Below are 57,671 nucleotides of genomic sequence, written 5' to 3'. Positions count from 1 at the left end.
GTGGGATCGATGCTGATCCCGATCTCCTCCTCAGCCTCTCGGATCACCGCGTCGATAACCGATTCCCCGGCCTCGAGGTGGCCGGCGGGCAGGTGCCACGCGCCGTCGGCGAAGCCGGTGTTGCGGCGTTGCCCGAACAGCACCTCCCCACCGCGACGCAGGACGAGATGGACGTCGCCGGTCACCTTGTGACGCTCGGGTTTGGCGATAGCTGTTGCGACGGAAACTGTCTCGGTCATGGAGCAAAGATCCCTTCTGTCACGGATGGTTGCCGTGCCCAACGCAGCGCGAAGACTGCTGGCGCGCAAAGCGTATGGCGGCACGCTGCCTGCGAATATGCGCCGGACGTATACGCGCCTCGGCACACCGACATATCGGGCGGCCCGCACCGATCGCACCCTGTCACCACCGCGCAACCGCACGGGACCAGCCAATCGGCGAGGGAGACAAGGCAATGCGAAGACGGGTGCGCCACATCCACATCGAGTCCGGAGCGTTGCGCCTGGACTACCAGGCGACGGCCGAGCAGGCCCAGAACGTCGCGGACGAATTAGGCAGGAACTATGCGGAATTCGATCTCCAGGTCAGGATCGATGACGAGGTCCACGACGGGCTTCCCGCCTTGCCATGCGCTGAGCTGTGGGAGTGAAAGCGGAAGTCGTTCCCTTGCATCACAGCTCGCACCGAGATACATCCCCACCGGTAAGCAGGGCGCGAGAGCCGTTCGAGCTCTTGGTGCGGTGGCACTCGCGACACACCAACCAGTCTCCGCACCCCGGACCAGGCTCTGACCAGCGCAAATCAGAAGGGCTGGAGAAAGTTCCGAGAAAGGGGTTTACAGACCCCGCGACCAGAGGTACGCTGCCAAGACCCGCTATGTCGATCGAAGCCTACGAATCACCCAGTGTACGTTGATGATTCCTACAGTATGCCGCCAGTGAAGGTCCGTCAAGCTGGCACCGCAACCGAACCACCACGTGATCGCCAGCCCGACAGGCACCGAGGAGTCGAAGCAGCACACAGGGAACCGGAGACAACCGCAACCGACGCTCGCGACATCCCCGCGACGAGCGGGTATCGCGAGCGGACTGGAAAGGTATCCATGCGCACACCTGGCACCACTCCCGAAAGCACCGATAACTCCGACGAAAATCCGAACGCCATAGTGATTCCACTACGGCGTAGAACAATCTCGAACGGCCATTCCGATAACAGTGAAAATCTTCAAGAAACCAGCCTTGAGCAGCCGGTTTGGCAGTATGTTCAGCACAGGAAGCGCGTCGGCGATCGACGCTACACTGGCCACATCAAATATGTTCACGGCGCCCGTTCCGAACAATTGCGCGGCGAACTCGCCGACGCAATCCAGCAATTGTTGGAGTGGGCGGTGCAACAACAATCCGATGATCACCACAGGCAGGATGGTGCCGCCGCATGACCACCGACGACCCGCCGATCAACCCGCCCGCCCCCGCACCGACCCTCCGGTCCGCATCTCGGTCGGCGTCTGTGCCGGTCTCGGGGCCGTCGGGGTTGTCCGACTACGCGGTGTCCCCGCTGGGGATGCCGGTCTCGGTGTTGCGGGACGAGGTCCGAGTAGCGTTCCTCGGGCGCACCTCCACCGAGGACCAGCAGGATCCGCGGCAGTCCATCATCCGGCAACTGGGCAACAGCAGAACAGTGATCCCCGAATCGTGGGTCATCGTCGCGCACTACTACGACATCGAGTCCGGCCGCATGGAACTCGACGCCCGGGGCCACGGGACCGACTACGAGCGGTTCGACATCCCGATCGCGCGCGACGGCGGAGTTGCCGACCTGCTGGACGAGGCATCGCAGCCCGGCCGCCGATTCGACGTCGTGATCTGCGAATCGGTCTCACGCGTGGCCCGGCGCGCCTTCGAGGGCCTTACGATCGAACGCGAACTCGAACGGGCCGAAGTACCACTGTTCGCGGCCAACGAACCGATCACCTTGTCCGGCAGCCGTGCCCAGCGAATTCTCCAACGCCGGATCAACCAATCCGTCGCCGAATACGAAGTCCTCAACACCCTCGAACAATCCTGGGGCGGGCTGTGCACGCACGTGCGCGAGGGCTGGAACATCGGCAAGCCGCCCTACGGGTACAAGGCCAAGGCCTACCGGCATCCGAACCCGACCAAGGCAGCCAAGGGCCAGACCAAGAGCCGCCTGGAACCCGACGGGGCGTGCGGGGAAACGGTCACCCAGATCGCGCTGTGGCGCTACCACGAAGGGCTCGGTTACGACACCATCGCCGACCGGCTCAACACCGACCCCATGAAATATCCGCCGCCGATACCACCCGGACGGGAACGGGCCCGGGGTGCCTGGGGCAAGACGAGCGTGTTCGAGATCCTGAAGAACCCCAAATACACCGGGTACCAGGTGTTCAACCGGCGCGCGTCACGGTCGCGGCGGGGGAAGGTGAACGACCAGGTGAAGTGGGTGTGGTCCACCGAACCTGCACACGAACCGTTGATCCCGAAATGGATCTACGACGAACTCGCCGCCCGCCGACAAGCGCGGCGCGGTTCCCGCGACGGCAACAGCCGAAACACCCATCCCGCGACCCGCCGCACTTATGTGTTGCGCGGCATGGTGTTCTGCGGGTGCGGACGGCGCATGTTCGGCACCTACCGCCACGACAGCGGCTACTACATGTGCTATCCGCGCGGCAACAACCGGGGCCGCCCGGACAAATACGCCGACCATCCCAAAGCCCTCTACCTTCGCGAAGACGCCGTCCTCGACGCACTCACGCGTTTCTTCGCCGACAGGGTCTTCGGCCCGCACCGCCGCGATCTCCTCGCCGCCGACCTCGCCGGCATAGACGACCGAGCGGTACGGGAACGTCACGCCGAACAGGAACGACTCCAACGAGTCGTCGCCGACGTCACACGGCGGCAGAACTCGATCCTGCGGCAAGCCCAAGACGGAGACCCCGACGACCCCTTCACCAAGGGACTGCGCGGCACCTACAACAACCTCGACACCGAAAAGACCGCCGCGCTATCGGTCATCGCTCAACTCGACGCCGCCGACGACACCGAACCGCATCGACCCGGCACCGCCGACACCGAACTTCTCGACGCCCTGCCCTACCTGGCGCTCAACCTCCCCGCCGCGCCGGAACCGTTGCTACGCAAACTATTCGAGATCACCCAGCTCACCATCCGGCTGCACGACGACCGCGACCAGGTAACCATCACCATCACACTGCCCGCCGACCACATCCCCGACATCACCCACGCAGCGGAAAGGATCACCACCGTGAACACCACACAACCGACAGCCGCCCACACGGCACAAACAGGTTGTGTAGATCCACTACGTGCCCCCGGTGCGGCACGTACTGGATCTGCACGTAACCGTACCTGCCAGGAACTCCGGGTCTCCGCCACCGTTGACATCCTCCGGCGGTGTCGTGGAACGGCGACGATTACGGCTATTTCGCCGGTCGTGGCGACTGCAGTGCAGGGTGGCTGTTGCTGGAATACGTCCGTCGCTACGGCCCTCGGAGGCGGATCGGCCGATCAGCAGCGCGGACACAGTCACCGGAGGGCCGCTGAAGACGAGGAAGCCTCCTGACCGGGGCCATTTCCCGTCGATGACACGGGCGGCCAGCAGACCGGCGACCAACATCGCCACAGGGCTCACGGTCACAGCCCACCGGCTTCGGGGGACACGCAGCATGGCCGCGGCCAGCGCTCGCACACCCGGGCGGCCGTCCACGACCACTGTGAGCACGAAGGCAGCGATCGCCGGGCATTATGTGACGGCCAACCGCGTCCCGGCCGCACCACGGCTCCCGTCGCGGCCAGAGTCCACCACCAACTCCACGACCACGCGAAAGGTCACCACGAGAAACGAGGCCACCGGTCGCCGGCGAATCCACCGTGCCACGAGTTGCTACGGCGTGGCGTCGGCCCGGCCAGGTGTGTCCGGAAGGGGATGGGCCTCCATGACACCAGCACACCGAACGCATGTACCCGGTCGCCTGAAGACAACGTCACGTGGTCAACGGGCATGTGGATCTCTAGGTAGATCCGCCGCAGTGGCCATCGGCCGGGAGTACGCCGTCGGACCCGGCCGTGGTTCGACCGGAGATGCCAGCGACGATCGGTTCCGTGGCCCGAGGACTCGGTTCCGCGCCGGCGGGTAGCACGGTGTGCTCGGCTCGATCACGAATGCCCCGGAGCATCTTTGCCTCCATGACCAGGCTGCCGGGCTCGAGGAGATAGCAGTACAACAAGCGCGACGGAATCGAGTTGCTGGGCACGGTGATCCGGTTCCGGCTGACCAGCCGCGTGCTGTCACCGATCGGCGACAGCACGAACGACCACACCCAGTTTCCGTCCTCGGACTCGAACACCAGCGCCCGGGCCGGTTCGACTACAGCGACGCGCATCTTCGGACCGCCCGGCGTAATCGACAGCAGGTCGCCGACCGATATGTGCGCAAACTGCGGCAGCAGCGACATCGAGCTGTGCACTGGCACTCCCAGCAACCGATCGATCCAGTCGTAGCTGTAGATTCCGCCGCGGTCGGGCCCGAACTGGACGAGCCAGGGCCAGATCGTCTCGGGTGCCGCAGCTATGGTGACAGCGCGAGTGGTGATCACATCGGGATCGGTGATCAGGTCGTCTCCGGGCATCGCGCGCAGGCATTCGTCGGCGCGGGATCCCCAGGTACGGACTGCGGAGCGGGCGAGAATCGGGTAACCGACGATCAGGCCGGCGATGAAGGTGGCTACACCGATGGCGGCGGCGCGCGGGACTGAGGCTGAACGGTTCATACCGCCACGATCCCGGTTCTGGTCGACGGCAACGAGGGTCCTATGACCCGAGTTCGAGAGGCATAACGCCCGGCGTGAACCGGGTGTCGGGTCATGACACAGGCCCCGGCTGATGCGCACGCTGCCATCGGGTGACGGCTCGGGCGACATTGTCGGCGACCGGGTGGGTGGTGTCGAGGACCGAGGCCGCGGGCCACGGGTCTGCCACGGATGCGAGGGCCGACGCGATGGCCGGCGTCGCCTCGGAATCACCTCCGGACCGGGCTGTGATACGAGCGGAGGTCACCGAAGTAGGTGCGGCGCAGCGGATTTCGATCGGTTCCGTGGCCGTTTCAGCTGCCAGACGCAAGGCCTGTTCCCGGTGGTAGGCACCGCTCCAGGTGGCGTCGAGGACGATCGACCGGCCCTGCCCCAGGTGTTCGCGGGCTCGATCGAGCAGCTCCTGGTAGACCCGGTCGACGGCGGAGCGGGTGTACGCGCCTTCGCCGAAGTTTCCACTGGCCCCGGTGATTACGCCGGTGGCGCGAAGCTCGGCGCGGATGCGGTCGGTGGACAGCACCGTCGCGCCCGTTGCCTCGGCCAGCGCCGCGGCGATCGTCGACTTCCCGGTGCCGGGAAGCCCGCCCACCAGCGCGATTCGGATCGTCGCCGACTGCAGGTGGTCCAGCGCGATCTCCACGTGCCGCACCGCGTGATCCGCGGCTCGAGGGTCTCCCTGTGCGTGGCGTAGGCAGTTCACCTTCGCGCGGACGGCGGCTCGGTAGGCGATGTAGAAGTGCCACAACGACATCGGGGCGGGGTCGGCGGTGTGGGTCCGATAGTCGCGGGCCAGCTCGGTAGCCGCCCAGGAGGCCCCTTCGAATTCGAGATCCATGGCGAGGAAGGCGATGTCGTCGATCCGGTCGACGTGGCGCAACTCGTCGTCGAAGTCGAGACAGTCGATGACCCGGAAGCCGTCGGGAACCACGAAGATGTCCCCGGCCCGCAGGTCGCCGTGCCCGTCCACGATCCGGCCTTCGGCGATGCGCTGCTCGAACAGGGGCCCTCGCCCGTCGAGGAAACGGTCGGCGAGCTCTTCGGCTCGCGCGACGGTGTCCGGTGCGAGCGGTGGCCGGGTCAGACCGTGCAGCACCGACCGCCACCGGGCGCGGACCGCGGCGAGCGTCGCCGCCCCCGAGATCCGATCGCTCCGGGCGGCGGTGTCGTGGAATTCGGCCAACAGCCGGACCAGCCCGTCGAGCGCGGCGTCCGTCGCCATCGGATCGGTCAGCAGTCGGGTCAGCCGGGCCTGGTCGGGCAGCCGCCGCATCACCAGAACCGGCTCGGCGGGTCCGCCGCCCGGAGGCTGGAAGTGGCCGACACCGAGGTAGACATCCGGCGCGAGCCGGCGATTGAGCTCCAGCTCGCGGGCGATCGCGCGTTCGCGGCGTTCGGGGGTACCGAAATCGAGGAAGTCGGTGACTACCGGGCGTTTGGTCTTGTACGCGCGGTCTCCGTAGAGGACGACGACCCCGGAGTGGGTCTCGTGGAGTACCGCGAACGGCTCCGCCTCACCACGGAACATCAACTCGTACAAGAGGTCCTGAGTGTCGATCTCGGAGGTCATGGCTTCAGTGGACTCCTCGACGGCCGGCGCCGGCAGGGCCGAAGTACTCCGATTGCGGGGCATCCGCCTCGCGTTCTCGGGGACCGGCAGGCCGAGGTCGAGTGGTCACACCACTCACACTGAAGCGCGCGGCCCGACGCTCGACCCGATATCCGCCTGAGCGGTCCCGTTGCGGGGGTACGGCCGCCGGCCCCCGGTAGAACCATCGCTTGCACAGCTCGGCGAGAGCGAGATAGGTCGCGATCATCATCGTGAGTGCGACGAAATAGCCTCCCGGCAACGGGCTGAAGCCAAGACTTCGAGCCAGCGGCGTGGCGGGCAGGATCATGCCGACCGCGACCACACCGAGGACCGCCACCGTCAGCGGCACGCTGGGGTGGCTACGGAAGAACGGGGACCGGCGGGTGCGAATGACGAACAGCACCAAGGTCTGCGTCGACAGCGATTCGACGAACCACCCGGTGTGGAACAACACCGCGCCGGAATGGAACACCCACAGCATCACCCCGAAGGTGAGGAAGTCGAAGATGGAGCTGATCGGCCCGAAGATCAGCATGAAGCGCCGAATGAAGCCGATATCCCAGCGGGCCGGGCGCGCCACCTGTTCGCTGTCCACGGTGTCGGTCGGGATCGCCAGCTGGCTGGTGTCGTACAGCAGATTGTTCAACAGGATCTGCGACGGCAACATCGGCAGGAACGGCAGGAACAGCGAGGCGCCCGCGGCACTGAACATATTGCCGAAGTTGCTCGAGGTTCCCATCAGCACGTATTTCATCGTGTTGGCGAAGATCCGGCGGCCCGCCACGACGCCGTCGGCCAGCACCTGGAGATCCTTTTCGAGCAGCACCACATCGGCGGCGTCCTTGGCGACATCGGTTGCCGAATCGACCGAGATACCCACGTCCGCGGAGTGCAGGGCGAGCGCGTCGTTCACGCCGTCGCCGAGGAAGGCGACATCGAGCCCGGCACGGCGTTGTGCGCGCACGATCCGGGCCTTCTGTTCCGGATCGACCCGGGCGAAGACGGTCGTGCCCGGGAGAGCGTCGGCGAGCTGGTCGTCGTCGAGCCGGTCGATGTCGGGTCCGGTCAGCGCCGCTCCCGCGGGAAGGCCCAGTTCTTCGCAGACGTGCTGGGCTACCACCGGATTGTCACCGGTGACGACCTTCACGGTCACGCCGAGGTCGGCCAACTGCTGGAGCGAATGGCGCGCTGATTCCTTCGGCGGGTCGAGGAACACCAGCAGACCACACAGCGTGAGCTGCGTTTCGTCGTCGGCCGTCACCGTCGTGGCACCGGGTGCCGGGCGGGTGGCCACCGCCACCACCCGGTGCCCTGCGGCGAACTCCGCCGCCGGCAGTGCCCGCTCGGATTCATCGGTGCCTGCGCACCGTGCCAGGATCGCTTCGGGCGCACCCTTGGTGACGACCATCCGGCGCCCGTCGGGGGTGTCGACGAGCACCGATACCAAGCGCCGGTCGTGGTCGAACGGCAAGGTGGCGACGCGGGTATATCCGGTCACGAGGTCGCGCGGCGCACCGGGTGCTTCCCACAGCGCCGTGTCGAGTGCGTCACCGCCGGCCATCCGATCGCCCTGCACCACGGCATCCGTGCACACCATGCCGAGCACCCGGACGAGATCGGCGGTCGTCGCGGCGGTGCCGAGCGCCCGCATGAACTCGATCCGGCCGGCGGTGAGGGTGCCGGTCTTGTCGGTGAACAGCACCTCGATGTCACCGAGATCCTCGATGCAGACCAGCCGCTTGACCAGTACCTTCTTTCGGGCCAGCCGGTGGGAGCCGTCCGCGAGACTGGTCGACACCACCGCTGGTAGCAGCTGAGGCGAGATACCGACGGCGATCGCGAGGGAGAACAGCAGCGCGTCCAGAAACGGCCGATGCAAGACCACATTCACCACGAAGATGCCGGCCGTCAGCGCGCCCGCGACATACACCAGCAACATCGAGAATTTCCGCAGCCCGATCTGGAACTCCGTCTCCGGCAACCGATGTCCCAGACCTACCGCGATCCGGCCGAACTCGGTGCCGGCGCCGGTGGCGATGACGACGCCGCGGCCTCTGCCGGCGTTGACCACGGTCCCCATCATCACGCAGCAGTCCAGCTCGGCCAGCGACAGATCGGGCGCGACCGCTTCGGCGTTCTTGTCGGCAGGCTCGGATTCGCCGGTGAGCATGGATTCCTCGCACTGCAGGCCGGTCGCGGTCTGCAGCCGGATATCGGCGGGAACGAGTTCCCCGGCCCGCAGCTCCACGACATCGCCCGGCACCAGCTCGGTGACGTCCACGGTCCGTGCCATCCCGTCGCGAATCACCGTGGCCCGATGCCGGATTCGTTCGTGCAACGCCTGGGCCGCGCGCTCGGCGCGGTACTCGTTGAACACGCCCAATCCGACCGACAGGATCAGGATCACCCCGATGATCAGCGCGTCGGAGCGATCGGAGAGAAAGAACGAGACCGTAGCCGTCACCGCGAGCAGGAGCAGCAGCGGAGATCTCAACTGCCGCAGCACGACCAGGATCAAGCGCGCCTTGTGCGTGCGAACCGCATTGGGGCCCACCGCGGCTCGTCGCCGAGCGACCTCGGTGTCGTTCAGCCCGGAGTCCTGACTACCCAAGGCGGCGAGGACCTGCTCGCTCGTCATCGCGGCCGCCTGACCGGGCAAGAGCTGGCGGACGACCGTTCCGCTCACCGGGGTCGCTCGTCGCAGCAGGGTTTGATGCATAGTCCGAATTCTGCGCCTGGTCCGGCAGCGGGATCGAGGGTCGAACGTCCCTCGATCCCGAAGAAAAGCCCCGAAGCGCGGACTGGGAGGAACGGCGGCGCGGCTGTGCCCGCCACGCAGTCAGGCGGGCCGAGCGGCCTTGTCGTGCAGCTTGGACGCGAGGACCGCCGCTTGTGTCCGGCGTTCCATGCCGAGCTTGGCCAGCAACCGGGACACGTAGTTCTTCACTGTCTTCTCGGCCAGGAACATCCGTTCGGCGATCTGCCGGTTGGTCAGGCCCTCGCCGAGCAGGTCGAGCAGCTTGCGCTCCTGCTCGGTCAGGGTGGCCAGCGGGCCGTCGGGTTCGGTGCTGCGGCGCAACCGGTCCATCAGGGCGGCGGCCGCGCGATTGTCCAGCAGCGACCGGCCGGCGCCCACCTCCTTGATCGCGGAGGCCAGCTCCATGCCCTTGATGTCCTTGACGACATAGCCGCTGGCCCCGGCCAGGATGGCGTCGAGCATGGCCTGCTCGTCGGTGAAGGAGGTCAGGATGAGGCAGCGCAGCCCGTCGTGGTGGGACAGCAGCTCTCGGCACAGCTCGATGCCGTTCCCGTCGGGGAGACGGACATCCAGCACCGCGACATCGGGACGCAGCGCCGGGATGCGGGCCAGCGCCTGGCCCACATCGCCGGCCTCGCCGATGACGGTGAGCTCGGGGTCGCTGTTGAGCAGATCCGTGAGCCCGCGACGAACGATCTCGTGGTCGTCCACCAGAAATACCGTGGTCATGGGCGCGTCCTATCCGCTCGTTGTGACACTGGTCAACATATCCCGGCGTGTGCGACGGGGTATATGGACGAAAGTCCCCAACTTGCGGGTGCACGCTCGGCTCAGCCCAGGTCGCGCCTCCGAAACGCGACCAGACCGGCACCGGTGAGGACCGCGGCCAGGCCGAGCTCCCACGCCACCGCGGTCGCGGTGAAATGCCCGCCGGGCAGCTTCGGCAGTCGGCCGAACGGCTCGAGATCGCGCGCCCAGCGCGGGAACCAGGTCGTCGCGCCCAGGATGTACACCAGCAGGAAGCCGGTATAGACCGCCCAGGCGGCCGATGCGATCCGGGGCGCCGCGCCGACCAACGCGACGGTCACCGCGGCGGTGAACCACACCGCGGGCAGCTGCACTGCCGCACCGGCGAGGCATGCCGGCACAGTGCGATGGAAATCGTGCACCGCGGCACCGTAGGTGAGTCCAGCGGTCAGCCCGGCCGCCAGCATCGCGACCGCCGGGCCACCGAAGGCGAACAGCAGATGGGTTGCGGCCCAGCGGATCCGACCGATACTCCCGGCGAGCACGGCTTCGGCCCGCTGTTCGGTCTCCTCGGTGTGCAGCCGCAGCACCGCCGACACCGCGTAGCCGGAGATCATCATGGCCAGAATGCCCAGCGCGAGGCCGACGACCGTATCGTCGAGAGCCGCGGCGCCGCCCAGGCGTTCGATGTACTTCTGGAACCCCTCATTGCTGCCCATCTGGCCGCTGACACTGGTCACCGAGCTGCCGAACAGCACGCCGTACAGAGCCAGCCCGACGATCCACGCCATCAGCGCGACCCGGTGCAGGTGCCAGGCCAGCCCGAACGGCCCGGACACGGTACGACCGGCGCGCGCGGCACCGGCCCGCTCGGCGATCATGCCGCCACCGAGATCGCGGTGCGCGGCCAGGGCGGCCGCGACCGCCAGCACGGCGACGGTGGCGGCCAGCGGCAGGATCGGCACCCACCACCGCTCACCGGCATAGGGGCGCATCAGGATCGGCCAGCCCAACGGCGAGAACCAGGACAGGGTGCCGCTGCCGAGATCGCCCACCGCGCGCACGGCGAACGCCGCGCCGACCACGCCGAGTGCCAGCCCCCGGGCGGTCCGCGCACTGGCACTGAGCTGAGCGCAGACCGCGGCGACCGCGGCGAAGAGGATCCCGGTCGACGCCAGGCCGAGCCCGAACGCGACGGATCCGGCCGCCGGCAGGTCGTAGCCACGCAGCAGGACGGTGAAACCCAGACCGGACAGTACCGACGCCGCCGACGCGACGAGAACCGCCGAGGTGAGGCCCGCGTACCGCCCGATCGTGCCCGCCCCGAGCAGTTCGGACCGGCCGGCTTCCTCTTCCGTGCGGGTGTGACGGATGACGGTGAGCACCACGGCGACAGCCAGAATCGCGTTGAGGATCTGGGCCTTCCAGATGGTGACCGCGCCCAGGGTGGCCAGATAGACCGGGCCGTAGAGCGCGACTTCGGCATGGTTGGCGTTGGTGGCCAGCGCGAACGAGGCCAGGTCGGCGTCGGTGCGGTAGACGGCGCGGATACTGCCGGCATAGGTGATCGGCAACAGGATCGCGAAGGTCGTCACCCACAGCGGCAGGATGACGCGATCGCGGCGCAGGATCAGCCGCGAAGTGCGTGCGACGCCGGTGAACTCGTCGAACCGCGGACGCGGGAGTGAGAGGGAATGTACCGGCCGGGCCGGTGCCGCGGTGATCATGCCGCCACCCGCCCGGTCCCGTCGCCGGTGGCGCGATAGTGGCGCAGGAACAGGTCTTCCAGGGTGGGCGGTGCGCTGACCAGATTGCGCAGGCCGGCGTCGCCGAGTCGGCGGACGAGTGTGCCCAGGTGCGCGCTGTCGACCTGGCAGCGCAGGGTGCTGCCGTCGAATTCGACATTGTCGACACCCGGCAGGACGCTGAGATCACCTGGGTCACCGATCATCTCGGCGGTGATGGTGGTGCGCGACAGGTGCCGCATCTGCTCGATGCGTCCGCTGTCGACGGTGCGGCCGGCGCGGATGATGGTCACGCTCTCGCACAGTGCCTCGACCTCGGACAGGATGTGGCTGGACAGCAGGACGGCGGTGCCCGCCCGGGACGCCTCCCGCACGCAGGCGCGGAAGTTCTGTTCCATCAACGGATCCAGGCCGGCGGTGGGTTCGTCCAGGAGCAGCAGTTCGGCGCGCGTGGCCAGGCCCGCGATGAGCGCGACCTTCTGCCGGTTCCCCTTCGAGTACGAGCGCACCTTCTTGTGTGGGTCCAGTTCGAAGCGCTCGATCAGCTCGGCCCGGCGGCGCTCGTCGACGCCGCCGCGCATGCGGGCCAGCAGGTCGATGGTCTCGCCGCCGGTGAGCGTGGACCACAGCGCGACATCGCCTGGGACGTAACCGATTCGGCGATGCAGCCGCACCGCGTCGGTCCACGGGTCGGCACCGAACAGCCGCACGGTCCCCGAGCTCGCGCGGACCAGGCCCAGCAGGATGCGCAGGGTCGTCGACTTGCCGGCGCCGTTCGGTCCGAGGAAGCCATGGATCTCGCCCGCGCCGACGGTGAGGTCGAGGCCGTCGAGCGCGTGGACACGACCGAAATTCTTGTGCAGGTCCCGGATGTCGATGAGGGGCGGCATGATCTTCTCCTGGCTCGGTCGACCGCGCGGGGTGGCGCGGGTCGTGGTTAGAGCGTGCTCGTCCGGGCCTCCCGCTCGAGTGGGTCCTCGGTCACCTGTGTGGGGGTCCTGTGGCCCGTTCTCGCACCGGATCCGATCGCCCGCTGGGCCGCATCGGACAAGGCAGCGAAGACGATCCTCTTACAGGCGTGGTCGTAGCCCGACAGGGCCCGCGATCCTCGCGGCGAGCACCACGAGTTCGGCCGGCAGTGGGACCGGCCGACGCTGCGATCAGGACGAAAACGAGCAGAACGACTGGCGGCCACCGCCGAACCGACTGGGGTTCTGCTGCAAGGGGTTTCGATTGCGGGGTTGCGGCGGGTTACGAGGGCGCAGGGGACGGGAAGGGTCGATCGGCGTCCACGCCTGCGGCGGTCCGATATTCGGCCGACACCTCGGCGAGGGCGGCGGCCAGCAGGTGATGCGCGTATTCGGCATATGCCGTGAGATCAGCGTCGACTACATCGGCGATCGAGTCGCCGGGGTCCGCCGCGGCGACCTCCGTGCCGCCCGACGGGCTCTCCCGGAGGACGAGAAGGCACGGTAGGACCGGGGACGGCGCCTTCGGACCGGTGTCGGATGTCCGGTCGGCGAGCCGGGAATGACAGGCGGTCAGCAACGTTCGGCGTTCGCTGCCGGGCGCCCGTAGGCCGTCGAGCTCGGTTCGCGCCAGGATCCGGAAACCCTGGCGGCGCAGCGCCGTTTCGGTCGCCGCCACGACTCGGTCGTGGGGGCCGGGCGCCAGGACCCGCAGTGCGCGCACCCGCTCGACCGGCAGCCGGATCTCGGTGAGCAGCTGGGTGGGATCGACCACCTCGTCGGGGCCGACGAGATACGCCTGGACCGGCGGACCCACCGGGTGGAAACCGGAGTCCCGCAGCCATTCCCACAGCGCCCGGTAGGCGGCACCCAGTCCGTGGTAGCCGCCCCGGTGCACCGTACGCGCGACCAGGGTGCCCGGAACGACGACGACCTCGGCGGCGGTTCGAGGTCCCAGCCGGGGTGCCAGTTCGAGCGGCACATCGAACTGGACCATCTCCGCGCCGGTATGTGGGATGTGTTCACCCGCCGTCGTGGTGGCCGGCCCGCGGGCAGTCAGCCCCGATTCCTGGATCAGCGCCTCCAGTTCGCGCATCCCGCACGCGATGTCGAGGCCGAGCCGGTCGCCGCGCACCGGGCGCGAGATCCGCAGCGCGGCGTGGGGACCGGATTCGCAGACGGTAACCGGGTATTCGGTTCGCACGACGGCTCCTTCGTCTGGATCGCGCACGAGCGCGCGACCGTGTGGTCAGGGTTCGGCGGGGCCGGGCCAGGTCCAGCCGGTGATCTCGGGCAGGTCCTCGCCGGTCCGGCGGGTGTAGGCCAGTGCTGTGTCGAGCCGTTCGGCGAGTGTCGCCAGCAGGGGAGCGGCCCGGCCGGTGAGCCGGGGCACCAGTTCGACGGCCGCCATGGCGAGCTGATAACGGTCGATGCCGTTGAGGGCGCACATGTCGAACGGCGTGGTGGTGGTGCCGTTGTCCCGGAAGCCCCGCACGTGCAGCATGTGGTGGTAGGGGCGCCGGTAGGTGAGCTGGTGGATCAGCCACGGATAGCCGTGGAACGCGAACAGCACCGGGCTCGGGCCGAACATCGCCGCGTAGTCGCTGTCGGGAATTCCATGCGGATGCCGGTCCGGCGAGAACAGGCGAGTCAGGTCGACGACGTTCACCACGCGCACGTGCAGGCCGGGGACCAGCTCGCGTAGCAGGGCCGCCGCGGCCAGGGTCTCCTGGGTGGGTACGTCGCCGGCGCAGGCGAGCACGATGTCGGGGGCCGTGTCACCGGTTCCGGCCCAGCTCCAGACGCCCAGACCGCGGGCGACGTGGTCGCGGGCCCGGTCGTCGTCGAGGTATTGCAGGGCCGGTTGCTTCCCGGCGACGACGACATTGACGCGGCCGCGGCCGCGCAGGCAGTGGTCCATCACGTGCAGCAGGCAGTTGGCGTCCGGGGGCAGGTAGACGCGTGCCACTTCGGGTCGTTTGCTGAGCACGTGGTCGATGAAGCCGGGGTCTTGATGAGAGGCGCCGTTGTGGTCCTGGCGCCACACGTGGGAGGTGATGAGGTAGTTCAGGCTCGGAATCGTTTCCCGCCAAGGGAATTCAGCTGCCGCGACCAGCCATTTCGCGTGCTGGACGACCATCGAGTCCACGATGTGGGTGAACGCTTCGTAACTCGAGAACAGCCCGTGCCGGCCGGTCAGCAGATAGCCCTCCAGCCAGCCCTGGCACAGATGCTCCGACAGCACCTCGAACACCCGACCGGTCGGTGAGAGCCGATCGTCGCCGTCGACCGTGGCCTCCCGCCAGCGCCGGCCGGTCACTTCCAGGACCGCGTCCAGCCGGTTCGAGCGGTGCTCGTCGGGGGAGAAGAACAGCATGTTCGCGGGATTGGCGACCAGGGTGTCGCGCAGGTAGGTACCGAGTACCTGGGTGGCTTCCCCGGTCGAGGACGCAGGCACGTCGACTGGCAGCGCATAATCGGACACGGCCGGCAGCCGCAGGTCGATCTGCTCGCGGCCGTGGGCGATCGGGGCGGCGCTCATCCGCAGGTCACCGACCGGAGCTTGCTCCCGCAAGCGTGCTACCGGCGCACCGTCGGGCCCGAACAGCTCACCCGGGTGATACGACAGCAGCCACTGCTCCAGCAGTGCCAGATGGCCCGGGTCCTCCCGGACCCCGCCGAGCGGCACCTGGTGGGCGCGGAATGTGCCCTCGACCCGGACCCCGTCGACCGACCGGGGACCGGTCCAGCCCTTCGGCGTTGCCAGCACGATCGCCGGCAGCCGCAGCGCGGGGGTCGACACGCCGCGGCGGGCCGCGGTGCGGATCTCGGCGATCCGGTCCATAGCGATATCGAGGACGGTGGCGAACTGCTCGTGCACGGCGGTCGGATCGGAACCCTCGACGTGCAACGGCCACCAGCCGTGCCCGCTGAGTAGCGAGTCCAGGTCGGATCGTGGGATGCGGGACAGCAGTGTGGGATTGGCGATCTTGTAGCCGTTGAGGTGCAGGATCGGCAGGACGATGCCGTCGGTCGCGGGGTCGAGGAACGAGGGCGCGTGCCAGCTGGTGGCCAGCGGTCCGGTTTCGGCCTCCCCGTCACCGATCACGCAGGCCACCAGCAGATCCGGGTTGTCCAGGGCCGCGCCGGTGGCGTGGGCGAGCGAGTAACCCAGTTCGCCGCCCTCGTGGATCGAGCCGGGCAGGTGCGGGGAGGCGTGACTGGGTACGCCGCCGGGAAAGGAGAACTGCCGGAACAACTCTCGCATCCCGGCGACGTCCTGGCCGACCTGCGGGTGGTGCTCGGAGTAGGTGCCCTCCAGCCAGGCCGCGGCGTTGAGCCCGGCGGCGCCGTGGCCCGGTCCGAGGACGAACAGGGTGCGCTGGGCCCGGCTGCGGATCATCCGGTTGAGGTGGGCGTAGGTCAGTGTGATGCCGGGGACGCTGCCCCAGTGCCCGATGAGCCGGGGTTTGATGTGCTCGGGAGCCAGCGGTTCGGTGAGCAGCGGATTGTCGAGCAGGTAGATCTGTCCGGCGGACAGGTAGTTCGCCGCCCGCCACCACGCATCCAGATCGCTCAGGGCGGGCTCGTTGAGCTGCGGCGCGGCCAGGATTTCGGTCATCGGCTGTCTCCTCGGCTGTCGGGGAACCTGTGGGATGCCTCAGGACGACCGTACGCCCGCGGGCGAGTTGCGAGATGCCGCCGATGGTCGCCGGTTTATGGGCCCGAAGTCCCGACCTGCCGGGTGCGGGTGCCGACTATCGGACCGTCCAGGAGGGTCTTTCGGCTCTGGGGGCGGACCCACCGTCAGCGCGACGCTTGGACCGACCGAGAACCACCCTGTGCTCACCGCACGGCGAAGGAGAGTCCGACCATGGCGCACAACATGCCCGATCCCGGAACCGTTCGAGCGATGATCGCCCTGGCGGTGCGAGCGCCGTCGGTACACAACAGCCAGCCCTGGCTGTGGCGCGTCGGCGAACGGACGGTTCAGCTCTACGTGGATCCTCGGTGGCAGCTGCCGAACACTGATCCTGACGGGCGCGACATGATTATCAGTTGCGGTGCGGCACTGCATCATCTGCGCGTCGCCGCGGCCGCGTCCGGCTGGCGCACCGCGATCCACCGGCTGCCCGACCCAGCGAATCCGGACCATCTGGCCGCCGTCGAATTCCGGCCTACGGACCCCGACGAGCAGACGATCCGGCTGGCGCAGGCCATAGGGCAGCGCCGCAGCGATCGGCGCCGCTACACCTCCTGGGAGGTTCCGTCCCGCTTCGTCGCGGCGATGGTCGAGGCCGGTACCGGCTACGGCGCGCTGGTCCGCGCAGTGGAGCCCGGCGAAGAGGAGGTGCGGTTGCTGCGGGCCTTCGACATAGCCGCCCGGCAGCACGGGGACGACGACGCCTACCGCATCGAGCTGGCGCACTGGAGTGGCCGGCATGCGGCCGCGTACGGAGTTCCGGCGCACAGTGCAGTCGTCTCCACCGGCGCGACCGTGCGTCCGTTCTCCGACCCGATGGCCCGGGAGGCGGTGACCACCGACCTCGAGGTGGCGGAACGGATGATGCTGATCAGTACCTCCGCCGACGACCGCCGGTCGCAACTGCAGGCCGGTGAGGCCGCCAGCGCGATCCTGCTCGCGGCCACCTCGCGAGGGCTGGCCACCTGCCCGCTGAGCGAGCCGCTGGAGGTGCCCGCCACCCGGGCGGCGATCCGCTCGGACCTGCTGCACGACAGCGGTTTCCCGCAGCTGATCATCCGCGTCGGATATGCGGCGACCAGTGCCGAGGCGCTGCCCGAGACACCGCGCCGCCCACTCGACGACGTCGTCTCCGAACTCTGACAACCACACTCCGACAGGCGATTCGCGATGATTCGAGACACCCTGCCGACGACCGGATCGTGGTCGGCACCCCAGCGGCTGTGGCGGCTGCACCCGATGCGCCGGAATCCGTTGATGCGCCCCGCGGACCGGGCCCGATCCTCGGTCGACATGCTGGCCGCGGCGCTCATGGCCGCCGTGGTCCCGGTCGCCGGCGCGATCGGGACCGTGGAGTACGGGCACGCGGTCGCGGCGGTGCGTGCCGCGGACGCCGAGAAGTCGCCGGTCGAAGCGACCGTGGTCGGCCTGCCGCAGCTACGGAACACGCTCGATCGGTTCGACCGGCTCGGGCAGCAGTATCGCGCCGAGGTCCAGTGGCCGCAGGACGGCCGGCTCTCCCAAGCGACTGTGGACGTGCCGCCGCGTGTTGTCCCTTCCGACGCCGTGACGGTGTGGCTGGGCCCCGACGGGCGTCCGACCACGCCTCCGGTGCCCACCTCGTCCGCCGGGTACCAGGGTGCGGCCGCGGGCGCCGGAGTGCTGCTCGGCGCCTGGCTGGTGCTGCTCGGCGCCGATTGGTCGATCCGGCGCCTGATCGACCGTCGCGAGGACCAGGTGTGGAGCCAGGAATGGCGTGCGATCAACGGCCCGATCGAACAGGACCGATAACAGATTTCCCCCGTGAACAGGAGAAACATCATGACCGACAACACTTCCGCGCGGATCGCTGACGCCGCACCTCCTGTCGTCGCCGCGGTCGACGGCTCGGCGACGTCCTACCGCGCCGCCGCCTGGGCCGCGGTCGACGCGGCGCTGCACCGTTGGCCGTTGCAACTCGTCATTTCGGTGGGCACACCGTCCAATTGGGGACCGGGTGCGTCCATGGTGCCCGACGACGACCCGTGGGTGTTGCGGGACGCCGAGCGGATCCTCGTGGAGGCCACCCGGATCGCGAAGGAGGCCGTGGGGGTGGAACCGATCACGATCGACACCCATGTCACCATGACCCCGATCATTCCGTACCTGCTGGAGCGATCCCGCCACGCCCGCGCGGTTGTGCTCGGCAGCCGCGGCCTCGGAGCGTTCCGCGCGAGCCTGCTCGGTTCGGTGAGCGCGACCCTGGTCCGGCAGGGGCACTGCCCGATCACCGTGGTGCGCGACGCCACCGCGACTGATCCGGCATCGAACCGGCTCCCGATCCTGGTCGGTGTCGACGGCGGCCCGACCGCGATGCCGGCCCTTGAGTACGCGTTCGAGCAGGCCTCGCATCGCAAGGTCGACCTCATCGCCCTGCATGCTTGGACCGACGTGAGCGGCGGTGACCCGACCGGGGCGCATCTGGATCAGGTCGAGGCCGCGGAGGCCACGGTGTTCGCCGAGAGCATGGCGGGCTGGACCGAGCGTTACCCCGACGTCAGCGTGGAACGCCGGCTGGTGCACGACCGGCCCGCCGAGGCCCTGCTCGACGCGTCCGAAATCGCGCAGCTCGTCGTGATCGGTAGTCACGGTCGCGGCGGGTTCACCGGAATGCTGTTGGGCTCCACCGGGAATGCCCTGGTGCCGGCCATCGACTGTCCGATCACCGTGGTCCGGGCGCCGCACTGAGTGAGCGCGCCGGTCAGGACAGCGGAGCCGACCAGCTGAGCCGGGTTCCGCTGCCCTGCCGGCCGTCACCGGCCGGAGGGCCGGGTGCGACCGAGAAGAGGCCACCGGCCGCTTCGGCGCGCTGCGCCAGATTGGACAGGCCGCTGGAACTGATCAGGTGCGGGATCCCCACACCGTCGTCGGTGACGACGACGGTGATCTCGTCGCCGACGCTGATCTCCACGTCGATCGCGGTGGCGTGCGCGTGCCGCACCGCATTGCTGACCGCCTCGCGCACCACGGCTTCCACGTGCTCGGCCAGGCCCGGGCCGACGATCGACAGTGGCCCGCCGATGCGCAGCGCGATCCGCAGGTCCGCGTCGCCGATTTGCTGATGCACGGCCTGCTCGATGCGGCGCCGCAACTGGGTCGCCGAGACCGCGTCACCGTGCAGGTCGAAGATCGAGGTACGGATCTCCTGGACGACGTCCTGCAGGTCGTTGACCGCGTCGTTGAGTCGCACCCGGATGTCGGGGACAGTCGTGCGTGGCACGGTGCCCTGCAGATCGAGTCCGACCGCGAACAGGCGCTGGATCACGTGGTCGTGCAGATCCCGCGCGATCCGGTCCCGGTCGGCGAGTACGTCGAGTTCCCTGACCCGGCGCTGTGTTTCGGCGAGCTGGATCGCCAGTGCCGCTTGCTCGGTGAAGGCCTCCGCCAGATCGAGGATCTCGTCGTCGTAGGGCGGTTGCCCGGCCTCCCGTACCGCGATCAGCACCCCGACCACCGCGTCCGGGGTGTGCAGCGGCAGTACGATCACCGGTCCGGCGCCGGGGAAGTCGGTGGCGAGTTCGGTGGGACCGACGTCGTCGGCGCGCTGGGGTCGGCGTTCCCGATAGGCGGTGCCGACCAGGCCCGAACCCAGTCGCAGCATGGTGCCGGCCGCGGGGCCCGCGCCCGAGCGATGACTGACCTCGATGGTCGCGTTCGCGCCGGTAGGGTGCTCCGGGTCGGTGTCGACCGCCAGCCAGACCTGCATCGACTCGGTGAGCCGGCGGACCCGGTCGACGAGCAGGGCCAGCACGTCGTCGGAGTCGGTGCCGGCGAGGAATTCGGTGGTGAGATCCCGGATCGCCTCGATCCACGCCTGCCGGGTATGGGACGCCGTGTACAGCCGGGCGTTGTCGATGGCGACACCGGCCGCCGCGGCCAGGGCTTTCACGATGAGTTCGTCGTCCTCGGTGAACTGCTGGCCGTTGGCCTTTTCGGTCAGGTACAGGTTGCCGAAGATCTCGTCCCGGATCCGTACGGGCACTCCGAGGAAGGTGCGCATCGGGGGGTGGTTGGGCGGGAAGCCGACCGAGGACGGGTGGTCGGCGATGTTCTCGAGCCGGATGGCGGTGGGTTCGCGGAACAGCAGGCCCAGCACGCCGTGTCCTTCGGGCAGATCTCCGATCCGGGCGCGGGTCTCGGCGTCGATGCCCTCGTAGATGAACTGGCTCAGCTGCGGGCCGTGGCCGCGTACGCCGAGGGCGCAGTAGCGGGCGTCGACGAGGTTGAGTGCGGTGTGCACGATCGTGGTCAGGGTGTCGGCGAGGTCGAGGCCCGAGGTGACGGTGAGCATGGCGTCGACCAGGCCGTCCATTCGGTCGCGGGCGTCGATGATCTGGTCGACTCGATCCTTGACCTCGTTCAGCAGCTCGCGGAGCCGCAGTTGTGACAGGGTGTCGCGAACCGAGTAGCCGGCCTCCCCCAGGGTGTCGCTCATGCGGATGATCCTGATCTGTCGGGGTGCGGACCCATTTGCCTGATCATAGGTCCGCACCCCGGGAGAGGTCGCACTCGGAGTGGTCTCAGTGGGCGCCACCCTCCGCTGACCGGCTCGACGCCGTCAGCGCGTGTTCGAGCAGCATGCGGCGTTCGGCGGCGGAGACGTTGCGGCGCGTGGTAGCCACCATGTCGGGTGTCACCGATACCGATGTGATGCCCATCCGGACCAGGTGCTCGGCGAAGCCGGGCCGGGTCGACGGTGCCTGTCCGCACAGCGACGAGGTGATCCCCAGCCGCCGGGCGGACGCGACGATTTGTCCGATCGCGTCGAGGACCGCGGGATCGGACTCGTCGAACAGTTCGGCGCACTGCTCGGAGTCGCGGTCGACTCCGAGCAGCAGCTGGGTGAGGTCGTTGCTGCCGATCGAGACGCCGTCGATGCCGAGGCCGACGTATTCGGGCAGCCAGTGCAGCACCGACGGGACCTCGGCCATCACCCAGCGGTGCAGGCTGCGGTCACGGCCCAGCGGGCTCGCGTCGATCAGGTCCAGACATGCCGCGAGTTCCCAGCGCGTGCGGACGAACGGAATCATGATGTGCACGTTGGGGTTCCGTTCTCGTACTCGCGCAAGTGCGGCGAGTTCGAGGCCGAACAGTTCCGGTTCCCGGACATAGCGGTAACAGCCGCGGTACCCGATCATCGGATTGCGTTCGGCCGGTTCGAACTTCTCGCCGCCGGTGAGGGCGCGGAACTCGTTGCTGCGCATATCGATCGCCCGGTAGATCACCGGACGGGAGCCGAAGGCGGCCGCGATCCGATGCAGTGACCCTGCCAGCCGGGTCACGAACTGTTCCTGGTCGCCGCGGGCGATGAGCTCGCGCGGGTGCATCCCGCCCAGTGCCCGGGTCAGCAGGCTCTCGGCTCGCAACAGGCCGACGCCGTCCACATCTGTGGCCGCGACCCGTTCGGCGACCTCCGGCAGCGCGAGATTGACGTAGATCTTCGTGGCCGTGATCTCGGCGGCTGGTGCGGGCGCTTGTGCGCGTGGGGTAGTCGTGGCCGTGGGGATCGTGGTCGCGCGGGTGACCGAACCGGCGGCGCCGTCCACCCGGACGAGCATGCCGTCGGTGAGTGCCGTGGTGCCGCTACCGGTTCCGACCACACACGGCACACCCAGCTCCCGGGCCACGATCGCGGCGTGACAGGTCATGCCGCCCCGGTCGGTGACCACCGCGGCGGCGCGCGAGATGGTGGGCAGCCAGTCCGGGTCGGTCATCGGCGCGACCAGGATCTCGCCGTCGCGGAGCGTGCTGCCCTCGGCGGGGGAGCGCAGCACGCGGACCGCGCCGGTGGCCTGGCCGGGCGCGGCGCCCAGACCCGTCACGAGTACCGCTTCGCCGGGAGTCGCCTCCGGTCGAACCTCGTTGTCCGTCTGGGTGATCGATGCCGACGTGGTGCCCGCCGGGGACGGTTCGGCGGCGAGCGCGGTCATCGGGCGGGCCTGCACGAGCCACAGGTCGCGGTCGTCGAAGGCCCATTCGATGTCCTGCGGGATGCCGTGATGGTGCTCGAGCACGCGCAACGCGAGCCGGCCCACCGCGAGAATCTCGTCGGTGGTCAGGACCTGGTCACGAATATCGTCGGCGGTCAGCGGGATTCGCCGGTCACCGTCGGGTCCGGCGACGACCTCGAACTCCTGCCGGCCGGTGGTGGCGGAGAGCAGGGCGGGGCCGGAGCTGTCGAGCAGGTAGGTGTCAGGAGTGGTCGCCCCCGACACCACTACCTCGCCCTGTCCGCGGGCTGCTTCGATCACCATCCGGTCGCGCCGGCCCGTCGCGGGTTCGGCGGTGAACACGACACCGGACGCCCGGGTGCGCACCATCCGCAGCACCACGACCGCCATCTCCGGCATCGCGGACATCTGGTTGCGGGCCCGGTAGGTGAGTCCACGCGGACTGAACAGGGAAGCCCAGCAGTCGATCACGGCCGCCAGCAGGGCCTCGTCGCCGTGAATGTTGGTGAAGCTCACGTTCATTCCGGCGAAGGAGGTCTTCGCGCCGTCCTCGCCGACGGCCGAGGAGCGGACGGCGACCGGAACATCCTCGCCCAGTGCGTGATACGCGTCGAGGACGCGGTCGCGCAGAGCAGCGTCGAGGGGGGAGTCGTGGACCAGCGCCCGCAGCCGGGCGCACTGCTCTTCGAGGTCGCCGGTCGTGGTACCGGCAGCAGTGCGCAGTGCCGCCTCGTACTGCTGCTCGAGTTCGCGCTGATGCGGGCCGTGTCCCACCGTGGTGCGGTAACTGTCGCGTAGCAGCACGAATCCCGGTGGAACCGGCAGTTTCGCGGCCACCAGCTCACCCAGATTCGCCCCTTTGCCGCCGGCGCGATCGGCGTCGCTGAGGCGCAGGTCGCTGAAGCCGGCGAGGAAGTCGTCTGCCCGGACCTCGACCGCGGTCACGGGTGCACCCACGTGTCGTGGGCGGCCGGAAGCTGGAGCGCGTCGCCGACGGAGGTGCTCCAGCGGCGGATCGCTGTCCAGTCGCGAAGGTCGCCGTAGCGCGGGCCACCCATCAGGCGGAAGGCGGTGCGCGCACCCAGGTCGACTCCGGCCCGTTCGTAGTGTCCGGCGAAGGGCTGATAGGCGCGGGCTCCGATCCAGTCGCGCAGCGCGGCGATCCGCGGCGGCACCCGGCCGCCGAACCAGCGACCGATCGGTCCGACGAGCGCCGGGCCGATCCCGACACTGAACAGCCACACCGGCACCGCGGACAGTTCCGCACGGTGGGCGCGGATATAGGACTCGGCCTCGGGCAGGAACCGGCGGTTGTGTACCGCGCTACCGAGGACGACGGCGTCGAAGCGGGTCAGTTCGGGCGCGTGCTCGACCTCGGCGACCTCTACTTCGGCGCCGCGCTGGGTGAGTTCGTCGGCGATGAACTGTGCGATTTCACGGGTCGATCCCTGTGCGGTCGCGTAGACGACGGCGACTCGGGGCTTGGTGGAAGTCATGACATTCAGCGTTGCCGGGCGGCTGTGCCGGCGGGAGGGTCGTGGGCCCACGGAAGTAGGGCCGTTCGTCATCACGAGGCCGGCCGGGGGCCGGTAGGCCCTTCAGCCCAGTGGTGCGCTCCAGCGCACGCGGGTCCGGGTCGCGCCGGCGTCGGCCACGGATCCCATTTCCGCGGCCCCGCCGCGTTCCGCAGCCCGGCGCTCGAGGTCGGCGAGCAGTGCGCCGGCTCGCTCCGGCGTCGCGCCGGACCCGTCGTCCTGCACAGTGACGACCACATCGTCCGCGATGGCGACGTCGACCACGATGTCGCGGGCCCGCGCGTGTACCGCCTCCGGCACCGCCGCCCGGACGACAGCCTCGACCTGATCGGCCAAGTCGGCGGGCACCACGGACAGCGGGCCGGTGACCCGGACCTCGGTTCGGATACCGGTACCCGAGGTGGGGTGGCGCAACGCGGCCTCGATCCGCTGCCGCAAGCGGATACTCTGTCGCGAGCCGCCGTGCAGGGCGAAGATCGAGGTGCGGATCTCCTGCACGATCTCTTGCAGCTCGTCCACCGCTTGCGCGATCCGGTCGCGGACCTCCGGACGCTTGGTTCGGGGCAGCGTCGCTTGCAGCGCCAGCCCGATCGCGAAGAGCCGCTGGATGACGTGGTCGTGCAGGTCCCGGGCGATCCGGTCCCGGTCGGAGGCGATGACCAGCTCCCGCATCTGCCGCTGGGCCGCGGCCAGCTGCATGGCGAGTGCCACCTGGGAAGCGAATGTCGTTGCCGGGGAGAGGATCTCGGCGCCGAAGGGGGCGGCGCCGCGCGGCCGGAGCAGTACCAGCACACCCAGGGCGGCATCCGGCGCGGACAGCGGCAGAATCAGCGCTGGGCCCACCGGTTGCAGTGCCTCGCACAGTCCTTCCTCGTGAACGGTGTCCAAGCACAACGGTGTTCGAGAGCGGAACACCTCACCGGTCCGCGTCGCCGCCACCTCGAGCCGGTCGCTGTCCGCCAGTGCCGGGCCGACTCGATGCGAAATAACCAGGTGGGTCACGGATTCGGCGGGCCGGTCCGGGTCCGGGTTCATCGCCAGGAACGCGAATTCGGCGCCGGTGAGGTCGCGGGCCAGCGTCACCAGCCGATCGGACACCAGTTCGGGATCCGTGCCGGCGAGGAAGTCGGTGGTGATGTCGCGGGTGGCGGCGATCCACGCCTGCCGGTTGCGGGCCGCCTCGTAGAGCCGGGCATTGGCGATGGCGACACCGGCCGCCGCGGCCAGCGCCTGGATCACCACTTCGTCGTCCTCGGTGAAGGGCTGACCGCCGAGTTTCTCGGTCAGATAGAGGTTTCCGAACACCTCGTCGCGGATGCGGATGGGGGTGCCGAGGAACGAGTTCATCGGCGGATGCTCGGGCGGGAAGCCCACCGACTCGGGATGGTCGGAGATCCGTTCCAGCCGAATCGTTTTGGGCCGGTCGATCAGGACGCCGAGCACGCCCCCACCTTGGGGGAGATCGCCGATGCGGGCACGGAGTTCGTCGTCGATGCCCTCGTAGATGAACTGGACCAGTTCGTGGCCGTGCCCCCGGACACCGAGCGCGCCGTAGCGGGCGCCGACCAGGGTGATGGCGGTGTGCACGATGGACCGCAGGGTCTGGTCCAGATCCAGGCCGGAGGTGACGGTCAGGAGGGCCTCGACCAGGCCGTCGACTCGGTCACGGGCGTCGATGATCTGGTCGACCCGGTCGCGGACCTCGGAGAGTAGTTCACGAAGCCGCAGCTGGGACAGGGTTTCGCGAACCGAATAATCCGCCGGGACGGCGGCTGTCGGATCGGGCGAAGCCGCGCGGCTCGGGTCTGGCAGCACCGATCAAGTGTAGTCATCCGGCGGGCGATCATGGTCCGTCGGCCCCTGGATCGAGGTCTTCGGCCCCTATCCGACCGCGTGGTCGGCTGCTCTGGACTCGCTAGCCGATGACGCACGACGAGCGGCATCCGGAATCGAGGGCTTTCGGCCCCTACCCGACCGAGCGGTCGGCTGGTCTGATGGACGCTGGAACGGTCGGTAGCGACAGAGAGGTGGTGACGGGCGTGAGCTCCACCGCGGCGTTCGACGAGCATCTCCCCACGGGGCCGGGTGCGCCGCTTCGGCATGCGGTCGAACTTGACCGAGATCAGGCTCTCGGGCTGCTGGCGTCGGCGCCGTTCGGGCGCGTGGTGTACACCATGAACGCGCTGCCCGCCGTTCGACCGGTCAATCACGTCGTCGTCGACGGACTGGTCGTCGTCCGGACCCGGCTCACGGCACAGTTGAGCACCGCGGTGCGCGCCGTGCCGGCCGTCGTGGTCGCCTATCAGGCCGACGAGATCGACCCGGTCGAGCACACCGGATGGTCGGTGGTGGTGACCGGCTTCGCACGGACGGTCACCGACCCGGCCCGAATCGAGCGATACACCGAACTGCTGCGGCCATGGGTGAACTCGGCGATGGACACCGTGGTCACGATCGAGCCCACGCTCGTCACGGGTATTCGTCTCGTCGCCGGGGCGGAAGCGGCGGGGCCGGACAGCATGCATGCCGCCTGACCCGGGTGCCGGGCAGGGCGGAATGTGCCCGGGTCACCAGCGAGTGGGTGGCGGAACGACTTCGAAGATCTCCTGCAGCGGCAGCCGTGGTGTCGGCGGCACGGGCTCCGTGTCCGCCGGGCGGACACCGACCCGTACCAGGGCCTGCGGCTGTACCCGGTCACCCAATAGCTTCCGCAATTCGGCTCGGCTGGGCTCGAATTCGGTCATGTGGGTGAGCGTGCAGGTGGCGTAGCCGGCCACGGTGCACTCCAGCAGGACAGCTGAGAGGGCCTCGCCGGCGCGCAGGATCTCCTCGTGCCGGTCGGAATCGGTCGACACGGCGAGGATCCGGGATTCGTCGTGGGTGTCCGGCCGGCGCGCGGTGTCCTCGGCCGCCGGCATCCGGCGGCCCACCGGCACGCGATCGCGTTCCTCAGCCGATATCAGAGCGGTCCGCGGAACCCCGGCCTCGTTCACGACGTGACCGGTCCACCAATGCAATTCGGCGTGATAGTCGGAGTCGTAGCGGCGCAGTCCGGCGGCCAGGCGCGAGATGCGGGCCAGATCCGGCTCGGCGGAGCCCGGCAGGACGTCCAGTACCGCGTCGTCGGGCGGGAAGCAGGTACGCAACAGTGGCTCGAATTCGTCCCACCCGCCGGGCGCCCCGAACGGCAACCGATCGGTGAAACGGCGGGAAATCGCCTGGGCCCGCGCGTGTTCAGCCTCGGTGACGACGGGCGCGGGCTCGAATCCGAGATCGGCGAGGTGGCTGAACCTCGTGGGCGAGGGAAAGCGGCGGACGGTGGTGTGCCAGCCGAGGTCGGCCAGCGCAGATCGCATGTGGTGCAACGCGATTCCGCAACTCAGCAAGAGCTGGCGGCCCCCGGGGTCGGTCACCGTGAGCATCCGGTCCGGAACCGAGTACAAGTGCAGGGCGCGGCCGTCGAACTGCCAATGCCACGGCTGAGTGTTGTGCAGGGAAGGTGCTCGCCCGGCCAGCGACGCGGCCGTTGCGACGACTTCCGCGGTGAGCTGTGTGTCCATAGTTCGACGGTAGGAAGGATCCGCGGTCACAACAGGGGCCGTTGGTCCCGAATCCGACGGACCAGCGGCCCGGGAAATCCGCCCCGGCGGGCTCTACCCCGGCCGGGCTTACGGGCAGACGCTGGGAAGATGCAGAACGACGAGCTACGGGTCACCATCGACACCCGCCGCTACGACGCGGTCATCTTCGACATGGACGGTGTGGTCACCGACAGTGCCGCCGTGCACGCGGCCGCCTGGACCGACCTGTTCGACGCGTTCCTCGCCGCGCGCCCGCAGCTCGCGGGCGAGGACACCACCCCGTTCACTCTCGCCGACTACGCCCGCTGGGTGGACGGCAAACCGAGATACGACGGTGTCCGCGACTTCCTCGCCGCGCGCGGCATCACTGTGCCCGAAGGGCAGCCCACCGACCCGCCCGGCACGACGACGGTCTGCGGTCTGGGCAACCGCAAGGACGAACTGTTCCTGGACCGGATTGCCCGGTCCGGGGTCCCCGCGTTCACCTCGACCGTCGCGCTGGTGCACCAGCTGCGCGAAGCGGGACTCGGTGCGGCCGTGTTCTCCGCCAGCCGCAACTGCGCGCAGGTCCTCGCCGCCGCCGGGATCGGTGACCTGTTCCCGGTCCGCGTCGACGGCCTCGTCGCCGAAGACCTGGCACTGCCCGGGAAACCGGATCCTGCCGTCCTGCACGAGGCCGCCCGGCGGCTCGGCGCGGACCCGGACCGGACCGTGGTCGTGGAGGACTCGGAGGCCGGGGCCACCGCAGGTCTACGGGGCGGCTTCGGGCTGGTTGTCGGGGTGGACCGGATCGGGCATGCCGCGCAGCTGGCTGCGCACGGTGCCGACGTCGTCGTCGCCGATCTCGCTGCCGTCGGGGTGGTCGACGGCTTTCCCCGGATGTCCGAGCTACCGGATGCGCTGGGGCATCACCGCCGGGTCGCGGACGAACTCGGCGCCGGAAAGACCGCGGTACTGTTGGATTTCGATGGCACCCTGTCGGAAATCGTCCCCGACCCGGCCTCCGCCACCCTCGTCGCGGGCGCGGCGGCGACGCTGAAGGAACTGGCCGGGCAGTGCCCGGTCGCCGTGGTGAGCGGTCGGGACCTCGACGACCTGCGCGAGCGGGTCGGGATCGACGGGATCTGGTACGCGGGCTGCCACGGCATGGAGCTGCAGGCCCCCGACGGCAGCCGGCACACCCACGACGCCGGCGCGAACGCCGCGTCGTCGATTGCCCGGGCGGCCGGTGAACTGGGCCCAGCGCTGGCGGGCATCGCGGGAGTCGTGGTGGAGCCCAAGCGTTTCGCGGTCGCCGTTCATCACCGCCGGGTGGCCGCGGACCGGATCGGCGCGGTCGTGGCGACCGCGCACGAGATCGGAGAGCGCTGTGGCCTGCGGGTCACGCACGGCCGCAAGGTGACCGAGTTGCGCCCCGACGTGGACTGGGACAAAGGGCGGGCCGTGGAATGGATCCTCGATCAGCTGACGCTGCCGGTCGTGCCGGTCTATATCGGCGACGATCTCACCGACGAGGACGCGTTCGACGCGGTGGCGGCCGACGGGGTCCCGATCCTCGTGCGGCACACCGAGAACGGTGACCGGTGCACCGCGGCCGAGTACGGGCTCGACGGACCGCAACGCGTCCGTGAATTCCTGGAGTTGTTGTCGCGCTTGCTGTCCGGTGCGCTGCCCGGCATCAGCGCGGAATCCTGGACGTTCGGCTACGACGGCTACGATCCGCCCGCCGAGCGGCTGCGCGAGGCGTTGTGCACCGTCGGAAACGGCTACCTGGCCACGCGGGGTGCGGCCCCCGAATCCGTAGCCGGCCCTGCGCATTACCCGGGTACCTATGTGGCGGGGCTGTACAACCGGCTCACCGACGTGGTGGACGCGCAGCTCGTCGACAACGAAAGTATGGTGAACCTGCCCAACTGGCTGCCGGTGCGCTGGCGGCTCGCCGACGGCGACTGGTTCGACCCCGACCGCGCCGAATTGCTCTCGTATCGACAGGAACTCGATCTCCGGCGGGCGGTGCTGACCCGGCGGCTGCGGTACCGGGACAGCGACGGCCGGATCACCGGGGTCGTCCAGCAGCGGTTCGCGTCGATGCGGTCCCCGCACCTGTGCGCGCTGCGGACGATCCTGACCGCCGAGAACTGGTCCGGGCCGCTGACGATCCGGACCGGGATCGATACCGGGGTGCGCAACGAGGGGGTGCAGCGGTACCGGGAGCTGTCCGGCAACCATTGGGCCGCAACGGAAGTCGTGCGGGCCGAGCCCGCGAGCATCGTCGTCTCGGCGCGGACCAGCCAGTCCCGGATCCCGGTCGCGGTGGCAACCCGGACGACCACGTCGACCGCAGTCGAAAGCCGTGCCGTCGAGGTGGACCATCTCGACGGTCACGACCTCGTCCTGGACCTCGAGTCCGGAGCGAGCGTGACCGTCGACAAGATCGCGGCCATCTTCACTGGCCGCGACCGCGCGGTATCGGACCCGGCCCAGGCCGCGCTGGCCGCGGCCGGCGAAGCCGGCACCTTCGCGGAGCTGCTCGACGCCCACACAGCGGCCTGGGAGCATCTGTGGAGCCGGTTGCGCATGGACATCGACGGTGGTCTCGCCGGGGTCCGGTCGGTGCGTCTGCACCTGTTGCACCTGGTGCAGACGCTGTCGCCGCACAGCGCGGACCTCGATGTCGGCGTCCCTGCCCGGGGACTGCACGGCGAGGCCTACCGCGGGCACATCTTCTGGGACGAGCTGTTCGTGCTGCCGGTACTGAACGTGCGGTTCCCGGCGGTGGGCCGGGCGCTGCTGCGCTACCGGTACCGCCGGCTCGGTGAGGCTCGCAATGCCGCACGCGCCATCGGCTGCACCGGCGCGCTGTTCCCCTGGCAGTCCGGCAGCGACGGCCGGGAGGAGAGCCAGCGCCTGCACCTCAACCCGCGGTCCGGCCACTGGACCCCGGATGCCAGCCACCTCGCCCAACATGCCGGTCTCGCAGTGGCTTTCGACGTCTGGCAGTACCAGCAGGTGACCGACGACCGGGACTTCCTGGTGGAGGTGGGCGCCGAACTGCTGGTCGAGGTCGCGCGCTTCTGGGCGAGCCGGGCGACCTACGACCATATCGACGACCGCTACCACCTGCGCGGGCTGATCGGCCCCGACGAATTCCACACCGGCTACCCGGGAGCACCTGGGACCGGGATCGCCGACAACGCCTACATCAATGTCATGGCCGCATGGGCCCTGGGCCGGGCGCGGGACGCCCTGGACCTGCTGGCTCCGCGCGTGCGCGCGGAGCTCCTCGAGAAGCTGGGCGTGACGGCGGACGAGCAGGCCCACTGGGCGGCGGTCGCCAAGCGCCTGTTCGTACCGTTCCACGACGGTGTGATCAGTCAGTTCGGTGGTTACGAGCAACTGGCGGAACTGGATTGGGACCGCTATCGCCGCGAGTACGGCGACATCGGGCGCCTCGACCGCATCCTGGAAGCCGAGGGCGACGACGTCGACCGATACCGGGTAGCCAAGCAGGCGGACGTGCTGATGCTGTTCTACCTGCTGTCCGCCGACGAACTACGAGATGTGCTGGGGCAGTTGGGATACGACCTGCCGGCGGAGATGATCCCGCGCACCGTCGACTACTACCTGGCCCGCACCACGCACGGATCCACCCTCAGCGCTGTCGTCCACGCCTGGGTGCTGGCCCGCGCCAACCGTGACCGTGCCCTCGAATTCTTCGGCACCGTCCTGGAATCCGATATCACCGATATCCAGGGCGGGACCACTCCGGAAGGTATCCACCTGGCCGCTATGGCCGGCAGTGTCGACCTGCTGCAACGCTGCTTCACCGGTCTCGAGGTCCGTGCCGACCGGCTGATCTTCAACCCGCGATGGCCGCGAGCCTTGGGTACCTTGAGTTTTCCGATCACCTACCGTGCCCACCGGCTGACCGTGCGGATCCGCACCGACAGTCTGGAGATCGCCTCCGAGCCGGGTGACGCGGCGCCGGTGGAGATCGAGTGCCAGGCGACGGTCGCGACCTTGCATCCCGGCTCGCGGATCCGAGTGACACTGCGCGGGGAATGACGTCGATGCGGCACGCTCTGGCGCCGGCGAGGGCGGACCGCCATCGGTTGTGGAGTATCCCCGCGGCTGCCGGAACCCTCACCGCCATGGCGGTATTCGTGATGCTGACCGATCGGGTCCACGACCGCGACACCCGGTCGGTCGACGACGCCGTCACCGCCGAAGCGGTGGAACATCGTGGTCCGGGCTGGACGCACCTGTTCGACACCGTGTCCACCGCAGCGGTGGTTCCGCTCGCCACGGCCATGATCGTGTTCGGGGCGGTGCTGTCGGTGCGCGCCCGGAGCCGGGAACCGCTGGTCCTCGTCGTGGTCACCGGGCTCGGGGCAGCCACACTGAGCTGGGCGGCGAAGCAGGCCGTCGGCCGTCCCCGCCCCGGCGGGTCGATCGGAATCGTCGCCGCCGACGGCTATTCGTATCCGTCGATGCACACCGCGGTGACCGCCGCACTGGTGACGGTCGCGGCGTACCTGCTGACCCGGCAGACACAGCGCGGGCTCGCCGCGACGGCGTGGTGGACGATCGCCGGGACGCTCACGGCGCTGGTCGCGGCCAGCCGGGTCTATCTCGGCGCACACTGGGCGACCGATGTGGCGGCCGGCTGGGTACTCGGTACCGGCTGGGGCTTTGCGGTCGTCACCGGGGACCTGCTACTGCCGGTGGTGGCGGCCAGGTTCCGGGGTCGGCCGGCATCCGGACGTTGATGCTTGCTACCGCCACCAGGCTATGGACGTTCCGATGGATCGACGGACGGCCGAAGCCGCTCGTCGGTACGACGAGCGGCTTCGGCCGGTGGATGCCTGCTCAGCTGCCGACACTGTGCGGCGCGGCCGGGTGGACGACCATGACCGGGCAGTCCGCGTGCTGGACCAGGGAACCCGAGGTGGACCCGAGCAGCAGGCTGCGGAAGCCACCGCGACCGCGACTGCCCACGACCAGGAGCTGGGCGTCGTGCGACCAGCGCCGCAGGACGCCCGCGGGGTCGGACAGGTACACCTCGCGGACGACCTGTACGTCGGGGTACTTCTCCTGCCAGCCGGCCAGGCTCTCGGCGAGGGCCAACGACTCCTCGGCCTCGATCTTCGGTACGTTACCCAGGAGGATGTCACTGAGCTCGAGGTCGATATCGAAGTCGTTGGCGACATGCACCGCGACGAGGTCGGCGCCGCGTTCGGTAGCCTCCTCGAAGGCGGCGGCCAGGGTGGCATGGCTGAGCGGACCGCCGTCGACCCCTACGACTACCGGGCCGCCGGGGTGTGCGGCGTGGGCAGACTTCGGATCGTGGCGGACGACGACGACCGGGCCGGACGCGTGGCTGGTGACCGCGGTCAGGATGGAGCCGACGTGGCTGAGCATGCCGCTGTTGCCTGACCCACCCAGCACCACGAGATAGGCATCGGCACTGTGCCGGACCATCATCTTCGCGGGATGCTCCCCGGAGACCTCGGTGGTGACCCGCATGTCCGGCGCCGCCGCGCGGGCCTGTTCGGCGGCCCGCTCGACGAGAATCGCACCGTGGGTTCGGATCTCGTCCAGGACCGGCGGGTCGCCGAGGTCGTAGCGCCCGACCACCTCCCGCATGCCCTCCAGATTCAGGCCGTGCACGATGCGCAGCTCCCGGCCGCGCTGGACAGCGACCTCCGCCGCCCAGGTGAGGGCGTTCCAGGCCGCGACCGAGCCGTCGACGCCGACGACGACCGGTGCGGAGACCAGATGGCGGGTGTCCTCGGTGATCTGCTTGTTCATCGGAATCCTTTTCTGCGGAGACGGATCGGACGGCGGTATGGATTCAGCCTCGCCGGTTACCCGGATTACAGCCACGGTCTTCGGCCCCGTACCGGTGGGCCATAGGTCACGGCAGAGACCGGACGGTGGAGAGCCGGTACCACGCCAGCCGTTCGGCCAGCTCCGGGAGCAGGTCCGCGGGAGCGTGGGGCAGATCCGCACGGGCACCGGCGATCGCCGCGTAGATCATGACGGCGGGGACACCCGGGTAGTCCTCGCGCAGGCGGTGCAACGCGGCCTGCGCACCGGGATCCGCCGGGCGGGGCAGCGGCGCGCGGTCAGGGGTGGTGTGGTGGTGGCCAAGGGTCACAGTCATCGGAAGTCCTCGACAGGTGCGAACGGTGTGATCGGGAGTGACGCTATGGCGGCTCCGGACGGTGCGGCAGGGTTCCACGTCCTCGATGCGAGGGACCAATGGCCGCTCTGCGGCCTGTTACCGCCACAGGACCCGGTGACCGGTGACTTTCGGCCGTCCCGCCGCGACTTCGCCACGCGCAAGCTGGGTTCGACCGGTCCGCACGGGCCGGCGAGACCCGAGCCGAAGGCGGTATCGATCATGGACGGTTTCAGCGGACGCAGCGCGATCGTCACCGGTGGGGCGCGTGGTATCGGCGCGGCCGTGGCAGCCGAGCTGGTGAAGGTGGGGCTCGGCGTCGTGATCGCCGACATCCGGGTGGAGGAGGGTGCCGCCACCGCCGCGTTGCTCGGCGAGCGCGCGGTCTTCCGGTGTCACGACGTCACCGACGAGGCGTCCTGGCACGCGGTGATCGCGGACGCGGAGAGCTTGTTCGGCCCCCTGGGAGTGCTGATCAACGACGCCGGAATCCTCGACTTCGGTGCGGTGACCACCGAGTCGCCCGACGTGTTCCGGCACGTGATCGACGTGAATCTGTTCGGCCCGTGGCTCGGTATGCACGTGGCCGCACCGCATTTGCGTGACGCCGGCGGCGGCGTCATCGTGAACATCTCGTCGACGGCCGGCCTGATGGGCTATGCCGGTATCGGCGCCTACGTGGCGAGCAAGTGGGGGCTGCGGGGACTGACGAAGAGCGCGGCACTCGAACTCGGTGGTGCCGGGATCCGCGTCTGCTCGGTGCATCCCGGCCCGATCCACACCCCGATGACCGCGGGGCTGGGCGAGGAGACGGCGGCCGGTCAACCGCTGCCCCGCTTCGGTGAGCCCGAGGAGGTGGCGGCGATGGTGCGCTTCGTCGTCACCGAGGCTACCTTCTCCACGGGGTCGGAATTCGTCCTCGACGGGGGTGCCACGGCTGGTCAGGTACTGGCCGTGCCGATCGAATCCTGAAGGCATGCATCGGCATCGACGCACTGCGGCGACCCGAGGGTCCCAGAGTGCCGGGGTGGGGCCGGTCGGCGGTCATGGCGCCGCCCTGGCTGGTGTGCCGGCCCTGCCGGTGGCCGCGCCGCCGGGTGCCGCGAGGTCCCCGGTCCGTGAAACGGGACCGGGGACCTCTCGCCGGTCGGTCTATCCGATGGCCTCGTCCGCACGGCGGCGCAGGCGCTCCACCAGCGGTCCGACGCGGAACTCGCCCTCGGGATCGGCGGTGTCGACCCGGTCGATGCCGTCGACGGTCAGCGCGAGGGAGACCACGGTGTGGCGTTCGGCGGCATCGGCGAAGTGTCCCCGGATCCGGGCGCGGCTGCCGTGCACCTCGATCGTCCACTCACGCCTGCTGCCCGCGTAATCGTCGAGCAGCGCACGGATTTTCGCCTCGAGTTCGGCGCTGTCGTGCAGCAGGACAGCCAGGAGATCGCGGCGGGCCACGATGCCGACCAGCACGCCCTCCTCGACCACGGGCATCGATCGCAGGTGCCGGTCCAGCATGCGCGCGGCCACCTCGGTGACGTCGGAATGCGGTTCGGCGACCTCGACCGGACTGCTCATTACCGCGCCGACCGCCGGCGCGGGTACCGCGGATGCGGCGGCCAGCGCATCGGATTCGGACAGCATGCCGATCACGCGATCGGCATCGTCCACGACGGGCAGTGCCGCGAAGTGGTGCTCGGTGAGCAGTGAGATCGCTTCCGGCAGAGGTGTTTCGGGCCCGACCGTGACCACCGGCCGGCTGAGGATGTCACGAACGTACACGGTGGTACCTCCTGATCGGAACGGATATCTGTCTGTCCACCGCACTCGCGGGCGGCGACGGGCCCCAGGGGCGAAGGTCCCGGAGTCGCGAGTCCGAGGTCGACGAACGGTGGGTCGTCACAGCGTCGTCCCTTCGTGCGGAGCGGAGCCGGGCCGGCCGGGCGCCGGATCGGATTCCGGCGTGTGGCGGCTCGCCCGGCCGGCTCCGGCCGGGTCGTCGACGAGGGTGAAGTAGTTCTCCTCCTCCTGCGCGAAATGCAGGCGCAGTAATTCGTCCAGGCCGTAGAGGCTCGACAGCAGGTCGTCGCGTTGCTCGGGATCGACGCGGCCGGCGCCGCGGGCCAGTTCCACGTGGCTGCCGATGCGCTGCGTGAGGCGCTGGATCTCGGCGTGGGTCCGGCTCATGGTGGCGGTGGCCTCGCGGCTGCCCAGCGGCGTCGCCAGGGCCGGGTAGAGCTGGGTTTCCTCGGCCTGTTCGTGCGGCAGCAGGTCGTCGACCAGGAACCGGTGCGCGGCAGTCACTTTCGTGAGCGCGGCGGCGTCGGCGCCCGCGGCCAGCTGATCGGCGGCACCGCGCAGCAGATCGAGTGTGTCGCGCAGGGTTTCGTGTTCGTCGGCGAACCGGTGCAGCAGCTGCGCTGTCGTGGGCGGCAATTCGGTTCTGGTGGCCGGGTCCGTGCCCAGTGCGCGCAGGGCGTAGAGGATGACCGAGACGTCGATCGCCTCCTGCAGCAGGGCGCCCGGCGCCGGTGGCAGCCAGCCGACCGCGGCCACGGCCATCGCGGCCAGCGACATGGCCATGCCGGCCACCGCGCTGCGCACGGCGATCCGGCGTGACCAGCGGGCGATATCCATGGCGTCGGCCAGCCGGTCCAGCCGGTCGGTGGTCAGGACGATGTCGGCGGCCTCGGACGAAGCGGTCGACCCGCGGGCACCCATCGCCACACCCACCGTGGCGGCGGCCAGTGCCGGGGCGTCGTTGATGCCGTCGCCGACCATCACCGTCACCGCGCCCTCGCCTTCCTGGCGGACAGCGTCGACCTTGCCTGCGGGCGTCAGCCCGGCGTACACCTGGTCGATGCCGAGCACGGTGGCGATCTCGCGGGCCGGTTGCGACCGGTCGCCGGTGAGCATGACCAGCCGGGACAGGCCCGCTTCGCGCAGCCGGCGCAGCGTGCGCGGCGCATGGCGGCGCAACGGATCGCGCAGCACGATCGCCCCCGCGACGACGTCGTCAACGGTGATCCAGGCGATCGCCGCGGCGTCGAGATCCGCCCGGTTGAGCACCGTGCGCGCCCACGGGGCCCGCAACCGTTCCTCGGGCAGGGAACCGACCTGCACCCGGATGCCATCGACCGTTCCCGTGACACCGGTACCCGCCGCCTCGACCACGTCGACGGGCATCGACAGCGTGCACCCCCGATCCAGTGCGGCGGTGACGATGGCCTCCGCCAGAACGTGCGGCGACAGCTGGTCCACCGACGCGGCCAGCCGCAGCAGCTCGGTGTCGTCGGATCCCGGCGCGGCGACCACCGTGGCGACCCGCGGCCGGCCGGTGGTCAGAGTGCCGGTCTTGTCCATCGCCAGTGTCGTTGCGTGCCCGAGGCTTTCGAGCGCGCCACCGCTGCGCACCACGACGCCGAGGCGAGACGCCCGCGACAACCCGGACACGATCGCCACCGGCGCGGCGAGCAGCAGCGGACACGGTGTGGCGACCACCAGGACCGCGACGGCGCGTTCCGCCGACCGGCTGACCGCGTACGCGGCGCCCGCCACCAGCAAGGTCAGCGGCAGGAACCAGGCGGCATACCGGTCGGCGAGCCGGATCACCGGCGCGGTCTCGGCACCGGCCTGGCGGGCCAGCGCGACGATGCCGGCGTAGGTGCTGTCCGCGGCTGTGGCGGTGGCCGAGAGCTCGAACGGCACACCGACATTGACCACTCCGCTGCGCACCGGCTCGCCGGGGCCGCGTTCCACCTGCAGTGGCTCGCCGGTGAGTGCCGACTCGTCGAGCGCCACCGTGATATCGCGGACGCGGCCGTCGACCGGTACCACCTCGCCGCTCGCCACGACCAGGATGTCGCCGGGCTCCGCTTCCTCGAGCGGGATAGTGCGGACCTCGTCGCCGATCCGGCGGCGTGCCGTGTGCGGTGCCCGTTCCAACAGGGCCCGCAGGTCACGTGTCGCGCGCCGCTGCGCCGCCGCGTCGAGCGCGCGCCCGCCGCTGAGCATCACGGCGATCAGCGCGCCGGCCAGGTATTCGCCCACCAGCAGGGTGCCCGCCAACGACAGCACCGCGATCAGATCGACACCCGCGCGGCCGTGCAGCAGCGTGCTGACCGTCCAGTACACCGCCGGGATCAGCGCCACCGCGGTCCCGGCGATCCAGCAGACATCCGCGGCGCCGCGGAATCCGGAAAACCATGCCACACCACCGGCGGCCAGCGCGGTCACGGTCCACGCGACCAGCGCCCGGCCCAGGAGGGCGCCGTACCGGGCCGACCAGCGTGCGACCGGCGAGTCGGAATCGGCCATGTGTGAAGCTCCCATCGGTGTCCCCGGGATCGTGCGATCGGGCCGGTTGCGGTATGCGCCGCCGGCGGCGGTTTCGGGTCAGGTGACGTCGGTGTCGCTCGCGTCGGCGTCGGCCGGGGGATGCGGCACGGCAGGTTTCGGATCACATCGGCGTGCCAGGTCGGTGATCGTCGCCTGATACTCGGCCGCGCTGATCCGGCCCGTCATCCGAGCTGCCAGCACCTTGTTCTCGGCATCGAGCGCGGGCCAGATCTGAACCGGGTCCGCCCATTCGGCGGTGAATCCGTCGTCGGCGGCCTGCGTCGCGCCGGGCGGCTGCGGCGGCGATCCGCCTCGGCCGCGCTTCGGCGGAGCGGACGCGACGACAGCGGTACGCCAGAGCGTCACGGCGATGGCGAGCAAGGCGATGAGCAGGAGGATGTCCAGGCTCATATCGGTTACCTCCGATCATCCGGTGCCTGCGCCCCACGATGCTGTGCGCGGTGCGGCGCTCCGAATGTCACGATTCCCTGTTCTCCCCGCGAGTGGCAGGGCGGCAGGTCACCGGACGGTGATGACCTTCGTCCCATCCGGCGCCCGCTGGGAACCCGAGGCGATGGGAAGGACTTCCGGCCCGGGGTTCGCGGACTCGATGCCCTGTCGGGCGATCGTGTCACCGGCTGGAATCGACAGTGTCCCTATTCGCTCCGATCATGCAGGAGAGATCATGAGTAAGCTCGCGCCCCATCGGCAGCCGCAGCTGCTGCCCGAACTCGCCGATCTGTGGAACACGTTCGCACCCAGTCCGCTGCCCTGGTCGGGCACCCACCTGATCCGCGTGGAGGACGATCTGGAGGAAGGCGCGTACGTGCTGCGGGCCGAGATCCCCGGTATCGACCCCGACAAGGACCTGTCGGTGTCGGTGCAGCACGGCCGCCTGAGTATCAAGGCCGAACGCTCGGAGAAGCACGAGGAGAAAGGCCACTCGGAGTTCTCCTACGGGTCGTTCGTGCGGACCGTCACCCTGCCGGTCGGTGCGCAGGAGGACGGCATCACCGCGAACTACGCCAAGGGAATCCTCACGGTGACCGTACCGATGGCGGCGGAGCCGGAGAAGGCCACCACGATCGCCGTCACCTCCAGCGACTGATCCGAGCACGGGCCCTGCGCCCGGGAAGGCCGGTGGACGATGTCGATCGTCACCCTCACGATGAATCCGGCGATCGACATCGCCACCACGACACCGCGGCTGGTCGCGTCCGACAAGATGCGTTGCGCGGCACCGCGTTTCGATGCCGGCGGCGGGGGCGTCAACGTGGCGCGGACGATCGTGACGCTGGGAGAACCCGCGACCGCGGTATTCCCGGTCGGCGGGCACACCGGGCGCCTGCTCGAACAGCTGGTGCGCGACGCCGGTGTACCGGCCCGGACCGTGGGCACTGCTGGCACCACGCGGGAGAATATGGCGGTCACGGACGCCGCGACCGGTACGCAGTACCGGTTCGTCTTCCCCGGTATGCCGCTCACACCGGCCGAGCAGCAGCGGGTCCTCGACGTCGTCGGCGAATCCGCCCGCGGCGCGACCTATCTGGTGGCGAGCGGCAGCTTGCCGCCCGGGGTACCGGCGGACTTCTACCAGCAGCTGGCCGACCGTTCCGCCGAATGGGGCGTGCGCCTCGTCGTGGACACCTCCGGAAACGCCTTGCGGCAGCTGTCCAGCGGGGTCCACCTGCTCAAGCCCAGCATCCGAGAGCTGCGTGAGTACATCGGGCGCCCGCTGCGGGAGCGCTCGGAGATGCTCGCGGCGGCGCGGCTGCTGATCACCGCGGGCGTCGCCAGGGTCGTGGTGGTCTCGCTCGGGGCCGAGGGCGCGCTCGCCGTGACCGCCGCCGCGGCAAACTGGTTCCCGGCCGTGCCCGAACCCGTGATCAGCGGCATCGGTGCCGGGGACGCGATGGTCGGCGGGCTCACGGTCGGCCTGGCTCGTGGCTGGGATCTAGAGACCGCGGTACGGCTGGGTATCGCCGCCGCGACGGCGGCGCTGGGCACACCGGGCACCGGGCCGGGGAATTCGGACCACATCGACGAGCTGTTCGCGCGCCTTCGGGACGGTTCGGAGGCCGCCGCGACGCGCCGGCCCGCGGTCGCGGACCGCGAGGGCGGGCTGTGACAGCCTCCTGACCGGTGAATCCCCGGCTAGGGGATCAGGACGGCCGCGCCGTCGAAGCGGCCGTCCCGCAGGTCCTGTAGCGCGGTATCGGCGGCGGTGAGCGGGTACGGGTGCGCAGTGACCGCCAGCCGGATATCCCCGGCCACTCGCAGGAATTCCCGTGCGTCCGTGCGGGTGTTGGCGGTGACACTGCGAATCTGCCGCTCCCGGAAAAGGTGTCGCTGGTAGTTCAGCGGCGGAATATCGGTCAGGTGAATGCCGGCCACTGCCAGGGTGCCACCGGAATCGAGGGCGGCGAGGGCCGGGGGCACCAGCTCACCGGCCGGGGCGAACAGGATCGCCGAGTCCAGCGGCTCGGGTGGCGGGTCCGCGGCACCCTGCGCCGACGTCGCGCCCAGTGCAAGAGCCAGCTCTCGCGCCGCCGCGCCCCGGGTCATGACGTGCACCCGCACCCCGCGGGCCAGCGCGACCTGCGCGGTGAGGTGCGCGCTACCACCGAAGCCGTAGATGCCGAGAACCCCGCCGTCGGGTACCTCCGCTCGGCGCAGCGCGTGGTATCCGATCAGGCCGGCGCACAGCAGCGGAGCCAACTCCGTGTCGGTGTATCCGGGCGGCAGCGGCAGCGCGTAATCGGCGGGCACGGTGGTGAATTCGGCGTAGCCGCCGTCGGCGTCCCAGCCGGTGTAGCGCGAGTAAGGACAGAGGTTCTCCTGGCCGCGCACGCAGTATTTGCAGGTTCCGCAGGTATGGCGCAGCCACGGAATCCCCACACGCGTCCCGACCGGTGCCGATACGTCGGCGCCATGGTTGACGACCTCGCCCACTACCTCGTGGCCCGGGATCACGTTCGGCAGATGAACCGGCAGATCCTGATCGACCACGTGCAGGTCGGTCCGGCACACCCCGCAGGCCAGCACTCGCACCAGCAGTTCACCGGCGGCGGGTTCAGGCACCGGCTCGGTCACCGGCCGCACCGATCCCGGGCGGCCCGAGGCGGCCCGCCACGCGCGCATCGTCGTTGTCCGGTTTCCCATCGTGTTCACCTCCGAACCTCCATCGTGCCGGTGTGCAAGACGCGGGAGCAGGGCCTCAGGTCACCTTTCGCCGACGGCCGCGCGGTACCGACGGCACACTGTACTTCGCGCCGTTCATCCACGCCGACCGCGCTCCGCGCAGGCCGCCCTCGACGGGCTGGATGCCGCTATTCGCGCGAATCTAGTTGCTGCGCAGCATATTCCGGTGACGATGCAGCGGGCCATGGCCGAACAGGCCGAGACCGAAGTCGGGCCCGGCCCGTTCAGGCGCGGAACTCGACCACGTCGGTCAGCGGCCGTCGCGGCGTCGGCGGCGGCGGTTCTTCCCCTTCGGGGGCGGTGCCGATCCGGACCAGTACCTGGGGGAGCGCCCCGGCTTCGGGGAGCAGCATCGCGAGCATGCGGCGCTCGGCGTCGAGCTCGGTAACGTGCGTCAACGGACAGGTGCTCAGGCCCGCCACCGTGCAGTCCAGCAGTACCGCTGACAGCGCCTCGCCGGCGAGCAGCCATTGGCGCGGCGAATCGCCGTACGAGCTGATCAGCGCGAGCGTGGCTTGGTCGGCGAGACCAGGACGCCGGTCCGACCCCTGGGCCGGGGGAAAGGCCCGGCCCACATCGGTGCGGCCGTACTCCGACGCCGAGGCCAGCGCCTGCGCGGAAATTCCGTCCGGGCCCTCGGAATGTCCTGTCCACCAGGACAATTCCTGCTGATAGAACGGATCGTCGCGCCGGGTGGCGGTATGCCGGTCGGACAGGGACGCCAGACGCGGGCGCACGGCGGGATCCAGCACCTCGAATTCCTGCTCGAACGGCAGGACCGCGGCGCGCAGCCGGGCCATGACCGGGCGCGGATCGGTGAGCGGCAGCATCGCCAGCCGGTCGCTGTAGCGGCGGTCCATTGCCCGGGTGCGCTCGGTGTCGTCCGGAACCGGGCCCTCCGCCGGCCGCAGGGTCAGCCGCGCGAGATGGTCAGGATCGCCGGGGTCGGGGAACCGCTCGGTCGCGACCGCCCAGCCGTGCGCGACCGACGCGGTGATGACGTGGTGCAGGATCGCCCCGCAGCTGATCATCTGCTGCCGGCCTCGAGGGTCGGTGCCCGGCAACAGCCGGTCCAGATCGGAGAACAGGTCCAGACGGACGCCGTCGGCCACCCAGCGCCACGGCTGGGTGTTGTGGACCGACGGGGCGCGGGTGGCGGCGCGGAACACTGACCACAGTGTCCGGCGGTCGGGTGCGGCGGAACGGGAAGTCTGTTCGACGGTTGCCATGATTCCAGCGTCGGCCGCCGTGCCGGAGGGGGACATGGTCTTCCGTCCTTCCGCCGGGGGCCGGAGGTCAGTACATTCCCGATCGCCGGGTCGGAGCCCGCTGGGGTAGGCCTGCGGGGTCGAGCCGACGATCCACAGGTCGGTGCGGTCCAGCGGTTCGAGCCTCAGCGAACAGGGTTGGGGTGGGACGGTGCCCCGGTCGTTCGGCCGGCCGCCGCGAGCGGTCCGTCGTAGTCGTCACCACGCAGTACCGCGCGCATAGGGGCCGGCAGCACCGTGAACACGTGATCCAGCTGACCGGGGGAGAACAGTTCCGCCAGCGCGCTGGTCACGGCGCCGAGCAGGGCGGTGGCCTCCGCCGGATCCACCTCCGCGCCGCGGGCGTACTCGTCGATCAGGGCCGCGGTGCTGTGGCCCACCGGCACCCGCGCGGGAACCCAGCCCTCGTAGAACACGCCGCGCAGCAGTTCCGGCAGCTGCGCCGCGAGATGCGCGGCGGTGGTCACTTCGACCCGGTCGCGGACGACGTGCAGCCAGGAGCGCAGCGCACGGGCCGCGAATGCCCGGTCGTCGGTCCCCAGCGACTCCGTGACGCGATGCAACCAGATGTTCGCCGTGTTCATCGCGTGCGCGTACGGATCGTTCGAATACGACATGGCCGGCTCCTTCCGCCGTGGATCGGCCCGCGCGGGCGCGCGGGCGGATGGTCGGTGCACGCGGGCGGCCGGCGCGGGCGCGCTGTGCCAGGGCTCGGTGGGCCGTCTCACCTGCCGATATCGGACAGCCTGCGCGGATCCGAGGCCGGTCGGGAGAGCCGAAAGCCCCCATTCGCCCGGGAAGATCGTGAATTGCCGGGGGTTCCGGGGACCGAGGTCCCACGGGCCACGGACCTTTCGCACTCCATGCGGCCCGCCGGCTGGGAGACGATGGAGAAATCGCCGGCACCTCGCCGATCCCGCGGTGCATCGCCTCGCTCTGCATGGCTGCCTTCGCCTCCTCGCGGACGGGGTATTTCCGCGGGCGGCCGGTATGACGGCCACGGTCCGTACAACCTCGAGCGGAAGGAGATTCGCGTTGACCGAGTTCCGAATGCCCTCGCTGTGCGCCGACATGACCGATGGCACGCTGCTGCACTGGTTCGTGTCTCCCGGTGACCAGGTGCAGCACGGCGACCTGGTGGCAAAGGTGTACACCGTCGAGACCGCTATCGAGGTCGAGCGTCTCGCCGAAGGCGTGCCGGGTGAGTTGCTGGTGCTCGAAGGCCCCCCCGCCTCGGTCGGCACTGTCCTCGCCCTGATCGACTCGGCTGGGTTCGCAGCGGAGACTGCCGTTGCCCCGGACTCGCCCTGAGGCCATGGCCACTCACCACGATCATTTGATGCAACCACCGGGACCGGATCCCGAGGAGGACGCCGGCCGCCTGCTGCGGGACCTGCGCAGCGACCGCCGGGGCCTGTCGGCTGCCGAAGCGCGACGCCGGCGGCTGCAATACGGCCCGAATGTGCTGCGCCGCCGTAGCGGGCCCCGCTGGCCGAAGCAGCTGGCCCGGCAGTTCACCCACCCGCTGGCCCTGCTGCTGTGGCTGGCCGCGGGACTGCTGGTGGCCGTCGGGTCCGATGTCGTCGCCGTCGCGGTGGTGTCGATCATCTTCTTGAACGCGGCCTTCTCGTTCGTGCAAGAGCTCCAGGCCGGACGGGCCGTCGAGGCCCTGGCGAAATATCTGCCCCAACAAGCGAAGGTCGATCGCGACGGCACGGTGATCGAGATCGATGCCACCGAGCTGGTTCCCGGCGATGTGGTGGTCATCGCCGAGGGCGACCGAATCGCCGCCGACATCCGGCTGCTCAGCGGTGCGGTGGAGGTCGACATGTCCGCGCTGACCGGGGAATCGGTTCCCGCTCTGCGGTCGGCGGCCGAAATCGACGTCGGCACACCACTGCTCGCGGCGCACGAGCTGGTGTTCAGCGGAACCACCTGCACCGGTGGTGAGGCCAGGGGGTGGTGTTCGCCACCGGCATGGCCACCGAGATCGGGCGCATCGCCGCGCTGTCCGAGCGGGTTCGGCAGGATCCGAGCCCGTTGGAGCGCCAGGTGCGCCGGGTCGCGTGGTTGATCGCGGGTGTCTCGGTGCTGCTCGCGCTCGCCTTCATACCGGTCGCGATGTTCGGGGCGGGGCTCGGACTGGTGAATTCGGTGGTATTCGCTGCGGGCCTGATCGCGGGAATGGTGCCCGAGGGCCTGCTGCCGGTGATCACCCTCGCGCTCGCCGTTGCCGTGCGCGCGCTCGCTGCCCGCGGCGCGCTGGTGAAACGGCTGTCGGCGGTGGAGACGCTCGGCTCGACCGATGTCATCTGTACCGACAAGACGGGCACGCTCACACAGAACCTGATGACCCCGGTTGCGATCTGGACGGCGGCCGGGCGTGCGGACCTCGATCCCGATCGGACCAGCGAACCGCTGGCCGATACGCCCGGCGGGCAGGCGCTGGGACGAATCGCGGTTTCGTGCAACAACGCCCGGCTCGGTGCCGAACCAACGGGGGATCCGACCGAGGTCGCGATCCTGACCGCGGCCGCCGCGCTCGGCGCCGACATCGATGTGGCGCATCGAGAGGCGCTGCGGCACTGGCAGTTCCATTTCGATCCCGAACTGAAGCTGATGTCGACCGTCGATGTCGAGCCCGGCGGGGCGCTGGCCGTGCGCACCAAGGGTGCTCCCGAGGCGGTGCTGCGGCGCTGCACCCACATCCTCGACCCGGACGGACAGCGGGTGCCGCTGACCGCCGGCCGCCGAGCGGAAATCGACAAGACGGTGGATTCCCTTGCCGCCGAAGGGCTACGTGTGCTGGCCCTGGCGGAACGCGACCCCGCCGGAATATCGGTGCCGCCGCGCCGCCGCGCGGACGCCGAGCGAGACCTGTGCCTGGCGGGACTGATCGCGATGGTGGATCCGCCGCGGCCGGGCGTGGCCGACTCGGTGGCCCAGTGCCGGGCGGCCGGCATCCGGATCATCGTGATCACCGGCGACCATCCGCTCACCGCAGCCGCCGTCGCCGAGCGGATCGGCATCACCGGCCCGCATCCCCGGGTCGTCACCGGCGCCGAATACGCGGACCTCGCCGAACGACAGCTCGCGACCCTGATCCGTGACGAACCCGAGGTGATATTCGCGCGCGCTACGCCGGAAGCCAAGCTGCACATCGCGGAGGCCTTGCGCGCCGACGGCCACGTGGTGGCCGTGACCGGCGACGGAGTGAACGACGCCCCCGCGCTGCACAGCGCCGATATCGGTGTGGCCATGGGCAAGTCGGGCACCGATGTGGCGCGCGAGGCGGCCACCATGGTGCTCACCGACGACGACTTCAGCTCGATCGTCGTGGCCGTGCGGTCCGGCCGCCGGATCTACGACAACGTCCGGAAATTCATCCTCTACATTTTTGCCCACGCCACCCCCGAGATCGCCGGCTTCCTGGTGTTCGCGCTCAGTGGCGGGCTGATTCCGTTGCCGCTCACCATCATGCAGCTGCTCGCTTTCGACGTCGGTACCGAGACGTTGCCGTCGTTGTCGCTGTCGCGGGAGCCCGCCGAACCAGGCATCATGACTCGGCCGCCGCGGCCGCGTGGCGAAGGGGTCATCCGTAGGCCGATGTTGTTGCGGGCGTGGCTGTTTCTCGGAATTATGGTCGCCGCCCTGGAGCTGGCAGGATTCTTCTGGGTGCTGCATCGTGCCGGCTGGCATCCGGGTGCGCCGGTCGGCCCCGGCGCACCGTTGCACCACGTGTACCAGCAGGCGACGACCATGACCTTCCTGGGCATGATCGCCGGACAGATCGGTACCGCGTTCGCGGTTCGGGCACAGCACACCTCGCTGCGGGCGGTGGGTGTGCTGACCAACCGGTATCTGCTCGGTGCCATCCTGGCCGAAGTCGTGCTGGCGGCCGTGTTCGTCTACACGCCGCCGTTCCAAGCATTGCTGGGCACGGCCGCGCTGCCGCCCGCCTACCTGGCGCTCTTGCTGCCGTATCCGCTGGTCGTCTGGGGTGCCGACGAGGCGTGGCGCTTCGTGCTGCGCCGGCACGACCGGATGCGAATCGCCGCCACAAGCGGAGCCGGGGCCGCTGGACCCGGGTCCGGCGGGTCCTAGGTCCCACTGCGGCACGCCGGCAGTGCCAGCTAAGGACTACCGGCCCAGTGCCTTTCGGCTCTGCGGCTGTGGCGGCCCGGAGCGCAGGATCGAGATATGACACGGAACACGCCCACACTCGCAACCGACGCGCAACGACGAGCGTCGCGAACCCGGTCGTGCCGGCAGTGACCGGAACCATCTGTGAACAGCCATCTCAGGGGTCGGTGCTCGGGCCGGCGCCGCACCGTGTTCGTGCCATCGGGGGCTGGCGACAGTGTCGTCACCGGAGTCGCCGACGCCGCCACGACGATGGGCGTCGTTCCCCCGCGGAGGCGGCCGCCGCACAGCAGCGGCGGCTCCGCCGGCGGTGGTTCCGCGCCGTAAGTATCGGGGGGTTCCTCGGCGTATTGCTGCCGGTTGCCGTTGCAGCGCTGACCGCGCACGCGGGCGCGCCGGTCGTCGCGATCGCGGTTCCCGCCGCGGCGGCTGGGGGCGCCGTAGTCCTCGGCGGTGCGCAGGCCGCGGTCCTGCGTACGGTGCTGCCCGTGCTGCGGATCCGCGACTGGGTGCCGGCCACGATGGCCGGCGCGGTGCTCGCCTCGGTAGCTCTGCTCGTCGTCGTATTGCACGGTCGGCAGATTGCGACCTGGTCGTCCTGGGCGCAGACGTCGGTGCTGGTGGTCTGTGAGCTCACCGCTGTGTGCTCGGTCGGTATCGCCCAAGCCGCGGTGCTGCGCCGGGCCTGCGACCGCGACATCCTCTGGGTTCTGGCCACCGTGATCGGCACCGTCGCCGGTGTGGCCGCGGGCGGGGCGGCACTGGTGCCGCTGCGCTTCGGCCCCCATTCGGCGGCCCTGACGATACCCGCCGTGGTCTTCGGTATCGCGGCGATGACGCTGGCGGCCGCGACGGTGACCGGACGGTACCTGGAGCGGATCGTCACGGCTCCGCATGCGCTGAATCTGCCTGCGTGAGGCGGTAATTCGCCCGTCGGACGAGGTGCGGCCGCCGGTGACCATCGGCTCGCGGTCGGTCGGCCCGGCTGCCAGTCGGGGCGGGGACAACCCTCGGCCGTCCACGACGCCGTGCTCATCCGGGTCCGGAATCGCCTGTCCCCGAGTCGGTTTCGGCGGCACGCCGGGGACCGCCGGCCCGGTCGGGTCCTGGGCTGCCGGCGGAGCCCGGCCGGTGTCCGGTGGTGGTCGTGCGGCGGGGTCGACGGGCCGGGGGCTCCTGCGCCGCTGCCGATTCGGTGACCGCGAGCCGCCACAGGACCAGGGCGACACCGGCCCAGATGAGGAACAGGACGATATCGGCGCTCATAATCGCTCATCCCCTTGTTGCCGTGGCGTCGAGACCGTCCCGGGAAGACGGGAATCGCGGATCAGGGCGTTCATTGCGAGTGCCGCCATTGCCGGGTTCCTGTCATCGAATGGTCTGGTCGAGACCGAGGATCCGCTTCTCACCTGCCGCGCGGCAGTGCAGCAGGTCACGGAGTGCGGGGACCTTCGGCCTGTCTGTCCTGACGGTGCGGCCGCGCCGGGTCGGCTCTGCGCGCGACGCGGCGCAGTTCGGCCCGGATCGCCGAGATCACCTCGGGGACCGCGGCGGCGACCGGCTCGGAGAGTCCGGCGCCGAGGTCCAGGCTCGCGGCCTCCACGGCGATCACGACCAGCTCACGGGGAACCCGGCCCAGCAAGCGGCCCAACGGCAACGCGTCCGGGATGCCGAGCGCGTGGGAACTGGTGGCGGTGGTGTGGCCGCGTAACGCGTCCACGCTCGTCCGCCAGACCCTTCCCGGGGTAGCGGGTTCGCAGCGCACCGCGTCGACGACGATCGCGAGTTCGGCGCCGTCCCACAGCTCGAGCAATCCGGTCGGCTCGCCGTCGCACACCGTGACGAGTACCCCGGGCAGGCCGAGGGCCTCCAGACGTCGGGCGACCGCCGGGCCGACACCGTCGTCGCGCCGGTAGTCGTTGCCGACGCCGATCACCACCGCGCGGGCCGTGCTCACCGCCGGATCAGTTCGAGGTCGAGGAAGTGGGCCGAGCAGGAGATGCAGGGGTCGTAGTTGCGAATGGTCCGCTCGCACAGCGCGGTCAGTTGGGAGTCGTCGAGGTCCAGGTGGCCGGTCACGGTGCGGCGCAGATCGTCCTCGATCGCGGCCTGGTTCTGCGCGGTCGGCGGCACGATGTCGGCGCCACCGATGATGCCGTCCGCGTCGATCTCGTACCGGTGATAGAGCAGGCCGCGCGGTGCCTCGCTCACCCCGTGCCCGATGCCGGGTCGTGGCGCCACCGGGACCGCCGGGCGCTGCGCGGGCTCGTATTCGGCGATCGCCCGCAGCGCTTCCTCGATGGCGTAGACGGTTTCCACGACCCGGACCAGGATGCTGCGGAACGGGTTCCGGCATTCGGTGCCGAGCCCGATCGCGGTGGCCAGCTGCCGGGCCGACAGCGAGAGGTGCCGAGAGTTGAGCGTGTAGCGGGCCAGCGGGCCCGTGAGATAGCGGTGGCCGTCCAGATCGGCATGCAGGGCGGTCGAGTGCGGGACTTGCCGTTCCACCACATGCTCACCGAATTCGGCTGCGGGGAAGGCGATTCCGCTCGCGGTGTGGAGATCGCCGGCTTCGATGGCGTACCGGTCCGGATCGCCGGCCGCCAGCAGGTCGTAATCCAGTGTCACATCCGGGAATTCGAGTGCCGCGGCCGTCTCGGCCAGCACCATGGCCCGGTCGTGCGCGCGACGCAACTGCGGCACGAGTGGCGCGAGCTCCGCGCGGGTGGGCACCGAGTAGAAACCGCCGACCCGCACATTGATGGGATGGATCGGCCGCCCGCCGATCTGTTCCAGCAGCGCGTTACCGGCCTTCTTGACCGCCAGACCGGCCTCGACCAGTTCGCGGTGATCGGCCGCCAGGGCCAGCGCGTCCGGGTAGCCGAGAAAGTCGGGCAGATGCAGCAGGACGATGTGCAGTGCGTGACTGGAGATCCACTCGCCGCAGTACAACAGCCGGCGCAGCGCTCGCAGCGGCGGATCCAGTTCCACCTCGCACACCTGCTCGACCGCGTTACAGGCACTGGTCTGATACGCCACCGGACAGATGCCGCAGATGCGCGAGGTGATGTCGGGCGGCTCGATATACGAGCGGCCGCGCAGGAACGCCTCGAAGAATCTCGGTGGCTCGAAGATGTTCAGCTCGGCACGCCGCACGACCCCGCCGCCGACCTCGATGCGCAGCGCGCCCTCGCCCTCCACCCGGGCGAGCGAGCCGACCCGCAACTGCCTACGGTGGTGGCTCATCACGCCTCCGGTCGGTTCCGGTGTACTCGGCGTATTCCGGTGCGGTCACCGCGAAGGTGGTCAGTACCCGGTCGATATCCGGTTGCGGCATCCCGTTGACGCGCAGAATCGGCAGCAGCGCACCGACGTTCGGGTTCCGCATAGGGCCGAAGCAGCCGTAGCAGCCACGATGGAAGGCCGGGCAGATCGCCCCGCAGCCCGCGTGGGTGACCGGGCCCAGGCAGGGGATCCCGTCCGCCACGGTCACGCAGGTGGTGCCCCGGCGTTTGCATTCGGTGCACACGCTGGTGTCCGGGATGTCCGGGGCGCGGCCGTGCAGCAGGGCGTCGAGCAGGCCGAGCAGCTGCCGCCGGTCGATCGGGCAGCCGCGCAGTTCGTAGTCCACCGCGACGTGCGCGGAGATCGCGGTGGAGGTGGCCAGTGTCGCGATGTGCTCCGGCCGGGCGTAGACCAGGGCCGCGAACTCGTCCACATCGGCGAGGTTCCGCAGTGCCTGGATTCCGCCGTGGGTCGCGCACGCGCCGATGGCCACCACCACCCGCGACTGTTCGCGGATCGCGGTGATCCGGCCCAGTTCCTCCGCAGTGGTGATCGACCCTTCGACGAGTGAGATGTCGTAGGGGCCGGGCTCGATCGCGGCGGATGCCTCGAGGAAGTGGGCGATGCGGACCTGCCCGGCCAGCGATAGCAGTTCGTCCTCGCAGTCGAGCAGGGTGAGCTGGCAGCCGTCGCAGGAGGTGAACTTCCAGACCGCGAGTGTCGGTGTCGTCATCACAGCTCCTCGACTTCGAGCAGCGGCCCGGCCGTGGCGTAGTCGGTGACCGGGCCGTCGCGGCAGAGCAGCAGTGGGCCGAGCTGACAGTGCCCGCAGTGGCCCACCCCGCACTGCATGTTCCGCTCGAGCGACACCCGGATGTCGGTCGCCGCGACACCGTGCCGCAGCAGGGTTCGCGCGCAGAACCGGATCATCGCTTCCGGACCGCAGACGAACGCGGTGGTGCGGCTGGGGTCCAGCGTCAGCCCGGCCAGCGGTTCGGTGACGACGCCGACGGCGCCGGTCCAGCCGGGCCCGGCGGTGTCCACGGTCCGGTACACCTCGGCGGAACCGGTTGCGGCCCACTGCTGTTGCTCCGCGGCGAACATCAGGTCGGCCGGGGTGCGCGCTCCCATGATCACCACCACCCGCCCGAATGTGGCTCGGGCGCCGAGCGCACCGAGTACGACGGGCCGCAGCGGTGCCGCTCCGCACCCGCCCCCGACGATCACGAGATCCCGGCCGCCGGCCGATTCCAGATCCCAGCCGACGCCGAACGGCCCCCGCACGCCGACCCGCCCGCCGACGGGAGTGTCCTGCAAGGCTCGGCTCACCGCACCGACCGCCCGGATGGTGTGCTCCAGCAGATCGCCGTGGTGCGGGTCACCGCTGATCGACATCGGGATCTCGCCGACGCCGAAACGGTAGAGCATCATGAACTGACCCGGCCGGAAGTGCCGCACCGCGCGGCGTTCGGGTTCCAGGGTCAGGGTGACGGTGTCGCCGGTCTGCCGGGTACGGGCCACGACCCGGTACGGCAGCATGACATCGGTTTCCGCTGCGTCCGGGCTCGCGGCCGATGTGTCAACGGTCGTCATCGCGGTCCCCCGGCGTGTTGTCGGGGAGGGGAGTGAGCTCGGCCAGCCGGGCGACCTCGGCGGTCAGGTCGATCTCGGCCGGACACCACGCGATGCAGCGCCCGCAGCCGACGCAGCCCGCGCTGTCGTGCATCTCCTGCCAGGTGCCGAGTTTGTGCGTGAGCCACTGCCGGTAGCGGCTCGCGCCGGATTGCCGCACGCTGCCGCCGTGCACATAGGAGAAGTCGATCTCGAAGCAGGATGCCCATCGCTGCCGGCGCTCGGCATCCGCGCCGGTGAGGTCGGTGACGTCTTCGGTGGCGGTGCAGAAGCAGGTCGGGCAGACCATCGTGCAGTTGCCGCACGCCAGGCACCGATTCGCGACTTCCTCCCAGTGGGGCGATTCCCGCGAATCACGCAGCAGCTCGGGCAGATCCCGATCGGGCAGGGCCCGGTGCTGGCATCGACCGGCTGCCTCGATCGCGTCGCGCGCCCCCGTGATCTCCGCCGCGGTGGCCGGCCGGGCGGGCAGCTGCTCGAGGATCGCGGCGCCGGCGTCGGATCCGGTGGTCACCAGGAATCGATGACCGGCCTCGTCGAGCTGTTCGGTGAGGGCCAGGTCGTAGCCCGGACCCGCGCCCGGGCCGGTACCGGTCGAGGCGCAGAAGCAGAGTTCGCCCGGTTCGGTGCAGTCGACGGCCACCACGAAGAGGCCGTCGTCGCGGCGCACGAAGTCGGGATCGGGATGGCGGCCGGCACCCAGCACGCTGCGCAAGGTCGCGATCGCTGCCAGATCGCAGCCACGGACGCCGAGAAACGCCATCCGCGCCGTCGGCTCCACGACCGGTTCGGCGGTCAGATCCGGGGCGATGCGGGCCGTGGTGCGCTGTGGCGGGTGCAGGAACCGCTTCCAGGAGCCGGGCCCGGCCGAGTGTGCGAAGACCGCACTGTCCGCGCGCTGGACCACGCGGTAGCGACCGGGTGCGACCGTGACGCCCCAGCCGTCCGGCAACTCCGCGCCGGAACGCAATTCGTCCAGCACGATGGCGTCGTCGCGCAGCTGCGGTCCGATGACCCGATAGTCCTCGGCCTGCAGCACCTCCACCAGCCGGTCCAGGCCGGCTCGGTCGATGACCTGTTCAGCTGCCATGGGACTCGATTCATGGAAGATCCGATTCGTCGGTAACCACCCCGGCGTGGGATGACCTGTTGTCCAGTCTCCGGCACCGCCCGGTCGCGCGACCAGGGGCGAAGGTCATCGGCGAGCGCGACCGAGGACTCGCGAGACATCAGCGGATCGCGGCAGTCCGCTCGCCACATGCCACGGATCGAGCCCCAGCAGTTCACCTGCGACCGCGACCGTGGCCCGGTCCGCCGGGTGTGCCGACCCCGCCGGCATGGGCCGGCTCGAGGTCGGGACTTCCGACCCTGTGGCCATACGACTCGCTGCCCTCGCGGACGGCCCCGGAACGGCATCAAATGGAGTGGAACCGGCTGCTCGCAGCCCCGAACCGGAGAGGTCGGATATGACTGTCATACACGCGCTCGACACCGGTTTTCTCGCGCTCGAGGACGCGGATCCACGATTGAGTCTCGGTATCGGCGCGGTGGCGATCATCGCCGGCCGCCCACCGGATCGGGACCGGTTCGCGAGCACACTCGCGGCCCGAGTCGACCGCATGCCGCGCCTGCGTGACCGGCTCAGCACCACGTGGCTCGAGCTGCGAGCCCCGACCTGGGAGCCGGACCCCCGTTTCGACGTGGCGCACCACATCCGCTGGACCGCGCTGCCCGCGCCCGCCGACCTGCCGCAGCTGTACGAACTGGTCGCGGCCGATATCGCCGAACGTCTGGACCGTGACCATCCGCTCTGGCAGTGCACTGTCGTCGAGCGCGTCGGCGCGGACAGCTGGGCGGTGATCGTGAAGGCCCACCACGTGCTGCTCGACGGCATCTCCGGCATCGAGCTGTTCGATGCCCTCAGTGACCGCGCGCCCGCACCAGCCGCACCGCCACAGCCTCCCGCGCGACGAGCGTCGGTGTTGCGAATGCTGGAGCTGCCCTTGCGAATTCCGCGGGCGGTCTGGTCGTCTGCGCAGACGCTGCTCCCGGTGCTCTACGCGGCCGCCGCTCCGGGCGGGAGGACGTCGCTGAGCGGGCCGGTCGGGCACGCCCGCCGCTACGCGGTCGCGCGCACCACCATGTCCCGGGTCCGCGGGATCGCCGCCCGGTTCGATGTCACCGTGAACGATGTCGCGGTCGCGGCGGTCGCCGGCGCCTACCGGGCCGCCCTGCTGGCCCGGCACGAGGATCCCGGTGCGAATCCGATCCGGGTCGTGATACCGATCTCGACCCGCACCGCTGACGCACCCGCGCTCGGTAATCAGGTCTCGGCGATGCTGCCGGAACTGCCGGTGGACCGCTCGTCGGCGATCCGGCGGCTGCGCGCGGTCCACGAGCGCATCGCGGCCCATCGCGGTCGCGGGGAGGCGGCGGCGGAACAGAACCTGTTGGGCCTGGCCGACCGGTTGCCGTATCCGTTGGTGGCCTGGGCATTCCGGATGGCATCCCGTTATCCCCAGCACCGGATCGCCGCGCTGGCCACCAATGTTCCCGGACCGGCCGGGCCGCTCACCTTCCAGGGCGGTGAGGTTCGGGAGATCCTGCCCTACATCCCGTTGGGAATGCGGCTGCGCACCACGATCGCCATTCTCAGCTACGCCGGCCACCTGGTATTCGGTGTCACCGGAGACTTCGACACCGCACCCGACGTCGAGCGGATCGCCGCGGCGATCGAGGCGGAGATCGCCGAACTGGACCGGCTCCACGACCGATCCGACGAGACCACGTCATGACGTTCACCGATCGTGCCGGATCCGCGGAACCGCGGCCGGTGGTCGACCGGGAAGTCCGGGTCACGGCCGACGGCGTGACCGTTGTGGGCCGGTTGACGACACCGTCGGGGCCCCGGGGATGGTGGTGTTCGTGCACGGCAGCGGCAGCAGCCGACACAGCGGTCCGGCCGGCGGACGATCAACCTGGAGTAGAGGCGAGGCCCGGATCCGGATCGGCAGAGGACTTCCGGCCCTCATCGGGCGACCGATCGTCACTGTCACCAGCGGTCTCGGCGGGACAGAGTTGAGTCCGACAGGTACGGAATACCGGCGGGAGCACACGATGAGCAGACGGGTCAGTTCGCCACCGGCCGGCGATCGGCCGCCCCCGGCATCCCCGCGAGATCCGGCCTGGCGGCGCTGGTTGCCGAGCGTGCTGGTGGCCGCCGCGATCGCCGTACTGTTCGGACTGTCCGCGATCCGGACGCCCTCCCCGGCTCCGGACGATCTCGGCTACAGCGCCTTCCTGACCGACGTCGATTCCCATCAGGTCAAGTCCGTCACCATCGAGTCGTCGGGCCGGGCGACGGGGGCATTGATCAACGGGCACGACTACACCACCGTGATCCCGGCGCAGGCCGGGTCCGCCCTGCTGGAACGGCTGGAGCGCGCGGGTGTCACAGTGACCGCGGCAGCGCCGGCGACCAGCTCGCCGATCTGGTCGACCCTGCTGTCGATCGCGCTGATCGCCGGGCCTTTCGTCCTGCTGTTCTGGTGGGTACGGCGTCTGGGCCGTGGCGCCACTACGCAATTGGGCGGCGCGATGGGAGTCGGCAAGTCCAAGGCGAAGGTCTTCGATACCGAACGGCCGAACACCACGTTCGGCGATGTCGCGGGCTATGCCGGGCCGAAGGCCGAGATCACTGAGGTCGTCGACTTTCTGCGCGCGCCCGAACGATACCGGCGGGCCGGTGCGGTCGCACCACGCGGCGTACTTATGGTCGGGCCGCCCGGGACCGGCAAGACGTTGCTCGCCCGGGCCGTCGCGGGGGAGGCCGACGTGCCGTTCCTGTCGGTGGCCGGGTCGAGTTTCGTGGAGATGTTCGTCGGGGTGGGTGCAGCGCGCGTCCGTGACCTTTTTGCCGAGGCCCGCAAGCGCGCACCGGCGATCGTGTTCCTCGACGAGATCGACGCGCTCGGGGCCCGGCGCGGTGGGTCGGCCATGGTGTCCAACGACGAGCGGGAACAGACGCTCAACCAATTACTGTCGGAGATGGACGGATTCGATCCGGCGGTCGGCATCGTCGTACTCGCCGCCACTAATCGGCCGGAGGTGCTGGACCCCGCGCTGCTGCGACCGGGACGGTTCGACCGTCAGGTCACGATCCCGCTTCCGACGCTCGCGGAGCGCGCGAAGATCCTGGCGGTCCACTGCCGCGACAAACACCTGGATCCGGACGCGGACCTGCAGGTGGTGGCGCGCGGGACTCCCGGTTTCTCGGGCGCGGATCTGGCCAATCTCGCCAACGAGGCCGCGATCTGCGCGGTGCGCGACGATCGCACCGTGATCCGGGCCGCCGACTTCGACGCCGCCCGTGATCGCATCCTGCTCGGTCGCCGGGAGGGCTCGAATGTGCTGCTGCCGGGCGAGAAGTACGCGGTCGCCGTCCACGAGAGCGGGCATGCCCTGGTCGCCGCACTGTCCGAACGCGCCGACCCGGTCGCCAAGGTCACCATCCTGCCTGCCGGGCAGACTCTCGGTACTACCGAGCAATTGCCTCTGGTCGAGCGTCACCTCTACGGCGAGGACTATCTGACCGACACTCTCGCCGTGCGGCTCGGTGGCCGGGCCGCAGAACTGGTCGTTCTCGGCCAAGGCTCGACCGGCGCCGCGAACGACCTGGCACAGGCCACCGACCTGGCGACCAAGATGGTCCGTGAGTTCGGGCTCTCGGCCGCGCTCGGCCCGATCGGCTATCCGCTGGGCGGGTCGGTATTTCTCGGCGGCGGCTCCGAACTGACCAGTCGCCCGTTCGCCGAGGCTACCCAGGCCGCGATCGACAACGACGTGTCCCGGCTGTTGCGTGTGGCAGAGAAGCAGGCCGTGGATCTGCTGGAATCCCACCGCGACGCACTCGATCGCCTGGTGGCGATGCTGCTGGAACAGGAAACCGTCGACGGCTCCCAGGTTTACGCGCTGGCCGGTGTGCCCGTCCCGGTGGACGGTCCCGGCGCGGCAGTGGCCGAGACCGTGGCACCGCGGCGCGGTGGCCGCGCCGTGCCGCCGCGTGATCGTACTCGCGGGTCGGGCATGCCGGCCCGGTCGGGTGCGGGCGAATGACGTTGCGGGACATGGAGAGTTCCGGGAGCGAACGGGGACTTCGGGAGCGGGGATTCACCGCGGATCCGGGGACGGACGCGGCAGCCGGATGCCAAGACGTAGCGGCGACCATGTCGGCTTTCGTCGTGGTCAGCCGGTGATCTCAGCGGCCGCGCGCAGACCGGAGTTGTAGGCGCCGTGGACGGTGCCGAAAGACATGCGGTCGGTCGCTTCGCCGGCGAAGTGGATGCGGTCGGCCAAGTCTGCGGCGAGGTGGTCCCGCATGTCGGGGGTGGAGCCGAGCTTGTTGAACGAGTAGGAGCCGCGCGCGTAGGGGTCCGATGACCAGCAGGTGATCTGGTGGTCGAGCGGATCGGGGACGGCGGGCCCGTAGACGGTGCGCAGGGTGGCCATCGCCTCGGCGACGAGGTCGGTGTCGGACCGGGTTTCGCTGTCGCGCCCGAAGCCGGCGGCGTTGAAGCCGAGCAGGATCGGCTGACCGGCGACCCGGGCGTAGTTGATCCATTGGGCCCAGTGCCCGGGCTTGTCCAGGGCCGGAACGTAGGTGAGCCAGTCGGTGTCTGGCCAGAAGGTATGCGGGAACCGGAGATAGCACTTGTCGAGAACGCCCATGCCGAGCTTCGCGATCGCGGTGCTCTTGTCCTCCGGTAGTCCAGGGGTGAATTCTATTGTGCCGCTCTGTAATACGCCCAGTGGCACGGTTATCACGACGTGATCGGCCGCGAAGGATCCGGTAGTGGTGGTCACTGTGACCCCGGCGCCGCTCCAATCGACCCGGTCGACCACTTGCCCGGTGCGAACGGTCAGCCCGCGGGTCAGATAGTCGGTGACGGCGCCGTACCCGGCCGGGAAGAGGACGTCGCCGCCCCGGAGCTTGGCATCGTCGTCGAAGTACCGGCTCGACAACTCGTCGGCGCTGCCGGAGTACTCGTGCTCGTAGTCGTTGAGTAACGAAGCCACCAGCGCCTTGTCCGCCTCCGGAAGCGCGGACCAGTTCACCGCGTGCTCGGCGACCGATCGCAACGACGCGTCCGGGGTCTC

Annotated in this window: 46 protein-coding genes and 2 pseudogenes (2 of these 48 running past the window's edge); 19 read left to right on the top strand and 29 right to left on the bottom strand. The window is 69.8% G+C overall.

Going from position 1 to position 57,671, the window contains the following annotated elements:
• A protein-coding gene (locus EBN03_RS10745; RefSeq protein ID WP_122187774.1) for an NUDIX hydrolase crosses the window boundary here: on the bottom strand, positions 1-239 show its 5' portion. Its footprint begins 229 nt before the window's first position; only the first 239 of its 468 coding nucleotides appear in the window; the start codon lies at positions 237-239; its stop codon lies beyond the left edge, outside the window.
• A gap of 215 nt (positions 240-454) precedes the next feature.
• Here EBN03_RS10745 and EBN03_RS10740 point away from each other — a divergent pair, with 215 nt between their 5' ends.
• The 3 genes from EBN03_RS10740 (at position 455) to EBN03_RS10730 (ending at position 3,609) form a co-directional block, all read left to right on the top strand.
• On the top strand, positions 455-649 hold the full coding sequence (locus tag EBN03_RS10740; RefSeq protein WP_147471522.1) for a hypothetical protein: 195 nt from the start codon (positions 455-457) through the stop codon (positions 647-649).
• Between the two features lie 453 nt (positions 650-1,102).
• Positions 1,103-1,438, top strand: coding sequence for a hypothetical protein (locus EBN03_RS33655; RefSeq protein WP_147471521.1), 336 nt, complete (start codon positions 1,103-1,105; stop codon positions 1,436-1,438).
• Positions 1,435-3,609, top strand: a complete 2,175-nt coding sequence (locus tag EBN03_RS10730; RefSeq protein ID WP_122187771.1) for a recombinase family protein — start codon at positions 1,435-1,437, stop codon at positions 3,607-3,609. Before EBN03_RS33655 ends, EBN03_RS10730 begins: the two co-directional genes overlap by 4 nt.
• A 448-nt stretch (positions 3,610-4,057) precedes the next feature.
• Here the strand turns inward: EBN03_RS10730 and EBN03_RS10725 are convergent, their stop codons facing one another.
• The 8 genes from EBN03_RS10725 to EBN03_RS10690 form a co-directional block, all read right to left on the bottom strand.
• Positions 4,058-4,936 (bottom strand): SRPBCC family protein, encoded by an 879-nt coding sequence (locus tag EBN03_RS10725; RefSeq protein ID WP_199742717.1) that lies wholly within the window; start codon positions 4,934-4,936, stop codon positions 4,058-4,060.
• Positions 4,908-6,422 (bottom strand): bifunctional aminoglycoside phosphotransferase/ATP-binding protein, encoded by a 1,515-nt coding sequence (locus EBN03_RS10720; protein WP_233608297.1) that lies wholly within the window; start codon positions 6,420-6,422, stop codon positions 4,908-4,910. Before EBN03_RS10720 ends, EBN03_RS10725 begins: the two co-directional genes overlap by 29 nt.
• A 4-nt stretch (positions 6,423-6,426) precedes the next feature.
• Complete coding sequence (mgtA, locus tag EBN03_RS10715) at positions 6,427-9,162, bottom strand: magnesium-translocating P-type ATPase (protein ID WP_122187770.1); 2,736 nt, start codon at positions 9,160-9,162, stop codon at positions 6,427-6,429.
• Positions 9,163-9,282: 120 nt separating this feature from the next.
• Positions 9,283-9,930: a response regulator gene (locus EBN03_RS10710; RefSeq protein WP_122187769.1), complete on the bottom strand. Its 648-nt coding sequence runs from the start codon at positions 9,928-9,930 to the stop codon at positions 9,283-9,285.
• Positions 9,931-10,031: 101 nt separating this feature from the next.
• Positions 10,032-11,675 (bottom strand): ABC transporter permease, encoded by a 1,644-nt coding sequence (locus tag EBN03_RS10705; protein WP_122187768.1) that lies wholly within the window; start codon positions 11,673-11,675, stop codon positions 10,032-10,034.
• A complete protein-coding gene (locus tag EBN03_RS10700; RefSeq protein ID WP_122187767.1) occupies positions 11,672-12,583 on the bottom strand; it encodes an ABC transporter ATP-binding protein in 912 nt (303 codons plus the stop codon). Before EBN03_RS10700 ends, EBN03_RS10705 begins: the two co-directional genes overlap by 4 nt.
• Before the next feature lie 361 nt (positions 12,584-12,944).
• Complete coding sequence (locus EBN03_RS10695) at positions 12,945-13,865, bottom strand: GyrI-like domain-containing protein (RefSeq protein WP_147471520.1); 921 nt, start codon at positions 13,863-13,865, stop codon at positions 12,945-12,947.
• Positions 13,866-13,910: 45 nt separating this feature from the next.
• On the bottom strand, positions 13,911-16,283 hold the full coding sequence (locus tag EBN03_RS10690; protein WP_122187765.1) for a phosphoketolase family protein: 2,373 nt from the start codon (positions 16,281-16,283) through the stop codon (positions 13,911-13,913).
• Positions 16,284-16,535: 252 nt separating this feature from the next.
• Between EBN03_RS10690 and EBN03_RS10685 the strand changes: the two genes are divergently transcribed.
• The 3 genes from EBN03_RS10685 to EBN03_RS10675 are packed head-to-tail and all read left to right on the top strand — an operon-like array spanning position 16,536 to position 19,091.
• The gene (locus EBN03_RS10685; RefSeq protein ID WP_122187764.1) at positions 16,536-17,507 is read left to right on the top strand and encodes an Acg family FMN-binding oxidoreductase; all 972 of its coding nucleotides are present in this window, start codon (positions 16,536-16,538) and stop codon (positions 17,505-17,507) included.
• A 27-nt stretch (positions 17,508-17,534) separates the two neighbouring features.
• Positions 17,535-18,155 carry an Rv1733c family protein gene (locus tag EBN03_RS10680; RefSeq protein WP_122187763.1) on the top strand — a complete coding sequence of 207 codons (621 nt, stop codon included), beginning with the start codon at positions 17,535-17,537 and terminating at the stop codon, positions 18,153-18,155.
• Between the two features lie 30 nt (positions 18,156-18,185).
• Positions 18,186-19,091: a universal stress protein gene (locus EBN03_RS10675; RefSeq protein WP_122187762.1), complete on the top strand. Its 906-nt coding sequence runs from the start codon at positions 18,186-18,188 to the stop codon at positions 19,089-19,091.
• Between the two features lie 13 nt (positions 19,092-19,104).
• On the opposite strand, the gene EBN03_RS10670 is transcribed toward EBN03_RS10675, so the two are convergent.
• The 4 genes from EBN03_RS10670 to EBN03_RS10655 all read right to left on the bottom strand — a co-directional run bounded on the left by EBN03_RS10670 (position 19,105) and on the right by EBN03_RS10655 (position 25,701).
• Positions 19,105-20,838, bottom strand: a complete 1,734-nt coding sequence (locus EBN03_RS10670) for a sensor histidine kinase (RefSeq protein ID WP_122187761.1) — start codon at positions 20,836-20,838, stop codon at positions 19,105-19,107.
• 85 nt (positions 20,839-20,923) lie between these two features.
• Entirely contained in the window at positions 20,924-23,299 is a 2,376-nt protein-coding gene (ppsA, locus tag EBN03_RS10665) for a phosphoenolpyruvate synthase (RefSeq protein WP_122187911.1), read from the bottom strand.
• A complete protein-coding gene (locus tag EBN03_RS10660; RefSeq protein ID WP_122187760.1) occupies positions 23,296-23,850 on the bottom strand; it encodes a flavodoxin domain-containing protein in 555 nt (184 codons plus the stop codon). The genes ppsA and EBN03_RS10660 overlap by 4 nt, the downstream gene beginning before the upstream one ends.
• A gap of 102 nt (positions 23,851-23,952) precedes the next feature.
• A complete protein-coding gene (locus EBN03_RS10655; protein WP_407671118.1) occupies positions 23,953-25,701 on the bottom strand; it encodes a GAF domain-containing sensor histidine kinase in 1,749 nt (582 codons plus the stop codon).
• Positions 25,702-25,928: 227 nt separating this feature from the next.
• Between EBN03_RS10655 and EBN03_RS10650 the strand changes: the two genes are divergently transcribed.
• Positions 25,929-26,423, top strand: coding sequence for a pyridoxamine 5'-phosphate oxidase family protein (locus tag EBN03_RS10650; RefSeq protein ID WP_233608296.1), 495 nt, complete (start codon positions 25,929-25,931; stop codon positions 26,421-26,423).
• 33 nt (positions 26,424-26,456) lie between these two features.
• Here EBN03_RS10650 and EBN03_RS10645 read toward each other — a convergent pair whose 3' ends face one another.
• Positions 26,457-27,449 carry an Acg family FMN-binding oxidoreductase gene (locus EBN03_RS10645; RefSeq protein ID WP_122187759.1) on the bottom strand — a complete coding sequence of 331 codons (993 nt, stop codon included), beginning with the start codon at positions 27,447-27,449 and terminating at the stop codon, positions 26,457-26,459.
• 129 nt (positions 27,450-27,578) lie between these two features.
• Between EBN03_RS10645 and otsB the strand changes: the two genes are divergently transcribed.
• Both otsB and EBN03_RS10635 read left to right on the top strand, forming a co-directional pair.
• Entirely contained in the window at positions 27,579-31,535 is a 3,957-nt protein-coding gene (gene otsB / locus EBN03_RS10640) for a trehalose-phosphatase (protein ID WP_122187758.1), read from the top strand.
• Positions 31,536-31,621: 86 nt separating this feature from the next.
• A complete protein-coding gene (locus tag EBN03_RS10635) occupies positions 31,622-32,239 on the top strand; it encodes a phosphatase PAP2 family protein (RefSeq protein WP_158675587.1) in 618 nt (205 codons plus the stop codon).
• A gap of 100 nt (positions 32,240-32,339) precedes the next feature.
• Here EBN03_RS10635 and EBN03_RS10630 read toward each other — a convergent pair whose 3' ends face one another.
• Together EBN03_RS10630 and EBN03_RS10625 are read right to left on the bottom strand one after the other, a co-directional pair.
• Positions 32,340-33,281, bottom strand: coding sequence for a universal stress protein (locus EBN03_RS10630; protein ID WP_122187756.1), 942 nt, complete (start codon positions 33,279-33,281; stop codon positions 32,340-32,342).
• A gap of 106 nt (positions 33,282-33,387) precedes the next feature.
• On the bottom strand, positions 33,388-33,636 hold the full coding sequence (locus EBN03_RS10625; protein ID WP_122187755.1) for a hypothetical protein: 249 nt from the start codon (positions 33,634-33,636) through the stop codon (positions 33,388-33,390).
• Between the two features lie 240 nt (positions 33,637-33,876).
• Here EBN03_RS10625 and EBN03_RS10620 point away from each other — a divergent pair, with 240 nt between their 5' ends.
• Positions 33,877-34,626 carry an SDR family NAD(P)-dependent oxidoreductase gene (locus EBN03_RS10620; RefSeq protein ID WP_122187908.1) on the top strand — a complete coding sequence of 250 codons (750 nt, stop codon included), beginning with the start codon at positions 33,877-33,879 and terminating at the stop codon, positions 34,624-34,626.
• Positions 34,627-34,806: 180 nt separating this feature from the next.
• Here EBN03_RS10620 and EBN03_RS10615 read toward each other — a convergent pair whose 3' ends face one another.
• The 3 genes from EBN03_RS10615 to EBN03_RS10605 all read right to left on the bottom strand — a co-directional run bounded on the left by EBN03_RS10615 (position 34,807) and on the right by EBN03_RS10605 (position 38,397).
• On the bottom strand, positions 34,807-35,430 hold the full coding sequence (locus tag EBN03_RS10615; protein WP_122187754.1) for a CBS domain-containing protein: 624 nt from the start codon (positions 35,428-35,430) through the stop codon (positions 34,807-34,809).
• 117 nt (positions 35,431-35,547) lie between these two features.
• Entirely contained in the window at positions 35,548-37,965 is a 2,418-nt protein-coding gene (locus EBN03_RS10610) for a heavy metal translocating P-type ATPase (RefSeq protein WP_122187753.1), read from the bottom strand.
• 78 nt (positions 37,966-38,043) lie between these two features.
• Positions 38,044-38,397 (bottom strand): hypothetical protein, encoded by a 354-nt coding sequence (locus EBN03_RS10605; RefSeq protein WP_122187752.1) that lies wholly within the window; start codon positions 38,395-38,397, stop codon positions 38,044-38,046.
• 274 nt (positions 38,398-38,671) lie between these two features.
• Between EBN03_RS10605 and EBN03_RS10600 the strand changes: the two genes are divergently transcribed.
• Positions 38,672-39,094 carry an Hsp20/alpha crystallin family protein gene (locus EBN03_RS10600; protein ID WP_122187751.1) on the top strand — a complete coding sequence of 141 codons (423 nt, stop codon included), beginning with the start codon at positions 38,672-38,674 and terminating at the stop codon, positions 39,092-39,094.
• A gap of 39 nt (positions 39,095-39,133) precedes the next feature.
• The gene (locus EBN03_RS10595; protein WP_199742715.1) at positions 39,134-40,114 is read left to right on the top strand and encodes a 1-phosphofructokinase family hexose kinase; all 981 of its coding nucleotides are present in this window, start codon (positions 39,134-39,136) and stop codon (positions 40,112-40,114) included.
• Positions 40,115-40,140: 26 nt separating this feature from the next.
• On the opposite strand, the gene EBN03_RS10590 is transcribed toward EBN03_RS10595, so the two are convergent.
• The 3 genes from EBN03_RS10590 to EBN03_RS34080 form a co-directional block, all read right to left on the bottom strand.
• Positions 40,141-41,127, bottom strand: coding sequence for a zinc-binding alcohol dehydrogenase family protein (locus tag EBN03_RS10590; RefSeq protein ID WP_122187750.1), 987 nt, complete (start codon positions 41,125-41,127; stop codon positions 40,141-40,143).
• 284 nt (positions 41,128-41,411) lie between these two features.
• Positions 41,412-42,416 (bottom strand): Acg family FMN-binding oxidoreductase, encoded by a 1,005-nt coding sequence (locus EBN03_RS10585; RefSeq protein ID WP_122187906.1) that lies wholly within the window; start codon positions 42,414-42,416, stop codon positions 41,412-41,414.
• Between the two features lie 164 nt (positions 42,417-42,580).
• Positions 42,581-43,072 carry a DUF2267 domain-containing protein gene (locus tag EBN03_RS34080; protein ID WP_158675586.1) on the bottom strand — a complete coding sequence of 164 codons (492 nt, stop codon included), beginning with the start codon at positions 43,070-43,072 and terminating at the stop codon, positions 42,581-42,583.
• Between the two features lie 418 nt (positions 43,073-43,490).
• Between EBN03_RS34080 and EBN03_RS10575 the strand changes: the two genes are divergently transcribed.
• The 5 genes and pseudogenes from EBN03_RS10575 (at position 43,491) to EBN03_RS10565 (ending at position 47,515) form a co-directional block, all read left to right on the top strand.
• Complete coding sequence (locus EBN03_RS10575; protein ID WP_199742714.1) at positions 43,491-43,766, top strand: biotin/lipoyl-containing protein; 276 nt, start codon at positions 43,491-43,493, stop codon at positions 43,764-43,766.
• A 4-nt stretch (positions 43,767-43,770) separates the two neighbouring features.
• A pseudogene (locus EBN03_RS35820) lies at positions 43,771-43,953 on the top strand (cation-transporting P-type ATPase); the annotation flags it as partial.
• 41 nt (positions 43,954-43,994) lie between these two features.
• Positions 43,995-44,798 (top strand): annotated as a pseudogene (locus EBN03_RS35680) (HAD-IC family P-type ATPase); the annotation flags it as partial.
• Between the two features lie 6 nt (positions 44,799-44,804).
• Entirely contained in the window at positions 44,805-46,559 is a 1,755-nt protein-coding gene (locus tag EBN03_RS34990; RefSeq protein ID WP_233608313.1) for a cation-translocating P-type ATPase, read from the top strand.
• A gap of 389 nt (positions 46,560-46,948) precedes the next feature.
• Positions 46,949-47,515 carry a hypothetical protein gene (locus tag EBN03_RS10565; RefSeq protein ID WP_122187747.1) on the top strand — a complete coding sequence of 189 codons (567 nt, stop codon included), beginning with the start codon at positions 46,949-46,951 and terminating at the stop codon, positions 47,513-47,515.
• 115 nt (positions 47,516-47,630) lie between these two features.
• Here the strand turns inward: EBN03_RS10565 and EBN03_RS10560 are convergent, their stop codons facing one another.
• From EBN03_RS10560 to EBN03_RS10535, 6 genes are all read right to left on the bottom strand, one after another.
• Positions 47,631-47,864 (bottom strand): hypothetical protein, encoded by a 234-nt coding sequence (locus tag EBN03_RS10560; RefSeq protein ID WP_122187746.1) that lies wholly within the window; start codon positions 47,862-47,864, stop codon positions 47,631-47,633.
• 166 nt (positions 47,865-48,030) lie between these two features.
• Entirely contained in the window at positions 48,031-48,555 is a 525-nt protein-coding gene (locus tag EBN03_RS10555; protein ID WP_122187745.1) for a hydrogenase maturation protease, read from the bottom strand.
• On the bottom strand, positions 48,552-49,844 hold the full coding sequence (locus EBN03_RS10550; RefSeq protein WP_122187744.1) for a Ni/Fe hydrogenase subunit alpha: 1,293 nt from the start codon (positions 49,842-49,844) through the stop codon (positions 48,552-48,554). The genes EBN03_RS10555 and EBN03_RS10550 overlap by 4 nt, the downstream gene beginning before the upstream one ends.
• The gene (locus EBN03_RS10545) at positions 49,828-50,616 is read right to left on the bottom strand and encodes an NADH-quinone oxidoreductase subunit B family protein (protein ID WP_122187743.1); all 789 of its coding nucleotides are present in this window, start codon (positions 50,614-50,616) and stop codon (positions 49,828-49,830) included. Before EBN03_RS10545 ends, EBN03_RS10550 begins: the two co-directional genes overlap by 17 nt.
• Complete coding sequence (locus EBN03_RS10540) at positions 50,616-51,476, bottom strand: FAD/NAD(P)-binding protein (protein WP_122187742.1); 861 nt, start codon at positions 51,474-51,476, stop codon at positions 50,616-50,618. Before EBN03_RS10540 ends, EBN03_RS10545 begins: the two co-directional genes overlap by 1 nt.
• A complete protein-coding gene (locus EBN03_RS10535) occupies positions 51,463-52,605 on the bottom strand; it encodes a 4Fe-4S dicluster domain-containing protein (protein WP_122187741.1) in 1,143 nt (380 codons plus the stop codon). The genes EBN03_RS10540 and EBN03_RS10535 overlap by 14 nt, the downstream gene beginning before the upstream one ends.
• A 376-nt stretch (positions 52,606-52,981) precedes the next feature.
• Here EBN03_RS10535 and EBN03_RS10530 point away from each other — a divergent pair, with 376 nt between their 5' ends.
• Together EBN03_RS10530 and ftsH are read left to right on the top strand one after the other, a co-directional pair.
• Positions 52,982-54,310, top strand: a complete 1,329-nt coding sequence (locus EBN03_RS10530; RefSeq protein ID WP_122187740.1) for a wax ester/triacylglycerol synthase family O-acyltransferase — start codon at positions 52,982-52,984, stop codon at positions 54,308-54,310.
• 322 nt (positions 54,311-54,632) lie between these two features.
• Entirely contained in the window at positions 54,633-56,630 is a 1,998-nt protein-coding gene (gene ftsH / locus EBN03_RS10525; protein ID WP_122187739.1) for an ATP-dependent zinc metalloprotease FtsH, read from the top strand.
• A gap of 129 nt (positions 56,631-56,759) precedes the next feature.
• Here ftsH and EBN03_RS10520 read toward each other — a convergent pair whose 3' ends face one another.
• Positions 56,760-57,671 carry the 3' portion of a flavin monoamine oxidase family protein gene (locus EBN03_RS10520; RefSeq protein ID WP_199742713.1) on the bottom strand. Its footprint extends 477 nt past the window's final position, so 912 of the gene's 1,389 nt are visible here — the last part of the coding sequence; its start codon lies off the right edge, out of view; its stop codon occupies positions 56,760-56,762.

It is taken from the genome of Nocardia stercoris (assembly GCF_003696265.1).
Classification (GTDB): domain Bacteria; phylum Actinomycetota; class Actinomycetes; order Mycobacteriales; family Mycobacteriaceae; genus Nocardia; species Nocardia stercoris.
The sequence above is the reverse complement of the archived record's forward strand: the minus strand, read 5'-3'. Positions and strand labels throughout refer to the sequence as shown.

Bases quoted from the DNA above. Each gene is read 5' to 3' on its own strand.
- EBN03_RS10740 (WP_147471522.1), top strand. From the start codon at position 455: ATGCGAAGACGGGTGCGCCACATCCACATCGAGTCCGGAGCGTTGCGC.
- EBN03_RS33655 (WP_147471521.1), top strand. From the start codon at position 1,103: ATGCGCACACCTGGCACCACTCCCGAAAGCACCGATAACTCCGACGAA.
- EBN03_RS10730 (WP_122187771.1), top strand. From the start codon at position 1,435: ATGACCACCGACGACCCGCCGATCAACCCGCCCGCCCCCGCACCGACC.
- EBN03_RS10720 (WP_233608297.1), bottom strand. From the start codon at position 6,422: ATGACCTCCGAGATCGACACTCAGGACCTCTTGTACGAGTTGATGTTC.
- mgtA (WP_122187770.1), bottom strand. From the start codon at position 9,162: ATGCATCAAACCCTGCTGCGACGAGCGACCCCGGTGAGCGGAACGGTC.
- EBN03_RS10710 (WP_122187769.1), bottom strand. From the start codon at position 9,930: ATGACCACGGTATTTCTGGTGGACGACCACGAGATCGTTCGTCGCGGG.
- EBN03_RS10705 (WP_122187768.1), bottom strand. From the start codon at position 11,675: ATGATCACCGCGGCACCGGCCCGGCCGGTACATTCCCTCTCACTCCCG.
- EBN03_RS10700 (WP_122187767.1), bottom strand. From the start codon at position 12,583: ATGCCGCCCCTCATCGACATCCGGGACCTGCACAAGAATTTCGGTCGT.
- EBN03_RS10690 (WP_122187765.1), bottom strand. From the start codon at position 16,283: ATGACCGAAATCCTGGCCGCGCCGCAGCTCAACGAGCCCGCCCTGAGC.
- EBN03_RS10685 (WP_122187764.1), top strand. From the start codon at position 16,536: ATGGCGCACAACATGCCCGATCCCGGAACCGTTCGAGCGATGATCGCC.
- EBN03_RS10680 (WP_122187763.1), top strand. From the start codon at position 17,535: ATGATTCGAGACACCCTGCCGACGACCGGATCGTGGTCGGCACCCCAG.
- EBN03_RS10675 (WP_122187762.1), top strand. From the start codon at position 18,186: ATGACCGACAACACTTCCGCGCGGATCGCTGACGCCGCACCTCCTGTC.
- EBN03_RS10670 (WP_122187761.1), bottom strand. From the start codon at position 20,838: ATGAGCGACACCCTGGGGGAGGCCGGCTACTCGGTTCGCGACACCCTG.
- EBN03_RS10660 (WP_122187760.1), bottom strand. From the start codon at position 23,850: ATGACTTCCACCAAGCCCCGAGTCGCCGTCGTCTACGCGACCGCACAG.
- EBN03_RS10645 (WP_122187759.1), bottom strand. From the start codon at position 27,449: ATGGACACACAGCTCACCGCGGAAGTCGTCGCAACGGCCGCGTCGCTG.
- otsB (WP_122187758.1), top strand. From the start codon at position 27,579: ATGCAGAACGACGAGCTACGGGTCACCATCGACACCCGCCGCTACGAC.
- EBN03_RS10635 (WP_158675587.1), top strand. From the start codon at position 31,622: ATGGCGGTATTCGTGATGCTGACCGATCGGGTCCACGACCGCGACACC.
- EBN03_RS10630 (WP_122187756.1), bottom strand. From the start codon at position 33,281: ATGAACAAGCAGATCACCGAGGACACCCGCCATCTGGTCTCCGCACCG.
- EBN03_RS10625 (WP_122187755.1), bottom strand. From the start codon at position 33,636: ATGACTGTGACCCTTGGCCACCACCACACCACCCCTGACCGCGCGCCG.
- EBN03_RS10620 (WP_122187908.1), top strand. From the start codon at position 33,877: ATGGACGGTTTCAGCGGACGCAGCGCGATCGTCACCGGTGGGGCGCGT.
- EBN03_RS10610 (WP_122187753.1), bottom strand. From the start codon at position 37,965: ATGGCCGATTCCGACTCGCCGGTCGCACGCTGGTCGGCCCGGTACGGC.
- EBN03_RS10605 (WP_122187752.1), bottom strand. From the start codon at position 38,397: ATGAGCCTGGACATCCTCCTGCTCATCGCCTTGCTCGCCATCGCCGTG.
- EBN03_RS10600 (WP_122187751.1), top strand. From the start codon at position 38,672: ATGAGTAAGCTCGCGCCCCATCGGCAGCCGCAGCTGCTGCCCGAACTC.
- EBN03_RS10595 (WP_199742715.1), top strand. From the start codon at position 39,134: ATGTCGATCGTCACCCTCACGATGAATCCGGCGATCGACATCGCCACC.
- EBN03_RS10590 (WP_122187750.1), bottom strand. From the start codon at position 41,127: ATGCGCGCGTGGCGGGCCGCCTCGGGCCGCCCGGGATCGGTGCGGCCG.
- EBN03_RS10585 (WP_122187906.1), bottom strand. From the start codon at position 42,416: ATGGCAACCGTCGAACAGACTTCCCGTTCCGCCGCACCCGACCGCCGG.
- EBN03_RS34080 (WP_158675586.1), bottom strand. From the start codon at position 43,072: ATGTCGTATTCGAACGATCCGTACGCGCACGCGATGAACACGGCGAAC.
- EBN03_RS34990 (WP_233608313.1), top strand. From the start codon at position 44,805: ATGACCCCGGTTGCGATCTGGACGGCGGCCGGGCGTGCGGACCTCGAT.
- EBN03_RS10560 (WP_122187746.1), bottom strand. From the start codon at position 47,864: ATGAGCGCCGATATCGTCCTGTTCCTCATCTGGGCCGGTGTCGCCCTG.
- EBN03_RS10550 (WP_122187744.1), bottom strand. From the start codon at position 49,844: ATGAGCCACCACCGTAGGCAGTTGCGGGTCGGCTCGCTCGCCCGGGTG.
- EBN03_RS10545 (WP_122187743.1), bottom strand. From the start codon at position 50,616: ATGACGACACCGACACTCGCGGTCTGGAAGTTCACCTCCTGCGACGGC.
- EBN03_RS10540 (WP_122187742.1), bottom strand. From the start codon at position 51,476: ATGACGACCGTTGACACATCGGCCGCGAGCCCGGACGCAGCGGAAACC.
- EBN03_RS10535 (WP_122187741.1), bottom strand. From the start codon at position 52,605: ATGGCAGCTGAACAGGTCATCGACCGAGCCGGCCTGGACCGGCTGGTG.
- EBN03_RS10530 (WP_122187740.1), top strand. From the start codon at position 52,982: ATGACTGTCATACACGCGCTCGACACCGGTTTTCTCGCGCTCGAGGAC.
- ftsH (WP_122187739.1), top strand. From the start codon at position 54,633: ATGAGCAGACGGGTCAGTTCGCCACCGGCCGGCGATCGGCCGCCCCCG.